This is a genomic window from Pseudoalteromonas sp. SR41-4 (assembly GCF_014163985.1).
GTDB lineage: Bacteria > Pseudomonadota > Gammaproteobacteria > Enterobacterales > Alteromonadaceae > Pseudoalteromonas > Pseudoalteromonas rhizosphaerae.
In genome coordinates this window covers 1-57,671 of the sequence record NZ_JACJEI010000017.1, presented here as the reverse complement: position 1 = coordinate 57,671, position 57,671 = coordinate 1, and the positions used below count along the sequence as shown (strand labels likewise).

Below are 57,671 nucleotides of genomic sequence, written 5' to 3'. Positions count from 1 at the left end.
TAAGCGTGAAATGTTCTATGTTGAAGATTTTGACGGCCTAGCGGCTGAAAATGATAACTTCGTATGGCATACCGCGCTTTCAGATCCACAACCAGAAGATAACTGGGAAGGCTATACTGGCTTTATCCATAACGTGTTATTTGAGAACTATCTTAAAGATCACGAAGCGCCAGAAGATTGTGAGTTCTACATGTGTGGTCCTCCAATGATGAACGCCGCTGTTATCACTATGTTGAAAGACTTAGGTGTTGAAGACGAAAATATCTTACTAGATGATTTTGGTGGCTAACACCCGTATCAAAACAGTTTAGTTTTGGTTAGAATATCAGCCTCGTAGCAATATATGTTACGGGGCTTTTTTATTTCCATTACTTAAGTAGGCTGCTATGAATAGAGTTTTTCACCGACAAGACATGATTGCCATCTTTTTTCTTACCCTCACTTTACTCATTAGTGGCTGTGGCCAAAATGATGAGCCCCAAGAGTTATACCTTGAAGGTAAAACTATGGGTACTACTTACCATATTAAGGTCTTCGCCAAGCAACAAAAGCTGGATTCATTAAATTTATTACCAGAAGTAACTCTGTTGCTCAAAGATATAAATCAATCAATGTCGACTTATATTGATGATTCTGAAATCAACACTTTTAATCGTCTTCCCGCAGGTCAAGTTATGCCTATTAGCCGTGATTTTAGAGCAGTTGTAAGCGAGTCCATCCGCTTAGGTGAGTCTACTCAGACTCTTGATGTGACCATGGGACCACTGATTGATTTATGGGGTTTTGGTCCTGATAAAAAACCAACAAAACGTCCAACAGATGAAGAACTCGCAGCCATGGTTGCACAAATTGGGGTTGATAAACTAATACTGACTGAGCAAGGCCTAGCGAAAACAGTAGCGGGTTTGGAATTATCATTTTCTTCTACTGCAAAGGGTTATGGGATAGATAAAGTAGCTGAATTATTAGAAAGCCATGACTTAACTGATTATATGGTTGAAATTGGTGGTGAGTTACGTGTATCAGGTAAAAAACCGAATGATCAAGATTGGCGTATCGCTATTGAGCAACCGGATGCTGAGCTTGGTGTGCGTAAAGTGCACCGTGTATTAGCGCCGGGTAATAACGGCATTGCGACATCGGGTGATTATCGCATTTACTATGAGATGGATGGTATTACCTATAGCCATTTAATTGATCCGGCAACCGGTATGCCAAGTCGTCATGATCTAGTATCGGTTACTGTATTGCATCCATCAGCGATGACAGCTGACGGCCTTGCAACAGCACTGACTGTGATGGGGATGGATAAAGCCAAAGCCTATGCCGAAAAAAATGATTTACCGGTTTATCTGATCGGCAAATCAAAAGATGGCTTAGTGACTTATTCGAGCCCTGCATTTAAACCCTATTTGTAGCGCGGTTTAAATCAGTTTATAATAGCAACAGCTTGGTGATTATCATCAAGCATTATTTTATTGCTGATCAATAGGGGCTAAGCAATGTCACTTTTTCTTCTTACGTTTGGTTTACTGCTTTTAATTGTCGCAGCGATGGCTGTGGGCATGATAGTGCAAAAGAAATCTATGGCCAGCAGCTGTGGTGGTTTAGGCTCTGTAGGCATTGATAAAGCTTGTGATTGTGATGACCCATGCGACAAACGCAAAAAGCGTATGGCAAAAGAGCAAGTTTGGAAAGAAAACCAAATATTATAAGCTCGTGATAGCTAGCAAATATACATTAAAAAGCGCCTCTTTAATAACAGGCGCTTTTTTAATGCCCACTTACAGCCAAAATGTGGCAAGTAATCGACCACTGCGACAATATGTCACACCCAGTGAAGCTCGTATGGACTGTATAATATGATGTATTCCTAATCGTTTATTCACTGCAGGCATTGATTATCAATTAACAACTTAATTAACAACGCAATTAAATTTGGCTGCAACACTGCGTGCGCTTTCTGATTACGAATTAGCACTAAGTAATAGCCAAGGACGATATGGTGACTTTTCACTACTTAGGCTTAAAGCAAGTTATGACGTTAATTCGGCACTGATGTTAAGCACGCAAGTTGATAATTTAACTGATGAGTATTATGAATATGTATAGTGGGATGACTCGTAAACTCTGCATAGCCCAGCACAAGGTCGTGCTATATCTGTTGCAATTAAGTTTAAGTATTAATGAGTAAGCAGTTACTCGCGTGGCGCAAGTTGGCAAGGCGACTCCATCTATGGTTGGGGTTAAGCCTTGGCATGTTTTTTGTGATCCTTTGCTTGTCAGGAGCTGCACTTGTTTATTATCCGCAAATAGATACCTGGTTGCATCCGGAATTAGCAAATGCAGCGCAGCAACCGTGTGATTACAACACTGCATTAAAAACATTACGAATGCAGTATCCAGATAAGCTGGGACCGTGGCGGTTTGAAGTGACCCCTGAACAACAATTCATTCCGGCGCGCTATTATAACCCTCAAGAGACTCAAGGGCAGGATTTTGCACCTATGATGGTGTGGTTGTCAGCTGATGGCAGCACCTTGCTCAGACAGTCATTTTGGGGCGATTATCTAGTAACTTGGCTGTATAACTTGCACTTTACTTTACTACTTGGCAGTACAGGGACAATTATTGTCGGTTACCTTGGAATTGGCAGCGCGCTCTTATTACTCACAGGTTTAGTTGCGTGGTGGCCTAAGTCAGGTTTTTGGTTGAGGCAATTGCGTTTTAAGCGCCGCGCTGCTTTATTAGGACGCATGTACGATTGGCATAAAACAATCGGTTTAGTGATGTTGTTACCCTTGTTTATTCTTACTAGTACCGGTGCGATGCTAGCCTTGCCCAAAGAGACCAATGGCTTGCTTGGCTGGGCACTGGGTAAAGTCGAAAGTGCTGCAAGACCAGCACCACAGTTAACTTTTTCAAACCCGCAAATTAGTGTTACTCAGGCTGTGAAAATAGCACAAACACAACTGCCTAAAGCGCGACTTGCATGGATAGAAACTCCCAGCGTAAACCAAGGCTATTATCGACTGCGCATGCAGGTAAGTGATGATAAATCGACACGTTTTCCAAACAGTTATATTGATATTAATCCGCGCTCAGGTGAGGTAGTGAAGGTCTTCGATCTTAGGCAGCAAGGAATAAGTAACCAAATCAAAAACTGGCTACATCCACTGCATAATGGCAGTGTAGGTGGGCTAAGCCTTAAAGTACTATGGATCATCGCCTCGTTGGCAAGTTTAGGGTTGGCTTGGCTAGGTTGGTATCGTTATTATCTACGTAAAAATACAGCCAAAAAAGATCGCAAAAAATAACAAGCCCTGAGAACAGGGCTAACGTACTTAAATTTAAAGTTTTATAAGTTGACTACCTAATACGGCGTATTCGATGTGTTTATCGTTGCGTAGTAAAAAGTGTGCTTTAGCTCCACGCTTTAGCATCGCGGTTTAAATCTATTCCTTGCGCATTAAAACGGGTTTGCAGCTGTGCCCCATCGGAATTGACTATAGGAATGATCATCAGTGATAGTTTGTTTTGCCAATTTTCTCGCCATGCATCATTTTTTGTTTCGATTGCATAGCTTAAAAAATCCGTTAATGCGGCACTTGCCGTATTTTCATCACCATGCATTTGGCTCCACATCATAACTTTGATTGGCCCCGAGCCAATATAAAATGCATCAATTGATTTACCTAAGAATGATTGACCTAAATTTTTTCGCTCTATGCTGGGGTGAGCAGCTAACGTATCTAGTAAAGGAGCAAGATCAGCGTGTGTAATCGCTGCTTTGTTTAATCCTTTAATTTGGTGCATTGCGATTGGTGCGGCAGTTAAGCTAAATGAGCAACTAAGTAAGCCAACTAGTATGGTTTTGCGAATCATAATAATACCCCGCTATTCTTGCTTTGCAAATTTTTAAGAATATAATATTAAAATGGATCGGTCCAAAATTATATTCACTTTAAGTGAAATCATTTCTCATAACTGTGATGCTTTGCGGGCTTTATTTTCAATTGATTGTTTATTATAAAATAATATCTTTTGATAAAGTTTTTTGTGAACATTTAAGTTGATTTTAGGGTTAAAATTTAGACTAAAGTCTATGAGTTAATTTTTTTCATCTATCAGATTTATTTTTATCAGTTGTAAGCTTTGAGCTATTACACTAAATTTAGTTTCAAGGAAGCGAAATGAACAAGCCGCTTACAAAGAATCTTTATAATTGTGTGTGAAGATGTTGTCAAAGGCGGTTCAAGTTTAGTACAAACTGGGCTTGAACTGTTTTTATTTTACTGCCACATGATTGGACGAACTGAAAGTTTGTCACTGAATTACAGTGTTTATTGAACAACGCTAAAACTGAATCTTTATAATTGTGTGTGAAGATGTTGTCAAAAAGACAGTTCAAGTTTAGTTAACCTGAGCTTGAACTGCTTTTATTTACTGCCACGCGATTAAATGAACTTATTGTTCATCAGTGAATCTACAATACGTATTGAAAAATATTAGAACCGAATCTTTATAATTGTGTGTGAAGATGTTGTCAAAAAGACGACTCAAGTTAGGGGATAACTTGGCTTGAGTTGCTTTTTATTTTAACCGACATGCAGTTAGATGGCGAAGCAGCCAATACCAAATTCAATAGCGAATACGCTATTAAACGAATCTTTATAATTGTGTGTGAAGATGTTGTCAAAAAGACGACTCAAGTTAGGGGATAACTTGGCTTGAGTTGCTTTTTATTTTAACCGACATGCAGTTAGGTGGCGAAGCAGCCAATACCAAATTCAATAGCGAATACGCTATTAAACGAATCTTTATAATTGTGTGTGAAGATGTTGTCAAAAAGACGACTCAAGTTAGGGGATAACTTAGCTTGAGTTGCTTTTTATTTTATAAAAGCCGCCAATTATCATTTAAGTTATTTTTAAAGCGCCAGTATGGCGCTTTTTTTATAGCTGTAATTCAATATATTAATAAAAAGTTAGCCCGCTATGTTGTTTTATACTTGTAGCTTGTGTTGACTTTGTTATAATCCTCCCGAAGTTTCAGTAATTACTGAAACTTTATTGATTAAGATCATAACAACGAAGTGGAAAATAGCGTAAAGCCAATCTCTTTACTTCGTAATATATAACCAATAAGGCCATATACGTTTGAATTCGCAAAATTGTCCGCCAGCAAAAACGCACTCTACGCTTAGTAGATGGCAGTTGCGTGCGCGTGCACTTTTTGCCGGACGAGAGCTATTTTCTGTATTAGTTATTTTATTAATTAATTCAGCCATGCTGGTAAATGGTAGTATTGAAGATGCGACAGAGCTAAAAAGCTTATTAACTGAAGGGGCTGTATATGAGTCATCTTTAATTAATGTATTGGGCTTTTTGGCATATCCAGTTGTGTCGTGCCAGTTACTCATTGGTTTATGTTGGTTGATTTTTCACTTTTTCCCAGCGCGTCGTGCTGGGGTTATTTTACGCAAAGCAGCCTTTGCTTTTCGTCAAACAAAAACATCTTTAGTAGTACACAGCGCTCATGGTTGTCGTGCTCCACCTCTTGTTAATGGTTGAACGCTACTCGTTATAGATAGTTTGGCTTTTAACTATTCTGCTGATTCTGTCCGCTGTAATAACGCTTAGCCGCAGTGTACCTGCGATTCAACCAACACCCTCAAATTCCTTTATTGCTTTTTTGATGCTTAGTATTTTTTATGGCGCTAAAAAGTTACCTGAGGAATATTCAAACCGTTGTTTTTACGCTTTTATTTAGAGTTGTAGGGGCAGCACATATCAAATTTTAGGTTGTAGGATAGTCCTTTGTTAATTCGAAACCTCTGTAATATTGCTCTGGGCACAACTGTGCTCGCACTGACTGGCTGTAAAGGCGGGGTGCTTGATCCAAAAGGGCAAGTTGGGATAGATGAAAAAAATCTGATCATCATTGCCACTGTGCTGATGTTAATTGTGGTTATTCCTGTGATTGTGATGACCTTGTACTTTGCGTGGAAATATCGTGATGGCCAAGAGCAGCAAATTTATGCGCCAAAATGGGCACACTCAGGAAAAATTGAAGCCGCAGTCTGGGCCATTCCTATTGTGATAGTGATTGTACTGGGTGTCATTACTTGGCAATCAACGCAACAGCTTGACCCTTATAAACCGCTTGAAGGTAAAGGCAAACACTTAACAGTTGAAGTGGTATCACTGAATTGGAAATGGCTGTTTATTTATCCTGAGCAAGGTATTGCTACGGTTAATGAATTGGTATTTCCAGCCAATGTACCGGTGGAATATAAAATCACCTCAGAAAGTACCATGAACTCATTTTTCATCCCACAACTAGGTAGCCAAATCTACTCGATGGCGGGCATGGAAACTAAGTTGCATTTGATTGCTAATGAACCGGGTACGTTTAAAGGCTTTTCTGCTAACTACAGCGGCGCAGGTTTTACTGGTATGAAATTTAATGCCATAGCTACGCCAACGCAAGCTGACTTTGATACGTGGGTAAACAAGGTGAAAAGCCAAGCTAATACGCTCACTAAAGCGAATTATGATGCACTGGCATTACCGAGTGAAAACAACCCGGTGACTTATTTTGCTGATGTTGATGATGGCTTGTTCCACACCATCATTATGAAATATATGCAAGCACATGGTGATATGAACAAAATGCACAGTGCAATGCCTGAGCACAGCGGTCATGAAAATCACACAATGCACAGCGAGGGCGAGGAATAATTATGTCGTTATTTGGAAAATTATCGTTAGATGCCATTCCGTTCCATGAACCTATTTTGATGGTGACAATGGCGGTAGTAGTGATTGCAGGGGCATTGATTGCAGCTTTAGTCACAAAATATAAAAAATGGGGTGTGCTATGGCACGACTGGATCACCTCAATCGATCATAAACGCTTAGGCGTGATGTACATTATCCTTGCCTTGATCATGCTGTTTCGTGGTTTCTCAGATGCAATTATGATGCGGGCACAATTGGCGCTTGCCACAGGAGGCGCAACGGGTTATTTGCCGCCAGAGCATTATGACCAAATATTCACCGCACATGGGGTGATCATGATCATCTTTATGGCGATGCCATTTATGATTGGTTTAATGAACATTGTATTGCCACTGCAAATTGGTGCGCGCGATGTAGCATTTCCGTTTTTAAATAATTTAAGTTTTTGGCTTACTGCCGGTGGTGCAATATTAATTAATATTTCATTGTTCTGTGGTGAATTTGCAAAAACTGGTTGGGTCGCTTATCCGCCGCTATCGGAGATGTCTTTTAGCCCTGGAGTCGGGGTCGATTATTATATTTGGGCACTGCAAATATCAGGTATTGGTACACTATTAACGGCTGTAAACTTTTTAGTAACAGTGTTTAAAATGCGTGCCCCTGGTATGCGTTTAATGCAAATGCCAATTTTTACCTGGACATGTACATGGGCAAATATCTTAATTGCTGCGTCATTCCCAATCTTAACTGCGGTGTTGACTATGTTAACGCTAGACCGTTATTTAGGCTTCCACTTCTTTACTAATGAAGCTGGCGGCAACGCCATGATGTACATCAACCTGTTTTGGGCTTGGGGTCACCCTGAAGTATATATATTGATTTTACCTGCGTTTGGTGTTTTCTCAGAAATTATTTCCACTTTTACCGGTAAACGTTTATTTGGTTATAAATCTATGGTTTATGCCAGTGGTGCAATTTCTATCTTAGGTTTTATTGTTTGGTTACACCATTTCTTCACTATGGGGTCCAGTGCTAATGTTAATGCCTTCTTTGGCGTAATGACCATGGTCATTGCGGTGCCCACCGGTGTGAAACTGTTCAACTGGCTATTTACTATTTATCGTGGTCGTTTACGCATTACAGTTCCTGTGCTTTGGACACTTGGCTTTATGGTGACCTTTACCATCGGCGGGATGACAGGGGTACTACTAGCAATCCCAGGTGCTGATTATGTATTACACAACAGCCTCTTCCTGATTGCACATTTTCATAACACCATCATTGGTGGTGCGGTATTTGGATACTTGGCAGGTTTTGCATTTTGGTTCCCTAAAGCAATGGGCTTTAAACTTCATGAAGGTTGGGGTAAAGCGTCATTCTGGTGTTGGTTAATTGGTTTCTTTGTTGCATTTATGCCGCTATACGTACTTGGTTTCTTAGGTATGACACGTCGCTTAAACCACACCAATAACCCAGATTGGAATATCTGGTTGTACATTGCCTTTGTCGGTGCGGTGATCATTATGTTTGGTATTTTGTTCCAAGTTGTACAGCTTATTGTGAGCTTTAAAAATCGCGAAGCATTAAAAGATACAACCGGCGATCCGTGGAATGGACACACACTTGAGTGGTCAACATCGTCACCACCACAATACTATAACTTCGCTACTATACCGCATGTACACGATATCGATACTTGGACTGATATGAAAGAAAAAGGCCAAGCGTATCAACAACAAGCAAGCTATGCGCCTATTCATATGCCAAAAAATACTTCGGCAGGGGTGATGATGAGTGCGTGTTTTACCACATTCTGTTTTGCCATGATTTGGCATATTTGGTGGTTGGCAATTGTCGGTGTTATTGCTGGCATCACGGTATTCTTTAAGCGCTGTTACACCAGTGATGTTGATTACTACGTGCAACCAGAAGAAATTCTTGAAATTGAAAGTGCACATAATAAAAGTGCAACAACATTTAACCAAGGTAAGGAGTTCAGCGCATGAGTGCAATCCCTGCAGATGTAAATAGCATCGATCATGATGCTCATGCTCATGAGCATCATGATACTGGTGGCGATACGGTATTTGGTTTTTGGCTTTACTTAATGACCGACTGCTTATTGTTTGCTTCTTTCTTTGCCACCTACGCTGTGCTTTATATGAATACAGCGGGTGGCGTATCTGGCAAAGATATTTTTGAACTGGACTTTGTAGCGGTTGAAACTGCTGCGTTACTACTAAGTAGTATCACTTTTGGTTTTGCGATGATCTCAGCTCATGCGCAAAAGAAGGCCGCTACATTAACGTGGCTGGCAATTACTTTTGCTTTTGGTGCTGTGTTTATTGGTATGGAAATTTATGAATTTCATCATTTAATTGCCCATGGTAATGGCCCGCAGCGCAGCGCATTTTTAACCTCGTTCTTCTCTTTAGTAGGCTTACACGGTATGCACGTAACCGCTGGTCTGATTTGGATGGCGACGATGATGTTCGAAGTGTCACGTCGTGGTTTAAACCCAGCAACCGTTACACGTTTAAGTTGCTTAAGTTTGTTTTGGCACTTTTTAGATGTGGTATGGATCTGCGTATTTACCGTTGTTTACTTAATGGGAGTGATGTAATGAGCCACAGTGAATCACATGTATTAAATGAGCTACATACACAAAGCCATAGTGATGCTTCACATGGCAGTGTTAAAGACTATTTAATAGGTTTTGTTTTATCAATCATTCTAACGGCCATTCCATTTTGGGCGGTGATGAGCGGTACATTGTCAAAACCAACCACATTTGCCTGTGTTGTCGTAATGGCCATTGTGCAAATTTGGGTGCATTTAAAATACTTCTTGCACCTGAACTTTACCACCGAAGACGGTAAAGCCAGTTCGTTATCGTTCATCTTCAGTGCGCTGATCATCGTTATGGTGGTTGGCCTGTCTGTATGGATCATCTACGAATCGAACGCCATGATGATGTACTAGCCCCAGCTAGTACGTTTTCGTAAAGCAAAGAATAGGGGAACTGCAGATGTTTCGTCGTTATTTAAAGGTCACTAAGCCCGGCATTATCATGGGCAATTTGATCTCGGTTGCGGGTGGGTTTTTACTCGCCTCGCGTGGTGATATTGATGGCTGGCTAATGCTTGCTACATTAGTTGGCTTATCGCTGGTGGTAGCCTCAGGTTGCGTGATCAATAATGTGATCGACCGTGATATTGATATTCGCATGGCGCGCACGCGAACACGGGTAACCGTTACCGGTGAAATGTCTGCAACCACGGCTTTGCTGCATGGCACAGTACTTGGCTTACTAGGCTTTGCTTTACTAATGGTTTTTACTAACTGGATTGCGGTATTTTTTGCTGTGTTTGGTTATGTCATATACGTGGGTGTTTACAGCTTATATATGAAGCGTCGCTCAGTGTATGGCACGTTTATCGGTAGTTTATCAGGAGCAGTACCACCAGTGGTAGGGTACTGCGCTGTTTCAGCACAGTTTGATGTTGGCGCGTTGATCTTATTAGTAATGTTCAGTTTGTGGCAAATGCCGCACTCTTATGCGATTGCTATTTTTCGCTATAAAGACTACCAAGCTGCGCGTATTCCGGTATTACCGGTAGCGCAAGGTATTGATAAAGCTAAACATCATATTGTGTTGTATATCGCGGTATATGCGTTAGTGGTAATGTTATTAACCATTGGCGGTTATACCGGTATGGCTTTTTTAGCTGTTGCTTGCACTACTAGTTTTTGGTGGTTATTAATGGCGCTGCGAGGTTATCGTCGTAATATTGATATTAGTGGTTGGGCACGCCAAGTATTTGCGTTTTCAATTGTGAATATCACTGCACTGAGTATCGCCATGGCAGTTGATTACCAAAATATTGCCCCGCATCTGTTTGCTTTTAACTAATTACTAAACCGAGTTTATTTCAAAGTTAACCAAAGGCTCTAAGATCTCCGAGGAGCCTTTTTTCATTTTTATAGCACCGCTAATTGATTAACTCAGCAATACTGAGTTTCCCCGCTAACATTAAGCTTTGTTTTATGGCTGCACGTATTTCAGCAGGCTTGTTTTGACTAAGTTTAAAATTGCCACACCAGTGACTAGGAATAAATTCAATAAAGCTTAATTGTTGGTACATTACATGGCGATGCTGTACGGGTACCTCATTAATTTGCCATTTATCTGTAGCATGCTCAGTAAAGTGTTGCTCAAGATGATCGGTTAGTCGTTGCATGATCTGCTCTTTGTGCTGTTGGTCTTTAACAATACGCACTTTAGCTGTCACATAAACACTCGAATAAAGCCAACTAGGTAGGGTTTTATTGTGTGCGTAAGCGGGCGATAAATAGCAATCATCGCCACTAAACAATAGCTTCACTGATTGACCATCAAATGATGACAGGGGATTATATTTGGCCACATGGCCGATAAAAACCTCGCGAGCTGGGTCATATAATAATGGCACGCGGCATATATCATTGAGTTGGTTTTGTGTATTAGGCATTAAAATGGTCGCCAGTGGATAGCTATTTACTAACTGTTGTAATTGCTTGCTATCATGTTGTTGAAAATGGGCCGCTGGGTACATTATAGTTTTCCTTCTAACTGAGATTTTATTGTCGGCCATTGCTCGTCTATAATACTGAACTGAGCGGTGTTTCGGTATGAGCCATCAGCAAGTAACCTGTCTTTATAACTAATGCCTTCAAAGCGCGCGCCAAGGCGTGCTATAGCATTACGCGATTTTTGGTTTTGTTCATGGGTATTAAAAGCAATACGCACTAAGCCTAATTCTTCGAACGCATATTGCAGTAGCAAGTATTTAGCGTGGGTATTTACAAAACTACGTTGCCACTTTTTAGCAATAAATGTGTGGCCAATCTCGGCGCTGTAATTTTGTTTATCTAACCTAAATAAACGTGTAGTACCAAGCACCTGCTTACTTACTTTATCAACTATGGCGTAGACTATTTGTTGTTCGGCATTAAACTGCGCTGTATTGATAAACCAATCATCGAGAGTTGCACGGGTTTGGGTGTAATTCATTAAAACCCAACGCCATATTTGTGGATCTTGGCCTGCTTGATATAGCCCCTCGAGGTGGTTTTGTGTCAGTGGCTCTAAAGCCAGCTTACTGGTTTGATGAATGTGTTTTGTAAACATGATAAGCCCCATATTTTGCTATTTATGAATAACAAAGGTACGCTACTTTGGTCAGTAATAAACAACCAGTTTTAGCTTTTTAACTAGACCAGTTTAGTGTGTTTTTGGAGTCGTAATGCAGCCGTTAGTTATTGAATTTGATGAGTCAGAGTCTGCCAAATATTTGCAACTGGCCAGCGCGATACGTAGTGCCATAATGCAAGGCAAGCTTGCGCCAGGGGTAAAACTCAGCTCGGCGCGTGTCATGGCAAACACTTATCAGCTCAATCGCCATACAGTGATGAATGCTTTGCAATTATTAGTAGCGGAAGGCTGGCTTGAATCTCAGCAGCGCTCAGGTTATCGGATCACCAAGTCATTGCCCATTCAAAGTAGTGTTAGTACCTCAAGTACTCCAATACTGAAAGTAAAACCTTATCAATTTGCTAAAACATTGGCTGTGCCTGCTGCTGGAATGGATTTAACTGCGTATAAATATAACTTTGCTGGTGGCTTGCCTGATCTTGCCAGTTTCCCACAAAAAGAATTTAAACGCTCCATCAGCCATGTGTGTAATCACTTAGATATCAATCAACTGCATTATGGGCAGGTCAGTGGTAACGAGCAATTAAAAGCTCATATTTGTGATTACTTATACAAAGCGCGTAATTTAAACGTAAGCGACGTATTGATCTGCAATGGCTCGCAAGAAGCACTGTTCTTAATCGCAAAAGCGTTTATAAAAAAAGATGATTTTGTCGCAGTCGAAACGTTAGGTTATCCGCCAGCAAGGCAAGCATTTGCAGCTTGTGGCGCGCAATTGGTTGATATAAAACAAGACGATGAAGGCTTATGTGTTGATGATTTAAAAGCCCAGCTGGAATTTTATCCAATTAAAATGCTTTACTTAACGCCGTTGCACCAATACCCAACTACTGTGACCTTATCGCCAACGCGGCGCTTGCAAATTTATCAACTGTGTTATGCCCACAACGTTATGATCATCGAAGATGACTACGACCATGAATTTCATTATCGCTGTCAGCCATTACAACCCATGGCCGCCGATGACCCCGCGGGCATCGTTATTTACCTATCGACGTTTTCAAAGATTATGTTTTCAGCTGCACGTATCGGTTATATCTGCGCAGCGCCTGAAGTATTAGCGCAATTAACTGCGTGGAAGCAGCTGATGAACCATAAGAACGATGTGATCATGCAATTAGCTGTGGCGCACTGGATGAAAGAAGGTGGCTTTGAACGCCATTTAAAGCGTATGACCAAACTGTATAAACAGCGCTATGAAGCGATGGATGCCTATTTAATAGAGCTACAAGCACTTGGGCATCCTATAGAATATAAAAAGCCCGACGGCGGCATGGCGATGTGGGTCAACTTTAATAAAGACACTCAGCACTTAAAAGCGCAGTTAGCAAAGCAAGGTGTGTACTTACAAACTGAAGCCGAGTTTTACTTTACCAACTCAGTACGTAGTTTAAAGCCCATAAACTATAGCTATGCTCGGCTTGGTTTTGCAGGACAATCGAGCGAGAAGATGCAGCAAGGGTTAAAGTTTATAACTATGCAAGTATTTTCGAGTAAATAATGTTTTACTGCAAACCTTCAACATCAAAATAGAGCGGCTTTAAGGTGCCACAGTTGGCAAATTTATAGGTTAATTCGCTAGCATTTGGGACGCGTTTTGATGTGCGAAATTTTTGCAGACAGGCATTAGTTAAATCTGCAAAAATAAGGTGATTAAAACTCGGTGCTTGGGTTATTTTATGGATATAAATTCGCTCATTATTTTTGAGGGTGATCATGTCGTATTCTTGCCACTGCGATGATTCGTTCAAATCAGTTAATTCCCGCGCATAAAGTAATTTACTCATTACAATAGGTCTATGTTGATAAACCAAACTGCCATCGCGCTGGTAGTGTCCGGCATACACATCTGCCGTAATTGTTAGTTCTTCGCCACGCATTAGCCGTTGAATATTAAACGGTTGTGGTTTGATAGTAATAAGCTCTGCATCACGTACCAGGCTTAAAAAAGCGACATCTGGGTTTTCAATTTGATAAACAACTTGCACATCGTGAGGTAATTTATAAGTCGGTAGGCTAACTGCAAAAATACGCGAGCCTTGATTAACGAGCACCATAGCATGCTCCGCATTGTAAGCTGGGTTAATCGGCGGAAGCTCTTCTTTTACAGCTTCTTCTTCGGCGTTGGCAATACTCGACATAAATGCAAGTAACAAAATAAACAACAGTCGCATAATGATCTCAATAAAGGTATGAATTTAAAGTGTAGTCAAAAATACTGTTTTAGCAGTTTTATACTCTGCTTTTAAAACAGCGCAGCTTGCTCTATAACAATTGCGTGGCGTTTTGCAAGGCGCAAGTGATTTCTATCATAACCTCCGCCAATCACGCTTGCCACTGGCGTATTGTGCTCAATACAGCGCTTAAACACTAAGTGATCTCGTTTTTCAATGCCTTGCCAGCTAATATCAAGTTTACCTAAACCATCTTGCTGCCAAATGTCGACACCTGCATCATAAAGCACTAAATCAGGGTTAAGTTCTTTGAGTAAAAAGCGCAAGGTATCATCAACAATCCCTAAATATTCATCATCTTGCATATTATTAGCTAAACCAATGTCGAGATCGCTGGCGGATTTGCGAAATGGAAAATTCTTTTCACAATGAATCGAGCAGGTATATGCATATGGTTGGTGTTGTAACATGGCTGCGGTGCCATCGCCTTGGTGTACATCTAAGTCAAAAATCAATACATTGGTCACTTCAGCTGATTGAATCAGCGTTTGTGCAGTAAAGGCTAGGTCGTTGACCATACAATAGCCAGAGCCAAAATCGCTGTGAGCGTGGTGTGTACCGCCGGCTAAATGGCATGCAATGCCGTGCTCAAGAGCTAAGCGCGCAGTTTGCAACGTGCCTTGAGGTGCGGTAAAAGTTCGTGCCATTAATTGTTCAGACCAAGGTAGCCCAATACGACGCATCGCTTTATCATCTAAGCGGTTATGCCATAAATCTTGAATGTAATTATCACAATGTACCAATTCAAGCGCCTCAGGGCTGCCAAGTTCAGGTGTGATTAGGTTGCTATTCGCCAAACCAAGTGCTTTTACTTGTTGGTATAAATGGGCAAATTTACTCATTACAAAACGATGGTTAGGATCAAAGTTAAACGAATAGTTAGGGTGATAAACCAGCGGTAAGTGTTGATTAAGAGCCATAGTCAGATTGCGTTGCGAATTTTCTCTAGGGTAACCTACAGGGCAATTTCAATCCAGTTACTTGCTTTACGCACTGTGGATCAAACTCTCAAGTTCACGGTGCAGTAGTGTATCGTCAGCGAGGTTTAACTCAATTAAACGCTTTAAATGGGTAATACTATCTATATCAATATGGGTACATTTTAAACCTATATGTTGTTGTTCGATATGGCAAATAGTGACAGTCATCGCGATGATTACTTCACTTTGCGGGAGTTTAAAGGCAAGAATAGCACTACTATTTTTTGTAAAGTTAAAGTTATTATTGCGACTAACCAGAGCGCCATTTAATGATATATCGAGCAACTGGCAGGGGTAACTATGGGTATTATTGGTTAAATGCGCGGGAGTTGAAAATAAAATGCGCGTGTAATGTCGGCGGTTTTCCATCATTATTCCTTTTAGGAGTATTAGGATTAAGTGTAGCCTGTTTTTTAGTCAGTATGTGTAATTAATACCAATCGACTTAAATATTTAACCATTCTAGCGAGCTAAATAAAGCGCTAACTGCGTTATAAATTTACCATGTAGAACAACTACATGTCAAAATTTATGTCTTGTTATCACTCCATTTATCTGTCGCTATAAATGGTCAGTAACTTAACACGATTGGTATAAGCTGAACTCTGGATCGTGAATCTCTGATCTAGATTCTAGGTTAATAAAAAAAGCCCCACATAAATGTGGGGCTTAAAATATTTTTAGAACCTAGAACTTAACCTATCTTCTTGTACTTAATACGTTTAGGTTGCGTAGCCGCAGTGCCTAAGGTCTTTTTAAGCCATTCTTCATATTCAGTGTAGTTACCATCGAAGAAGTTAATTTGGCCTTCGTCACGGTAATCAAGAATATGTGTAGCAATACGGTCTAAGAACCAACGGTCATGCGAGATACACATAACGCAGCCTGGGAATTCTAAAATAGCGTTCTCAAGGGCACGTAATGTTTCAACGTCCAAATCATTGGTTGGCTCATCCAGCAGGATAACGTTGCCACCGGCTTTTAATAACTTAGCTAAGTGTAAGCGGTTGCGTTCACCACCTGACAAGTCCTTAACAAATTTTTGCTGATCGTTACCTTTGAAGTTAAAGCGACTAACATAGGCACGGCTTTGGAATTCAAAGTTACCAATTTTTAGTACGTCTTGGCCGTTTGAAATTTCTTGGAAAACAGTATTGCTGTCATCCATATTGCCACGGAACTGATCAACGGTTGCCAGTTCAACCGTTTCACCTAGGTTAATTTCACCGCTGTCTTGTTTGTCTTCACCGCTGAGCATTTTAAACAGCGTTGATTTACCTGCGCCATTGGCACCGATAATGCCAACAATTGCGCCTTTAGGCACAGTAAAGCTTAGATCATCAATTAACACGCGATCGCCAAAGCTTTTCTTCAAGTTTTTAACTTCAATAACTTGATCACCTAAACGTGGTCCAGGTGGAATAAATAGCTCGTTGGTTTCATTACGTTTTTGGTAATCAGACTGCTGCATTTCAGTAAATTGCGACATACGCGCTTTTGACTTAGCTTGACGACCTTTTTGGTTTGAACGTACCCACTCAAGTTCTTGTGCAATTGATTTTTGACGGGCTTTTTCAGACTTTTGCTCTTGCTGCAGGCGCGCATCTTTTTGCTCAAGCCAAGAAGAATAATTACCTTCCCATGGAATACCTTCACCACGGTCAAGCTCTAAGATCCAGCCAGCTACATTATCGAGGAAGTAACGGTCATGGGTTACCGCCACAACAGTGCCTTCGTAATCATGCAAGAAGCGCTCAAGCCATGCTACAGATTCTGCATCTAAGTGGTTAGTCGGCTCATCGAGGATAAGCATATCTGGTTTTTCAAGCAATAAGCGGCAGATAGCCACTCGGCGACGCTCACCACCTGACAAGAATTCAATTTTAGCATCCCACTCAGGTAAGCGCAGGGCATCTGCGGCGCGCTCTAATACGTTGTCGATGTTATGACCATCGTGGGCTTGAATAATTGCTTCAAGCTCACCTTGCTCTTTGGCTAGTGCGTCAAAGTCAGCATCTTCCATCGCGTATTCGTTATATACTTCATCAAGACGGTTAAGCGCGTTTTTAACTTCGCTGACTGCTTCTTCCACAGTTTCACGAACCGTTTTGCTTTCATCTAGAATAGGCTCTTGCGGTAAGTAACCAATTTTAGTGCCCGGTTGAGGATATGCCTCACCTTCAAACTCTTGATCAAGGCCGGCCATAATACGTAGCAACGTTGATTTACCAGAACCGTTTAAACCAAGTACACCAATTTTTGCGCCCGGGAAAAAATGCAAAGAAATATCTTTTAAGATAGTGCGCTTAGGTGGCACAACCTTAGATACTCGACTCATCGAGAAAATAAACTTATCAGGTAAAACCATGGAAGGAGCCTTCAAATAATAATAAAAATTTCAATGTTGTATTGTAGTGGCTCTCAGGTGAAACAGTCAACGAATCAACCAAATAACAATGTGCTAATTCGCGAGCAATACTCCTACACCGATTAAAGCAAGCAAGCCGCCTATTAACATTTTATTGGTAACGGGCTCGCGCTTTATAAAACCAATGCTCATTACAATTAATGGCGCGGTTGCGAAAATCGTTTGTGCAATGGCTGGATCGGTATATTTAACTGCGCCAAGTTGAAGCCATAAACCAAGGAAAGTGCCTAAAAACACAGCCGCAAAAAACCATTGTTTGCCGCTAATTCCCCTTAGAGTTAGTGCTTGTTTAAATTCACTGCTTTTAAACACTGCAACAACTAAGGCCACAGTCATCGTACCTGCTGCTAATCTAATTAATGCCGCCCATAAGCTACTCATATGCTCATTATTGAGTGCGCCTTTAGACATCACCATACCGAGCGCTTGGCAGATAGCAGCTGCAAGGGCACATAAAACACCTTTGCGATAATGTTGATGATCAACCTGTGGCAATGTTTTTTCAGGCTTGATTGCTATTACTACGCCAATGGTTGTAAGTACAATACCGCACCATGCAAATGGCGATAAATAATGATTTAATAGCAGGATATTAAAAACCCCCACAAGGGCTGGAGCAAGGGACTCAATAACTAACGTGCGAGCAGGGCCAATATTTCGCAGCGCAGTAAAATAGGCGCTATCGCCAATCGCAATCCCAATCACCCCGCCAGCAATTAGCCAAAGCCAGCTTGTCAGATGATGTGGTAGTGCAGCGTCTTGAGTAATCGCAATAGTCGCTAACATCATGGCACTTGCTAACACGCCTTTACTGATGTTTAGCTGCATAGGCGTTAAGTGATGGCTAAAACCTTTATATAAAATGGTCGAAAGCGCCCAAACAATAGCTGCTAATATAGCAAAAAGTTCTCCTAAGCCTAGGCAATCAATCACGTTTACCACCTTAAAATAAAATCAACAGGCGCATTATGGCGAGCGGTTTTTAGAATGCAAAAAAATAGCTAAAATAAATTCATTTGGACATCTAAACATCTAGAGGTTGAAATTTCCAGCTATCCGTTCATAATTAGCCATTGGTTAATTATGCCTTGGAGATGAGTATGCCTATTACCGTTAAAGATGAATTGCCCGCAATTGCGAAGTTACGTCAAGAAAACGTATTCGTAATGCCAAAAAGCCGCGCTAAAACCCAAGAGATCCGTCCGATGCGCTTGGCGATTTTAAACTTAATGCCTAATAAGGTAGAAACCGAGGTGCAATTTATTCGTTTGCTCGCTAATTCACCCTTACAAGTGAATGTAGAGCTTCTACGTTTAGACACTCATCGCAGCAGTAGCAATTCAGAGCAGCATTTAGACACTTTTTACCGTTATTTCTCTGAAGTGAAAGACAACAATTACGATGCATTACTCATTACCGGCGCACCATTGGCACATTTAGAATATGACGATGTAGCCTACTGGGATGAACTAAAAGTAATTTTAGATTGGGCGGAGCAGCATGTAACCTCAACATTATTTTCGTGTTGGGCGGCTCACGCGGGTTTATTTCATCATTATAATCTAAAGCGTGAACTAAAAGAAAATAAGCTCTGTGGCGTGTTTACCCATAAGTGTTACTTTGAACATGGAGCCTTAACGCGTGGTTTTGACGATACCTTTGTAGTGCCGCACTCGCGTTATGGTCATATTGATATTGAAAAAATTAACGCTTGTGATGACTTAGTTGTGCTGGCAGGTTCAGAGCAAGTAGGCGCTTACTTAATAAAAAATAAATCCGGCAGCCAAGTGTATATTACCGGGCATCCTGAGTATGATGCAGACACTTTAAAAGGCGAATATCAGCGCGATTTAGAAAAAGGCCCTGATGCGCCATTGCCTGAAAATTACTTTCCAGAGAACAACCCAGATAACGAACCGTCGAAAACTTGGCAAAGCCATGCCTTTTTACTGTTTTCGAATTGGTTAAATTATTATGTGTACCAAACCACACCCTATGATATTAATTTAGTTAGCCAAGCCGTAAGGACTAACAACTATGCCGAATAATTTAGAAAACAAAAGCGCCGAGTTAATTGAAGCGTTAAAACAGCGTATTTTAATTCTTGATGGTGCTATGGGTACCATGATCCAAGAACACAAATTAGAAGAACACGATTACCGTGGCGAGCGCTTTAAAGACTGGCATGTGCTAATTAAAGGTAATAATGATTTATTAAGCATTACACAACCAAAAATTATTGCTGATATTCATCGTGGCTTTTTAAGTGCAGGTGCCGATATTATCGAAACCAACACCTTTAATTCGACTACAATTTCGATGGAAGATTACGATATGGCCAGCATCAGCCGTGAAGTAAACTTAGAGTCAGCTAAATTAGCACGCAGTATTTGTGATGAGTTTACTGCTAAAAATCCAGCTAAACCACGCTATGTTGCGGGTGTTTTAGGGCCAACCTCAAAAACCTGTTCAATCTCACCGGATGTGAACGACCCCGGTTATCGCAATGTCACGTTTGATAAGTTAGTCACCGCGTATGTTGAATCAACCCTTGCTTTAATGGAAGGTGGTGTTGATCTCATTTTAATAGAAACAATTTTTGATACGCTTAATGCAAAAGCGGCTTCATTCGCGGTTGAAGAAGCGTTTGAACAAGCAGGGCGCAAGTTGCCTGTGATGATCTCTGGCACCATAACCGATGCCTCGGGCCGTACGCTGTCAGGGCAAACCACCGAAGCATTTTATAATTCTATTCGTCATATAAAGCCAATTTCAATTGGCTTGAACTGCGCGCTAGGTCCAGATTTATTGCGCCAATATGTAGAAGAACTATCGCGTGTTTGCGAAACCTTTGTCTCTGTTCACCCCAATGCTGGTTTACCGAACGAGTTTGGGGAATATGATTTAGAAGCACCTGAAATGGCTCAAGAAATTATCGATTGGGGCAAGTCTGGCTTTATCAATATTGTTGGCGGTTGTTGTGGTACCACACCTGCACACATCAGGGCATTTTCGAAAGGGCTTGAAGGTGTTAAACCTCGCCTATTGCCAGAGCTTGAAGTGCGTATGCGCTTATCAGGCCTTGAAGCGTGTAATTTAAACTAAGGTAGCCGAGATGACACAAAAAATAGCAGTATTTACCAACGTTGGCGAACGTACCAATGTGACCGGCTCAGCCATGTTCAAACGTTTGATCATGGAAGAAGATTACGAGAGTGCGCTTAATGTTGCCCGCGAGCAAGTAGAAAACGGCGCACAGGTTATTGATATCAACATGGATGAAGCCATGCTGGACTCAAAAGCCGCCATGGTGAAGTTTTTAAATTTGATTGCCTCCGAGCCTGATATTTCTCGCGTGCCAATTATGGTTGACTCTTCTAAATGGGAAGTTATTGAAGCGGGCTTAAAGTGTATTCAAGGCAAGGCAATTGTAAACTCAATCTCGCTAAAAGAAGGTGAAGAGCCATTTATTCGCCAAGCTAAAATTATTAAACGTTTTGGCGCCGCTGCAGTGGTTATGGCGTTTGATACCGACGGCCAAGCAGATACAGCCGATCGCAAGTTTGAAATTTGTCAGCGTAGTTACCGCATTTTGGTGGATGAAATTGGCTTTGCGCCAGAAGATATTATTTTCGATCCCAACATCTTTGCGGTAGCAACTGGTATTGAAGAGCACGACAACTACGCAGTTGAATTTATTGAAGGTACACGTCGCATTAAGCAAAACTTGCCACACTGTAAAGTGTCGGGCGGGGTGTCGAATGTATCGTTCTCGTTTCGTGGGAATAACCCCGTGCGAGAGGCTATTCACTCAGTATTTTTATATCACGCAATTCAAGCGGGTATGGATATGGGGATTGTTAATGCAGGGCAACTCGCTGTGTATGATGATATTCCAGCAGAGCTGCGAAAAGCGGTTGAAGACGTTATTTTAAATACCGACCCAGGTGCCGGTGAACGCTTAGTAGAGTTGGCACCAAAATACTCTGGTATGGCGCAAGCCGAACGCGTAGAGGATTTAGAATGGCGCACATGGCCAGTTGAAAAGCGCCTTGAACATGCTCTTGTTAAAGGCATTACTACCTTTATAGATGAAGACACCGAAGAATGCCGCGCTGCTGCCGATAAGCCTATTCATGTGATTGAAGGGCCGTTAATGGACGGCATGAACGTGGTAGGCGATTTATTTGGCGCAGGTAAAATGTTCTTACCGCAAGTCGTTAAATCAGCGCGAGTGATGAAGCGCGCAGTGGCCTACCTAGACCCTTACATTGAAGCTGAAAAAGAAGAAGGGGCTACTAACGGTAAAATCGTGATGGCCACCGTTAAAGGTGACGTACATGATATTGGTAAAAATATTGTTGGCGTAGTACTGCAATGTAATAACTATGAAGTTATCGACTTAGGCGTAATGGTGCCTGCCGATAAAATACTGCAAACCGCGATTGATGAAAAAGCCGATATCATTGGTTTATCAGGGCTGATTACACCATCGCTTGATGAAATGGTACATGTTGCCAAAGAAATGAAGCGCCGTGGTTTTGAACTACCGCTATTGATTGGTGGCGCGACTACCTCAAAAGCGCATACTGCCGTTAAAATCGAGCCACAATATGACAAAGGCGTGGTTTATGTAAATAACGCCAGTCGCGCTGTAGGCGTGGTTTCTAACTTATTGTCGAAAGAGCATAAAGCTGAATTTTTAGCAAAAACCAGCGCTGAATATGTCAAAGTACGCGAGCAGCAAGCACGCAAAAAACCACGTTCAAAACCGGTTACTATTCAACGTGCCCGCGACAACGCCGCCAAGCTTGATTGGGATAATTACACTCCACCGGTGCCGAAAAAGCTGGGCGTGACAGAGTTTAAAAATGTCTCGATAGCCACTTTACGACAATACATAGACTGGACGCCGTACTTTATGACCTGGTCAATCGCCGGTAAATACCCACGTATCATGACTGATGAAGTGGTTGGCGAGCAGGCGCAAAGCTTATTTAAAGACGCTAACGACATGCTTGACGACCTTGAAAAGTCAGGCAGTTTGCAACCGCTTGGCGTAATTGGTTTATTCCCAGCTAATCGCGTGGGTGACGATATTGAAATATACACAGACGAAACTCGCTCTGAACTATTAACCACATCGTGCCATTTACGTCAGCAAACAGAAAAAACCGACTTTGCTAACTACTGCTTAGCTGATTATATCGCTCCGAAAGGCACGCCTGATTACTTTGGTGCATTTGCGGTAACCGGCGGTCTTGAAGAAGACGACTTAGCTGATGCGTTCGATGCACAGCAAGATGACTACAACAAAATAATGGTAAAAGCGGTGGCAGATAGACTCGCCGAAGCCTTTGCTGAGTACTTACACGAACAAGTGCGTAAAGAATATTGGGGTTTTGCCCCAGACGAAAACCTTGCGAATGAAGATCTTATTCGTGAAAACTATCAAGGTATTCGCCCTGCACCCGGTTACCCAGCGTGTCCAGAGCACACTGAGAAGAAGAAAATCTGGCAACTACTCGACACTGAAAAGCGCATTGGCATGCAGCTCACCAGCTCATACGCCATGTGGCCCGGCGCAGCGGTATCAGGCTGGTACTTCTCTCACCCTGAGGCTAAATACTACGCCGTAGCGGCAGTACAAAAGGATCAGGTTGAAGACTACGCTAAACGTACCAACATGACGCTGGAAGAGGCCGAAAGGTGGCTGTCGCCTAATTTGGGGTATGAGCCGGAATATGGCAGCTTTAAGCGGTAAGTGATAAGTAAAAACGAGTCAAATTAGGCTCGTTTTTTTATGAATAATAATTGTATAAGCTGGTGATTTATTACCTTTGTTTGGTGGAGTTATTCAATGATGCAATTTAAGTCATGTTGGTAGGGGATAAGTCACTAAAATAGCATTATGAATTTATCTAGGCGTAAACTTATAATGATTCGCAACGACTTAAAAACTGTAATTATAACTGTAGGTATAAGGGGATTGTTTCTTGTCTTTGACTTTTACCTAACGCCTAGTTTCTTTACGTCTCCTTATTAATCAATATTTTAACTAAAGGGCTACACATGAAGTTTCTAAATCTCACTTTACTGTGCTTATCTCTACTTTTCGCATCAAATACGTTTGCGCTTGAGCAGCAGTATCATCAAAATATTTCATCTATTATTGCCGCGTTTAAAGCAGATGATAATGCGGCGATAGCTGCGCTGGTTAGTTATCCGTTAAAGCGCAGCTATCCAGTGCCTGCTATTAATAATCAAGCTGAGTTAGTCGAACGTTTCGATCAGGTATTTGATCCGCAGCTGATTGCACAGATTGCTAATTCAAATATCGATACTGACTGGGATAAGGTGGGCTGGCGCGGCATTATGCTAAATAGTGGCATCGTTTGGGTTGATAGCAACGGTAAAATTATCGGTATAAATTACCAAACAGCCAAAGAGCAGTTGCTAGCGAAACGTTTAATAGCAGCTGATAAACAAGCGCTGCCCCCAAGTGTTAATACTTTTGCAGAGCCTATTTTAGATTGGCAAACGGCTAAATTCCGTATTCGTATCGATGACTTAGGGGATGGAAACTTCCGCTATGTATCGTGGAGTATTGATAAAAAACTCAGTGATAAACCAGATATTGTTTTAGTTAATGGCGATATAAAGTTTGACGGTAGCGGTGGTAACCATAGCTACACATTTAACAATGGCCGTTACAGCTATGTATTACAAGTTACAGTGATCGGCTGTGATACCTCGCCACCAGGTTGGCTTGAAGTATACAAAGACGATAAGCGTATTTTGTCTCAGGATATTATAAACACTGGAAGTTAAAAGTTAATTATCTTAGATGCAAAAAAGGGGAGTGTGCTTCCCTTAAATATAGGGCGCTATTTTATTAAATACGCACTTTAACAAATGCCGCAATTGCATCGTCTTGGCAATGTGTGAAAAAACACTCTTGAAAACGAGCACCGCCAATGGCTTGTTTAATCAGCTCAGGGTCAATGGCTTCAAGTGCGCTTAAGTAATCTTTAGCTACATCTGCTTTTAGTTGATTTAAGATACATATGAATAGTTCGTTACCTATTGGCCATTGAGTTTGGTTTTAAATTTGCGAAGTTATGGTTATGCATTACTCGGTGCTAGCCACGCTTTAACTTTGTTAATCTTTGTTGAATTTTGTTAATGGGTTCTTTATTTTTAAATGTTTGGTTATATAATGCTGGTGCTAATGGATCATTATAATTAAAAATAAAATACAAAGGATTAGGGAATTGATTAAATTATCTTGCTTTACTTTACTCATGATGAGTGCTTATTCAGTAAATGCTACTGATGCAGAACACTTACAAAATACTCAAGAAAATACCTATGGTGATGCTGTTTTAGTTAACGGTCAAAAAATAAATTTTGATAAGTCACACTTCGATAGCTTAACTACAAAAGCTAAATTATCTACACCTTCAAAAAATAATACATCTTTTCAAACTGCTACTAACAACCAAAATATTGAACTTACAAGTGTATTTCGTGATTTCTCATTAGACAACTCTATGGGTCAAAAAGGCTTATATGTTACAGCGCTAACAGGGTTGAATAGTATGCATATTATATCTGCCCAACAGAGCAGCTTTAATATCATTGAATATACGAAGGATGAGTATCAGGTAACAGCTCGTTATGATTTTGACAGCAGTATTCAAGATACAGCACTGTTAAATGATAATGTGACTGATACCTATTATTTATATGTATTAGAAGGCAAATTTTTAAAAAAGGTTAATTTAGTCACTCAAAAGGTTGAACTAAGCACGGAGCTAACTTTTGATTATTATAATGCTGATTCAGTCGATGCTTTTGATATAAATAATGATGGCAAAGATGAGATTATTGTTTATAGAAACAATGAGCTGTTAGTGCTCAATGCTCTTGATCTGTCTGAGTTAGCAGCACTTAAAAATGCACAGCAAAAATTTGTTCTGGGATCATTTACTCAAGCTAACGTTAAAGAAATCCTATTTAGTGATGGTGCGGTTTTTCGGTTTGAAAATGATACGTTTGTGCTGCATAAACAACTTAATTTAAATGCTAGTGGCGAACACCTGATAGCAGTGGATATAAATAACGATGGCTTAGACGAAGTAATTAATGGGCAGAGTTGGAAAAGCATAGAGATGTTGAGCCCAAGTACAGAAAAAGTTTTGTGGACAGCTCAGAGTGGCCAAGATATTGATAAAGTTATTGTTGCAGACATCAATAAAGACGGCATCGATGATTTAGTTTACGGTGACGGCCAGTGGGGTCAGTTGTACGCGCTTTCACTTACAACTGGTATTGAGTTTTGGAGTATAAAAAATCCTGGACATGGTGTGTCAGGTATTGTCGTTGACGATTTTAACGGTGACGGCAAACAGGATATTGCTTGGGGAGCGGGTTATTCATCTTCAGGTGAAGATGAGTTTCAGATCCATAATGTGGATGATAAAACTAAGCAATGGTCTAAAAAAATTAAGCAATATTCTAATAAATCTTTAGCGCTTGCTGATATCAATAATAATGGAAGTTTAGATGTACTTTACACACTAACTGATAGTAATTCTCTATATGTTGTTGATACAGAAACAAAAACTAGAATTCTTACAAATATTGAGCTGAAAAATGACTGGGATAGTAATACTTTGATTACTACCGCTGATTTATTCAATGACGGTAAAAATTATATAATTTCTGGTAGTTCTGCAATATATGATGCAAATGTTCAGGTTTTTTCTCCTGATAGTGGTGAGGAGATATTTCAAACAAAGCTTGGTAGCGGTGATTATGTCAGTGCGTTAACTGCGTTTGATATCAACAATGATGGCAAGCTAGAAATAATTGTAGGCAATGGTGCTGAACATACCGGCAGTGAAGGGAATTTTTTCAAGGTCTTAAATGGTCAAACAGGGGAAGTGTTAAAAATATCGCCTAGTTTGGGTTTTTCTTGGCGTGGAATGAGCTCAATAGTAACTGGAAGCTTTATTAACAATGACAATATCGACATTGTTAGTTTAGTGGATGGTTCTCTAGTTGGTTATGATTATTCTAACAATACCATTATGAAGGTTACCCTAAGCCAAAGCTTTAACGGTTTAGTTAATGTTATTGCTAACGGAGAACAATCTTTAGTAGCGTCTAGCTCTAGTGGGTCGCTGTATAAGGTAGCTTTAAACGGTCAAGAAACATTAATCGCTGAAGTGTGCCAAGGCACTTTAAATAACTTGGTATCAGTAAGAGCGGGATTTGTGCAATATTCGTGTTCAGATCAATTTGGTGAGTACGATTTAGATAATAATACGATTTCATATAGGATCGACAGAGCTAACGAAGCTAGTTGGTTAGCAAGTACGACGTTCAATAATGTTGACTATACACTGTTGTCAGGTAAGTCATTAGAAGTGTTTTCTAACCAAACGGCTGTACCTTTAGCTAAACCAGATAATATTAGCTATTCAGGTCACGTGTTATCAAGTATTCAAATAGATTTACCTGTTGCTGATGATATTGACTATGTTGTATTGGATCAAAGACCAGCCTTAGGCAAAGTAGAGTTCAGTGATAGGAAAGCGGGGTTGTTGACTTATGTTCCTTCTGGAGTTACAATCGGTACTGATGTGCTTAACTACTACACCGTTAAAGGGCGTGCGCGTTCGGCTGTAGCAAGTTTAACATTAGATTTGACAAATACGGCTCCGGTTGCAAATAACATGACACTGCAAACACATTGGAATACGCCACTTAATTTTAACCTTGAGGGGCTAGATGAAGATGAAGAAAATCTGGTATTTGATATTAAAAATACGCCTGCGCATGGGCAGATTCAGTTAATCGATGCTGCATCTGGGAGTGTTACATTTTCGCCAAGTGGGGAGTCACTTGAGCCAGTGTCAGTAAGCTATACAGTCAGAGATTCTTTAATAGAAACCCAAATACATAATGTAGTTATCGAGTTTAAAAACACGACTCCACAAGCTCAAAATTTAACCTATAAAACGTCTTATAATAGCGAAGTAAATGGCCGTTTTTCAGCACTAGATAATGACGATGATACGATTGAATATGAGCTAGTAACTGAGCCTAATTCAGGGAGTTTTAGCTTTGAAGCTGATACTGGGTTGTTTAAATTAACTCCAACTGAAGAAGAAAGTCATACGATTACTTTTAGCTATATCGCTAAAGATAAGTTTGCTAGCTCTGCGACTCAAACTGTCACCGTGAATGTTGAAGGTAAGCAAGGTGCGCCTTCATCTGAGTCTAGTTCAAGCTCAGGTGGTGGCATCTATTATCTAATTGCATTGCTATCGTTTTCTCTTCTTGGTAGACGCCGACAAATTTATAGAAAATAACTTACTATAGATAAAAAACCGCCAAGTGGCGGTTTTTTCATAAAAGCAGTTGCTATGCTTTAGGTTAATGGCCTTTCTCAAACTCATCAACTTCGCGCTCAGCTTCCTCTTTCGATTTACCGTATGCTTGTTGAATTTTACCAACAAGCTCTTTACGACTACCTTCAATTTTATCTAAATCATCGTTGGTAAGGTCGCCCCATTTACGTTGCGCTTTACCTTTAAGTTCTTTCCAATTACCTTCAATACGATCGCTATTCATAATTTACTCCTTGTATAGATAAGTGATTTTCTTGTCGTGTTCAGTTATTAAAGAGCAAACTCTATACCATGCTAGATATTTATTTTATTTCATTTTAAATCATTGCTTTACGATCTATTCTCTCGGTAGCTATTAGATTGTGTGCTTAATTATTACGTTAATGTGTGTAATTATTACGACCTTGAAAAGTAGGGATTGATTATTAATATTTGTGTGGGTAATTCACTTTTTAGAATTTTCCTTTAACTATTTCATATAAAAAAGCCAATGAAATTTATATATTACATTGGCGTGTGCGTATTAATTAGAGTCAGTACGAATACCGGATATATTTAAATACGCGCTTTAACAAATGCAGCAATTGCGTCGTCTTGGCAATGTGTGAAAAAACACTCTTGAAAACGTGGGCCGCCAATGGCTTGTTTAATCAGCTCAGGATCAATGGCTTCAAGTGCGCTTAAGTAATCTTTAGCTACATCTGCTTTTAGTTGATTTAAAATACCTGCATTTGTTACTTGAGATTCTTTACGCTCTGCAGGATACCCTTGGCCTTTTTCGCCGGTAAATGCTTTTTCGAATATGTATTTAATATTAAGCTCAGCGCCCCAGCCAAAGCCTTTGGCATAGGGTAAAGCGAGTGCATTGCCATTGTTTATTTGCGCAAACAGGTAGGCATCAGATGGGTCAATGCAGTAGCCACATGTTACACCAGGAAATGCATTGCTCGCCATTAACGCGCCTTGGCCAGTACCACAACCGGTAACTACAAAGTCTACCGCTTTTGAGTTGAGCAGTAGGCTTGCAATGATCCCAAGGTGAATATAGGTTAATCGATGATCGTTATCGCCATCCATACCTACATTAAATACTTGGTGATTTTGGGCATTAGCCACAGTGTTAAGCTGTTCAAGTACTGTAGGGTTTTTTGCCGCTTGACTGAATTCGTTCATTAATGCGATTTTCATTTGACTCTACCAATTTTGTTAACGTTGAGTTGATTCTATATATCAATGCTACCGGTGGCAAATATTGTTGTCTATTACATATTATTACTTATGTAAGTTGCCTGAGAATAATTAGTAACCTATTCGAACTTTGAGTTTTGCTTCCCTTTTTCTAAATAGTGGCTATGCATAACTCGATGTTTTCAGTTTTTTGTTAATTACATAACAGCAGATGTTTTTATTCATTATTGTGGTTACCTTAATCCTAATACCCCTAGCTTGCTTTTTCTTTTATAAAAAACAGCATGTTAAAAACGTAGGTGAAATCACCTATTTACTAAAGCAATAGCTAGGTCAATAGTGTTGTTGAAGTATGTATTCAGTAAATACAATTAACCCTAGGATTATTAGTATGAAAAAAATGAGTAAACATATATTCACTTTAAGCGCACTTACCATATTGACCGCTTGCGGTGGCTCTAATCAAAGTGAACAACCAGACTCTATAGTTGTTAATCCGATAACCCCTCCCGTTTCAATTTCTCCTAAGCTTGTTGTAACACAAGGTACGATCACTGGCTTTGGGAGTATTTATGTTGATGGTATTAAATATAATACTGATACGAGTAATATTAGGAAAAATGGCTTAAACACTCAATTAAGCGCGCTTAGTGTTGGTATGAAAATTAGTTTTTCAGCGCAACAAAATGACTTAGACGAATGGGTTGCGCAAGACGTGTCATACGACACTGAAGTTGAAGGTGTAATTCAAAGTATTGATCGTAACAATAGTCAAATACGGATTGCGAATACAGTTGTTTTTTATAATGATTTAACGCACTTTATTGATACTTCAGAGACACTGATTGGTGTTGGGCAAAGGGTCGAGATAAGCGGCTACCCGCAAGCAGACGGTACTTTTTTAGCGTCATACATTAAAGCCGACACCGATGAAAGTAATGATGGGCATGAATATACTGCTGGGATTGTATCTAATTTAGACGAGGCAACATTACAGTTTACTATTAATGGCGTTGTTATTGATTATAGCTCGGCTGTAATTGATGGCGTATTAGCAAACAATACCTATGTTAAAGTTGAAGGCAATTTAGTTGACGGGGTAATGGTTGCCAATAAGGTTGATGCTAGAACCGTTAAAGAGTCACTTGATATTGATGATGATAGCGTATTACGTTACCAAATAGAGGGGTTAATTACCCAAGTAAGCGCAACATCTATTGGGGTTAATGGGCAAATATTTGACTATGCAAATGATGTTGAGATTGAAGGGGCTGCACTGAATGATTTAACTGTGGGTATGTTTGTTGAGGTTTATGTTAATAACAATTTAGTCACTTCTATCGAATTTAAACAGTCTTCTTATTCATCAGACGGTAAAGCAAAAGGCGTTATAGAAGATATAGACCGTGAAAACAAAACTATCACCGTTAATGCTGTGGTATATGTAATTAATGAATTTAGCCGTTTTGAAGATGATGATGAGCAGTACTTTAGTTTTGCCACTTTAAATATTAATGATTATGTTGAAATTGCCTACCTGCAAACATCACCACTGCCTAGTGTTTTAAAAATTGAAAAAGAAGATCAACACGAATATCAACAAGAATGGGAAATGAAAGGGCAAGTAACTGCAATTTCAAACAATATAATTACGGTTAACGGTGCTGAAATAGTGTTAGTTACTGATGCAAAATACATCATAGATGATGCATTAGTTTCTTTTACAACGTTTTTAAGTCAACTAATTGTTGGAGAGCGTGTTGAAGTCGAAGGGCAATACGACACTAATAACTTATTTATTCTTGGTAAGGTTGAACTTGGCCGCAATGATAATGATGGCAGCGACGATGATGGAGGCGATGCAGACCGAGGTGACGATGGTGATGATGACAATGGCAACGATGATAAGCATGTCGGCTATGTTGAATTAGAAGGAACCATTACTCAGCTTTTAACAAATAAGAGCTTTATGCTAAATGGTTACGAAGTGCAGTTATCGGAAAATGCAGAATTAGAGCTAAATGATCGAGATGTAAATTTGATAACTTTTATGGAGGCATTAGCCGTGGGTCGTACCATTGAAGTTGAAGGTCAATGGGTGGAAAATAAATATATCCTTGTTTCTGAAGCTGAGCTAAAGTAAAGAAACGTATTACAATAAATAAAGCCACATTATTGTGGCTTTTTTTATGGCTAGGTAAAAATGATGCATAAAGATAAGTTAATTTCATTCACATTGATTATGATCGTTATTTTTAAGTTGATTGATTTATCAACTGATATTTCAAGCAATATAGAACCTAAGCATATTTGGCAAGAAATCACGCTAATTGCTTTATCGTTAGCATTGTTCGTTTATTTAGTGATTGATATTCATAAGCGCACTATTAATGAAAAGTTAAACTTGGCGCAGTTAAAGGTCTCGAAAGAAAATATAAGGCTTCTTAATCAGCAATTAGAAGACTCTAAAGTCGCATTTTTTAATGAAATTGAAGGGCAGTTCCAAAAGTGGGGATTAACGGCTGCTGAAAAAGAGATTGCACTATTTTTAGTAAAGGGATTATCAACATCAGAGATTGCTAGCATTCGAAATAAATCAGAAAAAACCATTAGTAATCAATCGTCTGCTATTTATAAAAAGGCTGATGTAACTGGCAGGCATGAGCTCGCGGCTCTATTTTTTGAAATGTTATTGTAAGTTTTTTTAAGTCTTTCATAAATAAAGGTAGTTGCGCTCAGTCGGTTTACTGTTTCAATAATATTTAATTTGATAACACAAAACGCCGATGTGTATTAAATATTAATAGTATCAATCGCTGCCACACAATTGTTTTTTGTTACAATGCTAACAAAGCAATTTAGGATAAATAGCTGTGCTGCCGGTTCAAGAAATATATCAACAACTCGTTACTACATTACAAAGTGATCCGATTACCTTACTACAAGCGCCGCCGGGTGCGGGTAAGTCAACATGGTTACCATTGCAGTTGATGCGCGACGGGCACTTTAAGCACATTGTCATGCTTGAGCCGCGTCGCTTAGCTGCACGTAATATTGCCAACTATTTAGCACAGTGCCAAAACGAAACCGTAGGGCAAAGCGTTGGTTTACGTATCAGGCAGGAAACCAAAGTCAGTGTTAATACCCGCCTTGAAATTGTTACTGAGGGCATGCTCACGCGTATGCTACAAAACGACCCAGAGCTCAGTGGCGTTGACCTACTGATATTTGATGAATTTCATGAGCGCTCTATTGCGGCCGATACCGCATTAGCGTTTGCATTAGAATCTCAAGCTGCACTGCGTGATGATTTAACGATTTTATTGATGTCGGCAACCCTTGATAGCGAACGCTATCAGCAGTTTTTTGATTGTTCAATTATTAGTTCCCACGGGCGTAGCTTTCCCATCGATGAAATTTACATACCCATTAAAGATGAAAGCCGCTGGCTTGACGCTATGGCCAGTATTATCAAACAAGCTTTAGTTGAACAAACAGGCAGTGCGTTAGTTTTTTTGCCCGGTCAATATGAGATCAACCGCGTACAACAAGCGCTGTCAGATTTGCCTGCAAATTGCCATGTAGTTACTCTGTTTGGTGAACAAGATAAAGCATCTCAACAAGCTGCAATTGCCCCTGCGGCAAAAGGTACTCGTAAAGTGGTGCTGACCACCAATGTTGCCGAAACTAGCTTAACCATTGAAGGTATTCGTATTGTGGTTGATAGTGGCAAGCGCCGCGCTGCTAGTTTTAATTTAAAAACTGGCGTTACTGAACTCACCACACAAAGTATTTCTCGCTCATCGGCAATTCAACGAGCTGGGCGGGCTGGGCGTATTGAGCCCGGTGTAGTTTATAGGCTTGGTTCAAAACAAACCTTTGAGCGGCGTAATAGCCATGATGCGCCAGAAATTTTAAGTGCTGATATTAGCCAATTATTATTGGAGGCAAAATGCTGGGGCGCGGAGTTAACTGATCTAAGCTTGTTAGATAGTCCAACAGCACAACAAATACAGCAAGCAACAAAATTACTGCAAATGTTAGAGGCGCTCGATAATAACAATAAATTGACCCCCCTCGGTACACGTATGCTAAGTTTTGGCGCGGATATTCGCCTAGCGCACATGCTAATTAAAGCGCAGCAACTCGAACCTCAGATGCCAGGTATTTATACATTAGCGGCGTATTTAATTGCGTTATTAGAGAGTCGGATTAGCCATGCCGCAGATTTAAGCTTAGCATTACACAGCCAACATGCTCGGCCACATCCGGTATTTAAACAGCAACTGAAATTTTGGTTAAAGCGATTAAAGCTAACTGAAGTACGCGAACTACAAACCACTTATTTGGCTTTGCTGGTGGCGTTTGCTTTTCCTGATCGATTAGCTAAAAAGCGTGGCAATGGTTACTTGCTTGCCAATGGCGCAGGTGCTGAGCTAAACAACGAGCATTGGCATAACGAGGACTACCTTGCAATTGCTTCAATGGGAGGCCAAAAAGGCAGTCGTATTTTTGCAGCTGTTGCGTTTACTCCTGCAGAGATTGAGGATGAACTGACACATTTATTTACTGCACAAACGCGCTGTGAATTTGACGAAAAAACAGGGCGCTTTATTCATCAAGATGAAGTCAAACTAGGGGCAATTACAGTTACTAGCCAACCGAGTAAACATCCGCTTGATAAAAGTGAGCGGGCGAAAGCGTGGTTAACTTTATTTCAAAAACAAGGCTTTGAATTATTTAATGAGCAAAGCGACAGTGAGCAGTTACTTATTCGTATGTGTTTAGCCAGTAATTTAGTGCCGGAGCAATTTCCTGTCATCACTAAACAAAGCTTAACCGATGACGCAGAGCTTTGGTTAGGTGCTTTTCTGGAAGATATAAAAACCCTCGAACAGTTGAAAAAGTTTAACTACTTTAATGCCTTGCAAAGTTGTTTTAATTGGCAACAACAAAATGCGTTAAATGATTTATTCCCGCTGAGAGTGTCAGTTCCAAGTGGCTCAAATATTCGTATTGAATATCAACTCGACGGCCCTGCAAAACTCAGTGTTCGTATGCAAGAAGTGTACGGCATGACCAGTACGCCAATATTAGCGCAAGGCAAGTTACCCTTATTAATGGAACTACTCTCACCAGCAAGACGACCTTTACAACTAACACAAGATCTTGCTGGCTTTTGGCAAACCAGCTATCGGGAGGTGCAAAAAGAAATGAAAGGTCGTTATCCAAAACACTTTTGGCCTGATAACCCCGCCACCAGTGCGGCTACGAGTAAAGTTAAAAGTAAGATGTGAAGGAGTTAGCAAGGACAAAGTTAGCAAGAGTAAAATTGACTATTAAGCAGTGTTTTATAGTTTAAAAAAAGGTAAGTTAAATACTTATTGACTGCATAAACAAGGAGTTATTTAATGCCACACTTTATTATAGATTGCTCGCAGAGTATCTTGACTCATCATGATGAAGATACCATTAATGAACAAATTCATCACACTGCAAACGCATCGGATTTGTTCGCTGAGCATGAAATTAAAGTCAGAGTAAACCCGTATAATCGTTATTTAGTGGGTAATAAACAGCACGAATTTATTCATGTTTTTGGATATATAATGGAGGGGCGAACGACTGAGCAAAAAGCTGAATTATCAAAAGCGATAGTGACTAAACTTACTCAGATGTTTCCACATATCGACAATATTGCAATGAATGTCAGTGACTTTGAAAAGGCAACATATTGTAATAAAAGCCAGCTTTAAGCAGAACATAGTGAGCGATGCTTCGATAGTGCAGATTGTTTTTTGAAAATCATTTATGGCAAAGTTGAACAGTGATTTTGTGCTTGGGGCAAAATAACTTGATAGAAAAAAGGACTCACCATGAAAAATATAATTGTTGTTTTATGTTTATTTATAAGCACATTAACGTGGGCTCAGACGCTAAGGGTTGTTGATGTATCAACAGAAATCGCCCCTGCGACTAGCTGGTTAGAAGTTGTTGATAGTGGTAAATACGCAAACAGTTGGCAGCAGGCTGGGGCGTTTTTTCAAAAAAATGTACCGCAAGCGCTTTGGGTATCTAAGTTAGAGCAAGTTCGTACGCCGCTAGGTGCTGTTACATCTCGCGAAGGTATCAGTCGTCAAGTGTTAACCTCAATACCGCAACTGCCCGACGGTGATTATGTGATTTTAGAGTTTCAAACTGATTTTGAAAATAAAGCACAGTCGATTGAAACCGTGACATTAAAAAAATCTGCTGAGCAATGGCAAGTGATTGGTTATTTTATCCAGTGAATTAACCTATTATTACTACAGCTGTATTTTTTAACGAAATAAAAAATATAAAATAATTATTAAAAATTGGAGTTTAAAAAAATAAAATAATGATAATGACATTTATTGTTGCTGATGTTGCATTAATTTACTTTAGTTGTGGATTGTTGTGCTCTACTAGTGAGTAAGTTATCCAAATGAAATCATGGTATAAAATGGTTGCTATAGTGGGTTGGAAAGTAATGTCTAATCATAAGTGGGATTGAAATATTTATAATTATAGTATTTGTTTTTTATTTTATTATACATTTTTACTGATTAATTTTTTATCTTTAATATGTTTCCATTTGGGGTTGATATTTTATTTTTTTTGTTCATAATTAACGCGCTTAATCGCGTTGAAATGGAATTTAAAAGATAATTATTAAGGAATGACATGAAAAAGATATTATTAACAATTGCAATGGCGTTTGTTTTGGCCGCATGTAATAGCACCTCACAAGGCCGTGATTTTGATATGGAAGTTGTAAAAGGCTTCAAAAAAGGCGAAACAACTCAAGAGCAAGTCAAAGAAGCGATTGGCGACCCTATGGGCGTTAATGATATAGGTAATGACGAAGTTGTATGGACATACAGCTACAGCGAAGGTCAAGGCGGTGGTGTAGGCTTTATTCCATACGCAGGCCATGTCGGTGGTTCTCAAAATGAGACAAAGAATGTAACAATCCGTTTTAATGCTAAAGGCATTGTATCAGGTTTATCATTCAATGAATCAGCAGGTAGTTCTTCACACCTATAACTCGTTACTATCTATTTCAACGCATTTCTATTACGGCTGCTTAGCAGTCGTAATACCCCTATTATTTATCCTCTCCCTAAATCAATCACTTTTTTATATTAAATGGTCATTAAGTTTTATATTTATTTTAAAGTAAATTATAGGCTGGTTGTTAGTCTAATGACTTTTTATTTAAATAAGTTATTGAGTGTGTTAATTTTATTATGCATTGAAAGTGCCGGTGAACATTAAAATAATTTAATTAAAAAGGTATGGGTCTTAAGTTGTAGAAGATTCGCTACATGCTTACTGAGATTGTCCAGAACAAGCCAGCCTTTTAGATGATATTTTATAAGAGTATTTTATAAAACCATCCGGCGAAGCGTGATTTATTATAAAAAGACTATACATTTTAGTTTGTTGCTGTTTTGATAGAGTGATAATTAAACACAATGCAAGAGAGCATAATGAAATACGTTACTTTTTTATTGTTAGCTGTTATCGCAACTTTTAACTTACATGCAAAAGACGAAAATAACGAACTAGAAGGACTCGCCCAGCAATATTTTTCCACCATGACGGCAACTCAGGCGCCTAAAGCTAGCAGTAAAGAACTCGAAGCTTTTTTAGCGTTACTCACTGATGATGTTGCTAATCAACACCTACCTTATCAAAGCGATGATTCTCGTTCACCTGACGGTAAGGCCATGATGCGCAAAGGTATGACTTTTTATCTAGGTGCCCACACTGAATATGAAGCAAAGTTACTTGATACTTTCATATTTAATCATACCGCGATTGCGATTCGTTACACGCAACACGCGAAAGGTGTGCACCCGCAAAACAAGCAACTGATTGAATACACCCAAACGTTGATGGATGTTCTAGAAATTGAAAACGGTAAGATTGCGGTGATCCGTAAATACCATGAGTAATTTTTAAATAGCGGTGTGAAGGTTATTTTTAGTTTTTGCTTAAATCAATGTCTTAGCGTATTTTTAGAGATTACCTCTGTTAGCTTTAATAGGAATTAAAATGAATAAAGTAATTGGTATTGTGCTGATCTGTATTGGAGCTGCACTGGCTTTTTGGGGTTATGACGTTTATGACTCTGCAAGTGCGCAAATTACGCGAACTTTTAGTGGTGATACACCCATCGAGGCATGGGCTGGAATGGTCGGTGGTGTTGTCTGTATTGTATTAGGTGCACTAAAAGTTAAAAATTAACTTTTAGTAAGCCGTAGGCTGATAAACTTTTATTGATTAGAAAACTGCGATTTTAACCATTTTTTTAATATCAATATAGTGGCTTGTTCACGCTTGCTATGGCTGGTAGCAAAATAAAACTGTTGATGTGGGTTTAATACCGGCTCACCTATTTGCACCAGCATACCCTGTTGAATATCATCTTTTACAAATTGTTTATGGGTGACCAAAACACCTAATTGGCGCATTGCCGCTTGCGTTGCTTGTACTGAAATATTAAAAGTGAGGTTTTTATGTTGTTTCGGTATTGCTAATTGATGGGCGTTACACCATACGTGCCAATCGTTATCGCGGCGTGGGTTTATGGCAAAAATAGCCGGGAAACGAGTAAGTAGCTCTTTGCCAGTTTGGCAATCTGTGGGCAAGGTTTTTATTAATTCAGGACTACATACTAAAATAAGCTCATCATCAGCCAGTTTTTCGCAGTGATATTGCGCCCAATCTTGTTGTTTACCATGCACCAAAGCGACATCCACGCCATGTTGCTCTAAGTTAAACTCTCCGACTAAATTAGATAAACGCACATCTAACTCTGGCGCGTAAGCTTGTAGTTCCGCTACTCGTGGGATCCACCAATGCAATGCCATCGAGTTCACCATATTTAAAGTTAAGTGCGCGCAGAGCTGACTCGCAGAGATCTCAAAACTTGCAGCTATAATCTCATTTAGAGCTGGCTGTACTCGCAGGTAATAGCGTTTACCCGTGCTATTTAGCTCAACTCGTCGGCCGATACGAGTAAATAATTGAGTGTTTAGTTGCGATTCAAGAGACTTAATTGCTTGGCTTATTGCAGAATGACTAATATTTAATTGCTCAGCAGCGAGGACCATACTGCCAGTTTCTGCGACTGCAATAAAACTATGAAGCGATTTTAAAGGAATAGAGTTAGCCATAGTTTCTCATTGTTAAGTTTTACTTACAGGTTTGTGCATAATTACTCGCTTTTTCATTCTACCTATTTACGCTAATTTAGCGCCTCAGATTAATGTTAAGCTTATCATTCTCAATGTGAAACGTATTTCTCGTTGAGAAAGGAGTTGTTATGGCTGCTTTATTACGACCCAGTATGTTTATGCTGTTATCCACATTTACTTTAGCGTTGAATAGTTTATTTTCAAAACTTTTAACTGAGTATTTTAGTGATGCAATATTAGTGATGTTGCGTTTATTACTTCCTGCGTTAGTTATGTTGTTTATTGCTGCATGCAGCCGCTGGGTGATGCCAAATCAAGCAGCTTGGGGTGCATTTATCTTACGTGCCATTTTTATTGCCAGTTGCCAAGGTTGTTTTATGTTGGCCTTAAGTCGCTTAACGTTAATTGAGGCCGTGGTATTATTTAGTACTGGGCCGTTATTTATTCCGCTACTTGAGCGCTATTTTTATAAAACCAAAATCAGTCGAATAGTTTTACCTACCTTAATATTAATGGGCATTGGCGTGGTGATGCAAAACTTAACCGTACAAGGGATAACGTGGCGCTGGGAATTATTAATAGGTTTAGCGGCTGGTTTTTTTAATGGTTGCTCGCAAGTTGCTTTATTTAGAGCCAGTAAAATAAATTTACCTATCTTGGTAATAAACGGCTGCTGTTTTGCAATTGCAGCATTGTTTGTTTTACCTGTGATGGTTATTTTTACCAGCCAAGTTGAGTATCAACAAAGTATAATAATGATAGTCAATTTCGAGCAGGGGATCTTATTGTTATTATTGTTTTTAGGACTTTCAACTGCTGCAACTCAGTTTTTTCGTTCCAAAGCATATAGATTAGTTGATTCAAACTCACAGCTGGCGCCTTTAATTTATACTAACTTAATCTTTGCGGTGTTATTCCAGTTTTTATTTTTTAGTACCGTAATGAGTTTGATGCAAATTCTGGGTACGAGCTTAATTGCATTTGCGACGCTATTAAATACATTTGGCTCATATTATTATCAATGGTTTAAAGCACAACAGCAGATAGTATAAAGGAAGGTAAGAAAGGTGTTCCCCAAGTATGCGGCACTCGGTGTCAGTCCTGAAACCATAAGGTCTCAGGGCGGGAATCTGCGGTTTGCCGTAGGCTTCTCGGTACATGCCGAGCTTGCACAATAGCAGACGAACAGAAACCCTAACATAAAATTTATCGGCTCAGGGACTTAACCAAGCTCCAACACCCTAGGGAACAAATTCAGTATATAAGACATAAGCCAATCCTTACACCCCAAATTCAAAATAATTATACTGTTCGAGTGATTTTCCAGCACTGGTAACTGGCTATTTACTTTTCGGATTGCTTTTTGACCTCAATCATACTTTTCATTGGAGTTGCTATTTATCGAGTGGTAGCATTGACTTAATTAGCCAAGCGAAGATCTCAGCATGAACGAATTACCAGATTACCAACAAGCCCAATTACTATTGGAAAAAAACGAAATATTTGTCACTCCTTCAGAAGCACACGGCGTGATCAGTGGATTATTAGCCTGCGGCTTGAGTATTGAAGCCAAAGAATACTTAGGCTTATTAAGCGATGTGTTTAATGATGGCCAAGCATTTAGCCATGATCTGAAAGAATTTTTTGCCATTATTTATAAGCAAGTTGTAGAAAGCTTTAACAACGAAGAGTTTCAATTTGATTTATTTTTACCAAGTGATGACGAAACCTTAGTAGATCAAGCGAATGGTTTAGTGTCATGGGTCGCTGGATTTATGCTTGGTTTTGGCTTAAAGCAAAAAGACTATGGCAAGTTATCAGCTGATGTAAAAGAAGTGATCAGTGATTTTAGTGAAATTACGCGTTTAGATACCATGTTTGATGAAACCGAAGAAGACAGCCAAGCATTGCACGAAGTAATTGAATATGTGCGAGTTTCTGCGCTGTTGTGTTTTGCTGAACTTGGTCAAGAGCAAGCGCCAAAAAGCACTAAAAAAACACTTCACTAAGTTAAAATTAACAGTATAAACAGGGTTTATAATGCCAACAGTTAAAATAGAAAAAGCAGAGTTTAAAGCACGCAGAGATCGTTTACTTGCCATGATGGAACCAAACAGTGTGGCTATCATTCCAGCGGCAAGTGAAGTAACCCGCAGCCGTGATACTGAATATGCGTTTCGCCAAGATAGCGACTTCTTCTACTTAACTGGCTTTAATGAACCCGATGCAGTGTTAGTGCTTTGCCCAAGCAGCGATACACCGAGTACGCTGTTTTGTTTGAACAAAGATAAGCTGGCGGAAATTTGGCATGGTCGTCGTATTGGTTTTGAAAAAGCTAAAAAAGATTATTTATTCGACCAAACATGTGCACTGAGTGAACTAACTGAACAATTATTGAATTTGGTGAACGGCCAGCAGATTTTATTTTATGCACAAGGTACTTATCCACAGTTTGACGATAAAGTGTGGGCGTTATTAAATACGCTGCGTGGCGCGCCTAAAAAAGGTTATAAAGCGCCACATACGATTAAAGATATTCGTGGTTTAGTGCACGAAATGCGTTTATTTAAATCACCTGCTGAGGTGAATATTATGCGCCAAGCGTGTGAAATAAGTGCCCAAGGACATATTCGTGCTATGCAGTTTGCAAAGCCAGGCGCTACCGAATATCAGCTAGAAGCCGAGCTTCATCATCATTACGCTATGCATGGTGCGCGTCATCCCGCCTATGGCACCATTGTCGGCGGTGGCGATAACGCCAATATATTGCATTACACTGCTAACAGTGATGTGCTGACCGACGGTGATTTAGTGCTGATTGATTCTGGCGCTGAACTGCAAGGTTACGCGGCAGATATTACGCGTACTTTCCCTATTAATGGGCAATTTAGCCAGCCTCAAGCTGAGCTTTATAACATTGTTCTAGCGGCGCAAGCAGCAGCGTTTACTGAAGTAAAGCCCGGTGGTAGCTTATCAAAGGCTAATAAATTAGCGATGACAGTGCTCACCCAAGGCTTAGTTGACTTAGGTATTTTGCAAGGTGAGTTACAAGAGTTACTTGATAACCAAGCATGTAAAGCATTTTATATGCATGGCCTTGGTCATTGGCTTGGCCTTGATGTGCATGATGTAGGCGACTATAAAAAAGACGAAAAAGAACGCCCATTTGAAGCTGGTATGGTACTCACTATTGAACCTGGCTTGTATGTTAGCCTAGATGCACAAGCACCTGAGCAATATAAGGGCATTGGTATTCGTATTGAAGATAACCTGTTAGTGACCGAGCAAGGTCACGAAAATCTTACCTTGAGTGTGCCAAAAAGTATCAGCGAGATTGAAGCGTTAATGCAAAAGCAAGCAATTAACCGCTAGGAGCATAACGTGGCAGAGCAGTTTGATGTTGTTATTATCGGTGGTGGCTTAGCGGGTGCCAGTTGTGCGCTGAGTCTTGTGAAACATGCGCCGCAATTAACGATTGCGGTGGTTGAAGCAAATCAACCAAGCACTGAACACCATCCTAGTTTTGACGACCGAAGTATCGCCTTAGCACAACAATCGGTGCAATTTTTACAGACCATTAATGCCTTTGATATTGATGCCTCATTTGCTGCGGCAATTAAAAAAGTGACCGTGTCGGATCGCGGTCACTTTGGTAAAACGCAGATCGATTGTGCGCAGTTTTCACAGTCAGCTCTAGGTTATGTTGTTGAGGTAAATCCGTTTGGTCGTGCTTTACATCAACAACTTGCAGCTACCCAAGTGGTCATGTATTGCCCTGACAGTGTTGCAGATATTACCTATCATCATGACTTTGCAAGTATTACTTTGCAGTCTGGTGCTCAACTTAATGGCCAATTAGTGGTGATTGCCGACGGTGCGCAATCGGCTACTCGCCAGCTGGCAAAGATCAATTTTACTCCTGAGCCTTATTCACAAGGGGCGATCATTGCCAATATTGAAGTGGCAGGTGGTCATCATAACCATGCTTTTGAGCGCTTTACTGAGCATGGACCAATGGCATTACTCCCGATGAGTAATAACCGTTACTCGTTAGTATGGTGTATGGATAAAGCCGATATTGACGCGCATATGCAGCTTGACGACAGCGCTTTTGTAAGTGCTTTGCAAACTGCATTTGGTTATCGTGGCGGGCAATTTACTAAAGTCGGCATGCGTGCAAAGTATCCACTGGTGTATGGTCGTGCAGAGTCATTAAGTGCTCACCGTACGGTACTAATTGGCAATGCAGGGCATGCGATTCATCCTATTGCAGGGCAGGGCTTTAATTTAGGCCTGCGCGATGTGCAACTTCTATGTGAATTAGTAAATAGCGAATTGGCAATTGGCAGTTACCTATTTACCCGTGAATATGCCAAACAACGTAACCAAGATATAACCACTGTAATGACGTTAACAGATTCTTTAGTGCGGTTATTTTCAAACTCATCACGAATACTCGCATTTGGTCGCAGCTGTGGTCTATTCGCCATGGATTTGTGTGCTTCTTTAAAAACACCTTTAGCTAAGCAATTAATGGGTCAGGTTAAACAAGGTAAACGACTATGAAACAGACACAAGTATGTGTTGTGGGGGGCGGCTGTGTTGGCTTAACCCTCGCGCTGGGGCTTGTTAAAGCCAATATAAGTGTAGTAGTAATTGATGCTGCAGCAAAACAAGTATTGCCAGGCGATGAATACGCTTTGCGCGTAAGTGCACTGAGCCTTGCCAGCCAACACTTGTTTGAATCTTTGCAAGTGTGGCCTGAGATCATTGCTCAAAGAGCACGCGCCTATACCCATATGGATGTGCGCGACCAAGATAGCTTTGGCAAAATTGCTTTTAACAGCGATGAACTGGACCTTCCTCATTTAGGTCATATTGTTGAAAACGACATCATTCGTTATGCACTGATCAATGAATTAGAACAATACAGCCAAGCAACGCTTATGTTTGATACACGCTATCAACAAATACACCAAAGTGACAATGACGTCTTTATAACCTTAGACTCTGGTGAGCCAGTTATAGCCAAGTTATTAGTGGCAGCCGATGGCGCAAATTCAGCGATTCGGAAACAGTTTAATTTGCCCATTACGTTTAAAGATTATGATCATAACGCCATCGTTGCGACGGTAAGAACCACTGAGCCACATAATAATACTGCGCGCCAAGTATTTTTACCTACTGGACCACTGGCGTTTTTACCGCTGCCAGATGCCAATACGCACTCAATTGTATGGTCAACCAGTCCTGCGCATTGCCAAACGTTACTAGCCATGGATGATAGCGATTTTAATAAAGCAGTTATGGCAGCCCTTGATGGCCAATGCGGTTTATGTGAGGTACAAAGTGCGCGCACAGCGTTCCCTTTGAAAATGCGTTACGCGCAGCAATGGGTGACAGGTAAAGTGGTATTAATGGGCGATGCCGCACATACCATTCATCCGTTAGCAGGACTTGGTATGAACTTAGGCCTTAAAGATGCCGCTTACCTTATTGAGCTGTTAACTGCTGACAATAAAGAGTTTGCCAGTAATCGACTATTGCGTGATTACGAGCGTACCCGCAAGCTTGATGCACAAAAGCATATTGCCATGATGCAAGGCTTAAAAGAATTATTTGCAGGCGCTAACCCACTTAAAAAACTGGTACGTGGTGTGGGTTTAAGCTTGGTTGATAACTTAGGCCCAATTAAGCACCTGTTTGCCAAGCAAGCGATAGGGAAGTAGCAGAGATTCATTTTGTTTGATTAATACCTAAATTGCATTGCTTCGTATCAGTCGATGGCTAAATAGCATGCAATATTAATTAGGTGTTAATTAATGGAGAACAAAATGAAAAATAAAACGGCAGTAACGCTATTGTGTGCAAGTTTATGCTCAACTTACAGCTTTGCAGATGACGACAAGGTTATCTATTTAACGTTTGATGATGGCCCGATTAATGCCACCTCAGGGCTAATTGATGCTTTAGATGAGGCACAAATAAAAGCGACATTTTTTATCAATGCTTTTCACATGTATGGTGAAGGCGATGAAAATGAACAACACTCACAATTAGCATTAGCTAAGCTTTTAAATAGCGGTCACCTTTTAGCTAACCATAGTTATGACCATATGTTGCATAATTGCATGGATGGAGAGCGCTCTGGTGCTGTTTATTGTAACGAAGTTGGTTTATGGCCAGTTAAATCCTACCAAGATGTAAGTACCGATTATGATTACTTTGAGCTTAATACTCAAAAGGTCTTGGCGTTATTACCTAATGCAGAAAGCTTCCCAAACTTTAAAATGAGAACAATGGCACGCTTGCCGTATACCAATGCGTGGCGTGTTACGAAAACTTTTAAAGGTGATGGTTTATGCGCAACATCTGATAATTTACCACCTTGGGATCCAGCTTTTTCTTGTGATCCACAGGTTTCTACCAATAGCTCACAAGTCGCAGTAAAAATATCTGATAAATTAGCAAGCGAAGACTATAAGGTTTATGGTTGGGATTTTGATTGGGGCCCAGTGAACTGGGGCGTTGATTACCCTGCAGAAACAATGGCAGATGGTATTCAAATGGTCGAAAGCATTAATCAAATCGTCAATACTTGCCCTGGCAAAACAATGGATCCTGTCAATAGCCGCACGCAAAACTTAGATTGCAGCGATGGATTAGCAGCGAATAAAGTAGTGATACTCACCCATGACTTTTTGTTTGAAGATGGTCCGCGCGGGCTAGGTGCGACGATTAACTTGCCCAAAATTAAAAGCTTTGTTGAGCACGCAAGAGCAGAAGGTTATCGATTTGATACACTTGATAATTATGCGCCTCAATGGCAACAAAACAGGCAATACGAAGCTACTAATTTTGTAAGTTATCAAGATAAAATTTATTCTGTGTTACAAGCACATTATTCCCAAAGTAATTGGCAGCCTTCAAACACGCCTGCATTGTGGTTACTTGAAAAATAACGGTATTTATAAAAGGTAGGTAGCCCTACCTTTTTACTCTTTCACACTAATGATTTTTGTTTTAAGCGCTTTCTAAATTGGCTTGGTGTTGTCCCTTTTAGTGTTAAAAAGCGGCGATTAAAGTTAGAGGTATTTTTAAACCCACATTGATCGCTGATAGCCGTAATAGCGCGGTTAGTATTGATCAATAGCTTACAAGCTTGACCAATTCTTAACTGGTTAATAAATTCTGTTAAAGTGCGTTCCATGCGCTTTTTAAAAAAGCGGTGAAAGTGGTTAGTGCTCATATGCGCCATGTTAGCTAATTGTTCTGCGCTTAAGCCCTCAGTGTAATGGCGATAAATATAATCAATCACTTTATCAAATTTATCTTTTGCGGGATCAGTTTTATTAGTGTAGCAAAAACTCGCGCTAGAAAGCTGCTGAGGGACTGCTTCTTGGCTCATTAAATACAGTAATTTAAATAAACCTAAATATTGCTCAAAAGGGTTACTGACCTCGATTTTTTCAAAATATGATTTCGCTATCATCGCTGTTTTAGTCGAGAATTTAAGGCCTTGTCGCGCAGCGATTAATAACTCTTCAAGTATGGCAAATTCAGGGTGACTAGTAATTTGCTGACTAAGCCATTTTTTTGGAATTTGTGCAACGTGAACAATTTGTACACTGTTATCTATATTCGGTGACGATTGCCAAGTATGGGGCAAATCAGCACCAAGGATCACTAGATCAAGTTCGCCATAAGGAGCAATGTAATCGCCAATATGGCATACCCCTTGACTGTTTAAAGTAAGGCAAATCTCAAAGTCTGGATGGTAATGCCAATTAAATGGAATGTAATCAAGCGTATATTTACAATAGCGCCACGATGAATTGGTATTAGGAATGACTTTTTCACACATTGCCCGCATGACGACCTCCTTATTTATTTTAGTCCCTATATTGAACAATTTTTAGCAGTCTAAGTAATACTTTTCAATTCACTTTTAGTATTAATCTATTGCACGCGATTCTTTGCTAACAGGACATTGAACATTTTGCCATCAAAATTAACATTCCTTTGATAGGAAAGTACCGGATAAAGTGTCAATTGTACTGCTTAACACGAATGCGGCGCGATACCCTAGTAACGCTTTCAATAACAATAAATAGGGGACTAGGAATGAAAAACATCAACAAAGCATCGCTTAAACTATCGACATTGGCGATATGTATCTCAGCACTATACGTCAGTCCAATGGCATTAGCTGCAGCTCAAACTCAAGCTGACAGTGATATAGAAACCATTGAAGTGCGTGGCATTCGTCGCTCTTTAGAAGCGTCAATGAACACTAAGCGTTTTGCAGATGGAGTGGTAGATGCCATTACCGCAGAAGATATTGGTAAATTTCCGGATAAAAACATTGGTGATGCACTACAACGTATTTCAGGAGTGACGGTTGACCGCCAATATGGTGAGGTAAATGGCGTAACTATTCGTGGTACTGCACCAGAGCAATCAAGAATATTACTCAATGGTCAAACAGTAGCAAGCACCTCATGGTACGATTTAGGCCCAGCGACACGTACTTTTAATATGGAATTGTTATCAGCAGAGCAAGTGTCGGGTGTGCAAGTGTATAAAACACCGGAGGCAGATATCGAAGAAGGAGCACTGGGAGGAACCGTTAACTTAACGACTCGTAAACCTCTGGAGTTAGATGCAAATACGTTACTGCTCTCTGCAGAGTTGGCACAAAGTTCATTGTATGATGAGACTGATCCTGGTGCATCAATTCTTGCTAGTTGGAAAAATGAAGATGAAAAATTTGGTATTTTAGCTGCGTACTCTTATGAACAATTAACTTCAGGGCGCCATGTACTTGAGTCTATTGGCGGCTACTATGAGTACTTTGCAGAAAACCAAGCAACAGGACAAGAATCGACAGTCGGTGCATGGAGTTTAGGTTCGCAAGCATTTAAGTCTGAGCGTGAGCGGACCAGCGCGCAATTAACCGCGCAGTTTGCACCAACCGATAATATGGAGTTTGTGCTTGATTATTTTCGTTTTGAATTTGATAACCCGCATGTAAACCATAACTTTCTGACGGTTGGCGCCCGTGGTGCGGGTTCTACTAATGTAACCAACAATGCATTAGGCGGTACCGAGCAAGCAACTATATTACCTGCATATGCTTCTATTATTTATAATCCAGTAGTGCGTAATGCCGTTAATATGAAAGCTGATGTACTAAACCTAACTGGTAAGTTTCAAGGTGATGGCTTTGAACTCAGTGGTGTAATTGGAAAATCAACATCAGATGGCGGCACGCAATTTGGCGCATCTTCATGGTGGATCCCAGCCTCAGATGAAGGAGGTAAAATAGGTGATCCTGCATTTCCTAATGGACAAAACAGCACTGATGGTGGTTTTACTTATGATGCTACTGGTCCTTATCAAGTTTGGCTAACTTCGCTAGATGCTACCGATGCAACGCAATTTAAACATGCGCAAGAAGCAAATTTTGATACCACAGTGCAAGAGCATGATATGAGTTATGCTCAAGCTGATGTTAAATTTGAGTTAGATGGTAATTTCTTTACTGCAATCAAGACCGGCATTAAATTTAATAGTAGCGAATTTTCGCGCATTGCATTTAACCGTAATCCAGACGAAGTACTTGGTTTTGTTCCCGATGGTAATTTATCAAATTGGAGTGATGGCGTATTAACTGGGCTGCATTCACAAAGCTCTGGTCATACGCTTGATGCATATGCCTCACTTGATACAGATAAATGGTGGGATTTCATCAGCGGTAAGTATGCAGCTGGCGAACTGACCGAAGTCGCTAACTTAGGTAATACTTTTTCAGTGGATGAAGATATGATCGCCATTTACGCGAAGGCTGATTTTAGTGGCGAAAACTACCGAGGTAATATTGGTTTACGTTACGTTGAGACTGAGCAAACATCGAGCGGCTACGCCGACGGCGCGGTTTTCAAAGAGACGGTCGATTATAATAACTTACTCCCTAGCGTAAACTTTGCTTATGATTTATCGGATGACATTATTATTCGCGCGGCAGCATCACAAGTTATGTCTCGCGCAAACTACAGTGATTTAAAACCCGGCTTAGCAATTAATGCCAATTTTGGTAGCGCCACAGGGGGAAATCCTGATCTAAAACCCTATGAAGCTAACCAGGGCGATATTGCTATAGAGTATTACTTTACAAGCGCTTCTATGGCATCAGCAGGATTTTTCAGCAAACAAATTGATAACGTTGTTTTTTCGACTGAAGCGGTTGAATTTGTAGATGGCTGTGGCGCCAGTCCAGATCTATATGAGCAATGCCGTGTTACTCGTCCTCGTAGTAACGGCGAAGGCTCTGTAAATGGTATTGAACTGCAACTACAGCATAGCTTTGCTAACGGTTTTGGGGTGGTGACTAACTATACGTACGTAGACAGTGAAACAACCACGCCAGATGGCTCAAAAGAAATGGTACCAGGTGTTTCTGAAAACAGTTTTAATGCATCAGTGTTCTTTGAGAACGATATTATCAGCACTCGTTTAGCATATAACTGGCGCAGTGAATGGATTGGTGTTGGTGCAGCCCAAGCAGTTAAAAACGATAACTATCAACAAATTGATGCGTCAATCATCTGGCATGCCATGGAAAACTTAGATGTTAGCCTTGAAGGCGTTAACTTAACCAACGAAGTGGTGCAATCGTACGATACTAACTTTGCTTTAACGCAAAATACTATCGAGTTTGGTTCACGTTATTACCTTGGTGTAAGTTATAAATTCTAATGGAGATAGGCCGCCACTTGGCGGCCTTTTTTAGTTATGGCTATCATAAATAAATTAGTAATTTTAGGCGGTGGTAGTGCGGGTTGGATGTGCGCTGCGTATTTATCAAAGCAGCATCCTGAATTAGCTATTAGTGTTATTGAATCGAGTAAAATTGGCAGTATTGGCGTTGGTGAAGGTTCAACACCACACTTAAAAAACTTTATGGATTCACTCGGTATTAGTGAACAACAATGGATGCCCAAGTGCGATGCAAGCTACAAAGCAGGCATTTACTTTAATAATTGGAATGGCGATGAACGTTGTTATTTCCATCCATTTTATAGCGACATGGATGAAAAAACTGCCGAAGTTTATTTTGTAAACGCTAATGCCCGAAGGCGCGGTAATGGCGATTGGCAAGCCCCAGATGAGTATTTTTTAACAGGCCATATCGCAAAACAAAATTTAAGTCCAAAAGTGCATACACCTATGCTCAAAGAGCAAACTTATGGTTATCATTTTGATGCCATAAAATTAGCGGGTGTGCTAAAAGCCTATGCACAAGAGAATGGGGTTGAACACATTGATGGTGAGTTTAGCCACGCGCATATAAACAACAATGGCAATATAGCTGATATTACGCTGGTTGATGGACGACAAATTAACGGCGACATGTTTATCGATGCCAGTGGTTTTAATGCACTGTTAATTGAGCAAACACTGGGTACACCTTTTAATTCATTTGCTGATGAACTACTTAACGACCGTGCTGTAGCCGTGGCGACGCCAATTTCTAGCGATGCTGTGATGCCATGTGCCACTCAATCTACGGCGTTAAGTGCCGGTTGGTGTTGGCAAATTCCGCTCACTAGCCGTATTGGTAACGGCTATGTGTATAGCTCAAAACATATCACTGATGAGCAAGCCCTGTATGAGCTTGCCCTGCAATTAAACATAAATCCACAAAATAGCGCGTTTCGGCATTTAAAAATGAAAGTCGGCTGTATGCAGTCTGCATGGCAAAGCAATGTCATGGCTGTAGGGTTGGCGCAGAGCTTTATTGAGCCCATCGAAGCGACATCTTTGATGGTTACTCAACATAGTATTAAGTTATTTAGCCAAGCCTTAACAAAGCTAAAAAACAACGAGCAGTCATTAAAAGTAGCTGAACACGTCAATCAACAACTCCATCAATTAGTGTATGGCATTAAAGATTATGTGGTTGCGCATTATGCAACTAGCTTACGCACCGACAGTGAATACTGGCTTACAGCCAAGCAACTGAATCACAGCTCTAGTGCTTTAAAGTCTTTACTAAAAGCATGGCTTAATGGCGATGATTTTGATGCGTATTTGTCAAAGCTTACCCAACAGCAAGTTTATTTTAGACCTAGTTGGTATTGCTTACTTGGTGGCATGGACTACCAAAGCTCGCTGTGCCAGCAGTCATTTGAACCCGCTTGCGCTGCAATTTGTAATGGCGCAAAAATGTATTTGCATGAACTGTGTAATAAGCATTGTAAACCACATGCAGAGCAACTACATGCAATGAAGACTGCATAAAGTGAGTTGAAAAGTATCAACAAGCCGTAGAGTAGTGCCGCATAACTCATTTTATGATGGCAGACTTAGCTAATTAAGAGTGGTGATTAATTATTCCCTTGAATCATTTTGTTTGTATGCCCACGAACAGATGGCTATCACCACTCTATTTATTTTTAGAATGAGACTTTCAGGTAGAACAATTATGAAAAGAAATTATTTGATAGTGCTACTAGTACTAGTTACCTTTTTTGTTATTTCATTTATAACGAACTTATTAGCGCCGATATTTCCGGCTCTGATCCAAAGCTATAATATAGGTTTAACCCTTGCTGGTTTTTTCCCATTTGCATTTTTTATCGCGTATGGAGTGATGTCGATCCCCGCAGGGTTGTTAGTGCAAAGCTTAGGTGAAAAAAAGGTCATGCTCATAGCATTCTCACTGGCATTATTTGGCAGTGTGTTATTTGTTAGCTTGCCGATTTTTGCTGTTGCAATGTCAGCATTATTTTTGATCGGTACCGCCATGGCTCTATTGCAAGTGGCAATTAATCCGTTACTTCGAGCCAGTGGCGGCTCTAAACATTTTGCGGTTTTTTCGGTCGCAGCCCAGTTAATGTTTGGTGGTGCAGCGACCTTATCACCGCTGGTATATAGCGCGCTTGTTAAAGCAGATTCACAAGCACAGAGCCAAAACTGGTTATTGCAATTAGTACCCGCCGATATGACTTGGCTAAGTATGTACTTATTATTTGCACTGTTATGCACAGTGATGTTGGTGGTTATTAGCGTGTTACCGATAAAACACAACACCCAAGCAGAAAATCCGCAACAAGGCAGTATCAAACAAAGCTTACAATTATTTAAAGACCCCACCGTGATCAAGTTCTTTTTTGCCATCGTGGCTTATGTGGCGCTTGAGCAAGGAGTGGCTAATTCAATTTCAGTATTTTTACAAACCTATCACCAACTTGACCCAAATACAGGCGGAGCACAGATAGTGAGTCAGTTTTGGCTATCACTGACATTAGGCTGCTTATTGGGCATCGTGCTGTTAAAACTCTTTGATGCTAAACATGTGTTACTTACTTTTAGTGTTGGTGCGGCGGTTAGTCTATTTACCGCATTATTTGCACATACTGAGCTGGCATTATGGGCGTTTCCTGCGGTTGGGTTTTTCTTATCAATTATGTGGTCGGTGATATTTTCGTTGGCATTAAACTCAGTTGCAAAAGGGCATGGCACTGTATCTGGTATTTTATGCACAGGGATTGTCGGCGGTGCATTTGCCTCGCCTATTATTGGTGCGGTGAGTGAGCTTACAGGTAGCTTACAAATATCACTATTACTGCTGTTAATGCCGCTTGGTTATATTTTTAGTGTCGGTATTTGGGCTAACCCACTGGTTGCTAATCACACGCTTAAAAGTAATCCACAGACAGCAAAGCTTGCTGAAAGTAACTAATGACAAAAGAGGTTGTAATGTCACAAACTTTATTATGTGTTGACCTTGGTGGCACCAAAGCGCTGGTCGCAAAAGTAACCGCAACAGGTGTAATAGAAAAACGCTATTTTGATGTGGACGGCTCAGCAAGTAAGCAGCAAACAAACGACTTTTTATGTCGAATCATCAAGCAAGTGGTTGATAATACTTGCATTGGTATCGTCGTAGGTGTACCTAGCATGGTGCTGATGGAAACTGGCGAAGTGATCGAAACGGTTAATATCCCCAATTGGAAAAATGTGCAGTTAAAGCAGCTATTAAGCACACATTTTAAACTGCCCGTACGGGTGCATAATGATGCAAATTGTTTTGCTATGGGAGAATTTACTCAAGGTAATTTTAAATCAGATACGAATTTAATTGGCATTTGCCTAGGCACTGGACTTGGCGCCGGGCTGGTGCTTAATGGTCGATTATATACGGGTAAGCACTCAGCCGCAGGAGAGTTTGGCAGTTTTAGTTATTTACAAGGGATTATTGAGCACTTTACCTCTGGGCAGTTTTTTATTAATCAAGGTACAACGGGCAAGCAAGCTTACCAAGAGGCATTGGCAAATGACGCACACGCACAACGTTTATTTGATGAGTTTGGCAAGCATCTCGCTCATGCAATAAACCATGTGATACTCGCGTTTGACCCTGACGTTATTGTACTAGGTGGCTCTGTTGCACAATCATCAGCGTGCTTTTTACCTAGTTTGCATATTCAGTTAGCTAAGTTAGTTAACCCAGTTATTTTGCAGTCGTTAGATATTCGTATTAGTGAGCTTGGCGACGATGCTCCATTATTTGGCAGCCATGCGTTATTTATAAACGACATGGCTTATGAGCAATCGTTGGGAGCTAGCTATGCGTAGAATTATATTATTGGTGCTTGTCATATGTTCGGCTGCAGTTTTTGCTAAAGCACCATCGCAGACTGAGTTAGATACCCTCGCGCAGCAGTTATTGGTAAAATATGAGTTACTTTCGGCAAAGCCCGATACTTGCCCTGCACCTCATCAAAAGCAGTGTTACTTATCGCGTTTGACGTTCAGCACACCTTTTGATGCAAACAGTCAACAGTGGTCAATTTATTTTAGTCAGCTAATGCCAATTTATAGCACTGACTCGTCGCAGTTTACCATTACGCATATCAATGGCGATTTACACCAAATAAAGCCCTCCTCGGCATTTGCCGGATTTAAACAAAATACGCCGATAAGTATAGAGTTTTATAGTCAAGAATCGCAAATTACTCGCGCTGAGTTTATGCCTAATTACATATTGGCAAGTGCGGGTTTAACAAGCCGGGTTATTAACAGTACTAAAACCGCGATTGATCCTGACACTAAGCTAGAGTTACAACCATATTTAGCACCATTTTTAACCTATGAACAACTACAAACGAGTAACGACGATGCGACACCATGGATGGATGCGGAGTATTTATATGAAAGTGAGTCTCGGCCTATATTAAATACGCCACCGCTGAGTTTGATCCCAAAGCCGGTCGCTTTAACTTTATTATCAGGTGAGGCTGTAGATTTAAGCCAAGGCCTAAATCTACAGCTAGCGAATGATATTGATCAAGTACAACTTACAGCGGCAATAGCACGCTTAGCACGTTTTGGTATTAAGCAGCATAGACAAGGGATTAAAACCACGCTCAAGTTAGATTTAGCAGCTGATAACCCAGAGGCTTACACGTTAAAAATTCAACATGAGCAAATAACGATTAGCGCAACGAGTTCTGCAGGGATATTTTATGCGTTGCAGAGCATCGCAGGGTTAGTCAGCCTTGATAATTTAACTATCCCAGCACTTAATATTACTGATGCGCCGCGTTATGAATTTAGAGGCATGCACATTGATGTAGCACGCAATTTTCGTTCAAAAACATTTATTTTAAATACCATAGAGCAAATGGCCGCCTATAAGCTTAATAAATTACACTTACATTTAGCGGATGATGAAGGCTGGCGATTGGCTATTAACGACTTACCAGAGCTTACGGAAGTCGGTGCCAAGCGTTGCTTAGATTTAACCGAACAGCGTTGTTTGTTACCACAGCTAGGCGCAGGACTTGATAGTCAATCAGCGGTAAATGGTTACTACAGCCAGAATGACTATATTGAAATATTAAAATATGCTCAAGCGCACTTTATTGAAGTGATCCCATCACTTGATATGCCAGGGCATTCGCGCGCGGCAATTGTTGCAATGGAGGCAAGGTTCAACCGTTTAATAGGCCAAGGCAAAAGCGTACAGGCGCTTCAGTATCGTTTAGTCGAACCCGCTGATAAAACTCAGTACAGTTCAATCCAGCATTATCAAGATAACACCTTAAATGTTTGTTTAGAATCGACTTATCAATTTATCGATAAAGTGCTCGATGAAGTAAACGCATTACATGTGCAAGCCGTTGTGCCTCTTAAAACTTACCATATTGGCGCCGATGAGACGGCTGGTGCGTGGGTTGACTCTCCAAGCTGTCGGCGTTTGCAAAACCAACAACCGGCGCTGCATTCATTTAATGGCTATTTTATTGAAAAAGTCAGTGCCATGGTCGCTAAAAAAGGCTTTAAAGTGGCCGGATGGAGCGACGGTATGAACGACGTTACGCTAAAGAGCATGCCAGCAAATGTGCAGTCAAATGCGTGGGCAACGCTGAGCGATGGTGGGCATGAGGTTGCGCATCGTCATGCTAACCAAGGCTGGGATGTGGTGTTATCAAGCCCGGATGTAACTTATTTTGACTTCCCATATCAGTCGCATCCGCAAGAGCCCGGGAATCACTGGGCGAGTCGCGCGATTGACAGTAAAAAAGTGTTTGAGTTTATGCCGGATAATTTGCCTGCGCATGCTGAAATTTGGCGTTCGGTAAACAATCATCATTACAGTGCTGATGATCGTAAAACGATGCGCACAAAACCTTTTATTGGTTTGCAAGGGCATTTATGGTCAGAGCTCATTCGCAGTGACAGGCAAGCTGAGTACATGTTATATCCACGGTTATTAGCGCTTGCAGAGCGAGCTTGGCATAAAGCGCCATGGGAATTAGATTATAACGGGCAAGGCGCTAAGTATGATCAAAATACAGGCCATTTTAATACAACGCTTAAGCAACAAAAAGCAGCTGATTGGCAGCGTTTTGCGGCGTTAGTTGGCTTTAAAGAATTTGCAAAGCTAGAGCAAGCAGGGCGCTTTTATCGTTTACCTAGCGTAGCTGCACAACAACAAAGTGAAGGCTTAGATGCATTTACTTTGTATCCGGGGATTGTCATCGAATATCAAAATAGTCTTGGCAATTGGCTCATTTATGATGATGAAAATAAAGCCACTAATGTAAAGCAAGTTCGTACGCTTTCTCAAAGAGGTATCCGTAAAGGGCGATCATTGGCGGTGAAATAAAAGCCTTTTAAGCGTTGCTTATTATAAAGCCTTATAACAAACAGGGTCGATTTTTTGCTTTTTAAAAATGATAGCGCTGTCATTTTTGTTGGTGTATGATTAATTTAATGTAATAAAAATGATTTTAGGATTGCAGCGCCTTGGTTTATAGAGCTTTCACGGCGTAATGCTAAAATAATTAATTAAAATAAACTGTTGAGATAAATTTATGGAAGCAACTGTTGAGTGTGAAGCAAACACTAAACATAGTATTTGGCTGCCAATGACATTGGCAGGATCAATGTTTTTCATTCTAGGTTGTATAACCTGGCTAAATGGCGCTATTACACCGTTTTTACAGCAAATGTTGGTGTTATCGCCACTGCAAGCCTCGTTTATTATTTCCTCATTTTATATTGCCGTAACAGTCGCTGGCATCCCATCTGCAATGCTTATTAAGCGTGTAGGTTACAAAAATGGTATGGCAATTGGCTGTGCAGTAATGGCCGCGTCAGCCTTGATGTATATTCCTGCCGCTAAAATGCAGATGATTGAAATATTTTTATTCGCACAGCTAATGATAGGTGTTGGGCAAACAATCCTACAAACAGCGGTAAATCCGTATGTTGTTAAAATGGGATCTGAAAAATCAGCGGCAGTTCGTGTATGTATTATGGGCTTACTGAATAAATTTGCCGGGGTTATCGTGCCTGTTATTTTTGCTGCCGTTGTTGTCAGCGGTGTAGTCGCTGATGGTGAGCAATTATCACAACAGCAAAAAGATGCGATGGCGAATAGTCTTATTTTACCTTATATGGCAATTGCAGGTTTGATCTTTGCGTTTGCAGCATTTGCTAAATTTTCATCGCTACCTGATTTGGTTTTTGAAGAGTCTGAAGGTAATGGTAAAGGCGAAGTAAAAGAAGCACTAAAACATCCTCACCTAGTGCTGGGTGTAATTGGTATTGCCTTATATGTTGCTGTTGAAGTGATTGCCGCAGATACCATTGGCTCTTACGCATTACAGATTGGGATTGCCGATTACTCAGTGATGACCTCATACACCATGGCGTGCATGTTGGTTGGTTATGCCATTGGTATTGCACTTATTCCCCGTTTTATGTCGCAGCAAAATGCGCTCGTTATGTCTGGGCTTGCAGGTATTGTAACTGTACTTGCAGTAATAATGGGAAGTAACGACTCATTTATTCTTGCTAACATATTATTAGTACCATTTGGTGGCCCTGAGCTGCCAGATCCATTGTTATGTATTGCCCTACTTGGTTTTGCCAATGCCATGGTGTGGCCGGCAATATGGCCGTTAGCATTAACTGGCTTAGGTCGTTTAACTGGCACTGCATCCGGTTTACTTATTATGGGTATTGCAGGTGGTGCATTAGGCCCATTACTGATTGGTTTAGGTAACGTAGCAGGCTTAGGTGCGCAAGGTGCTTACGCCTTGATGATCCCAAGTTACTTATTCATCTTATTCTATGCGCTTAAAGGCCATAAAATGAGAAGTTGGAAGTAGAACAAAGTTGGCGAGTTAGCGAGAGTAAAGTTAGCGAGATTAAAGCTAGCTAGTTAAGAGAGTTTGTAAGTGACCAAGAGCGCGGTTAATACCGCGCTTTTTTATGGCCGTAGGTTCGGCTTTAGCCGAAAAGCAATGAGGTTTGAGCTTACTAATCTGTTTTATTTAAGCGCTATTTTCGTGATAAATCACGGCCTACAATTGGCTCGGTGTTTACCTGTAGGTTCGGCTTTAGCCGAAAAAGCACCGCAGTTTTGGGGTACAGGTGGCTTTAATATAAGCCCCATTTTCGTGATAAATCACGACCTACAATTAGCTCGGTGTTTATCTGTAGGTTCGGCTTTAGCCGAAAAATCACTGCGGTTTGAGCTTACTCATCTGTTTTATTAAAGCGCCATTTTTGTGATTAATCACCACCAATAATAAAGCCGTGCTTGATTTATCAAACACGGCTTTTATAATTTTTTAGCCTTTAGCCTTTAGCCTTTAGCCTTTAGCCTTTAGCCT

50 protein-coding genes and 1 other RNA gene (1 of these 51 running past the window's edge) are annotated in these 57,671 nt (G+C 40.4%); 37 read left to right on the top strand and 14 right to left on the bottom strand.

Annotated elements, in window-relative coordinates; translation table 11 throughout:
• The 5 genes from nqrF to H5180_RS14355 all read left to right on the top strand — a co-directional run.
• On the top strand, positions 1 to 289 hold the 3' end of the coding sequence (nqrF, locus tag H5180_RS14375; protein WP_145241329.1) for an NADH:ubiquinone reductase (Na(+)-transporting) subunit F. The gene continues 941 nt to the left of window position 1, outside the view; 289 of the gene's 1,230 nt are visible here — the last part of the coding sequence; its start codon lies off the left edge, out of view; its stop codon occupies positions 287 to 289.
• Positions 290 to 386: 97 nt separating this feature from the next.
• Positions 387 to 1,418 (top strand): FAD:protein FMN transferase, encoded by a 1,032-nt coding sequence (locus H5180_RS14370; RefSeq protein ID WP_182758450.1) that lies wholly within the window; start codon positions 387 to 389, stop codon positions 1,416 to 1,418.
• 84 nt (positions 1,419 to 1,502) lie between these two features.
• Positions 1,503 to 1,715, top strand: a complete 213-nt coding sequence (nqrM, locus tag H5180_RS14365) for a (Na+)-NQR maturation NqrM (protein ID WP_149982042.1) — start codon at positions 1,503 to 1,505, stop codon at positions 1,713 to 1,715.
• Between the two features lie 223 nt (positions 1,716 to 1,938).
• Positions 1,939 to 2,112, top strand: a complete 174-nt coding sequence (locus H5180_RS14360) for a TonB-dependent receptor (RefSeq protein WP_182758449.1) — start codon at positions 1,939 to 1,941, stop codon at positions 2,110 to 2,112.
• Positions 2,113 to 2,186: 74 nt separating this feature from the next.
• Entirely contained in the window at positions 2,187 to 3,317 is a 1,131-nt protein-coding gene (locus tag H5180_RS14355) for a PepSY domain-containing protein (RefSeq protein WP_182758448.1), read from the top strand.
• Between the two features lie 106 nt (positions 3,318 to 3,423).
• On the opposite strand, the gene H5180_RS14350 is transcribed toward H5180_RS14355, so the two are convergent.
• On the bottom strand, positions 3,424 to 3,885 hold the full coding sequence (locus tag H5180_RS14350) for a M14 family zinc carboxypeptidase (protein WP_182758447.1): 462 nt from the start codon (positions 3,883 to 3,885) through the stop codon (positions 3,424 to 3,426).
• A gap of 1,274 nt (positions 3,886 to 5,159) precedes the next feature.
• Between H5180_RS14350 and H5180_RS14345 the strand changes: the two genes are divergently transcribed.
• From H5180_RS14345 to cyoE, 6 genes are all read left to right on the top strand, one after another.
• On the top strand, positions 5,160 to 5,573 hold the full coding sequence (locus tag H5180_RS14345) for a hypothetical protein (protein WP_145241341.1): 414 nt from the start codon (positions 5,160 to 5,162) through the stop codon (positions 5,571 to 5,573).
• Between the two features lie 246 nt (positions 5,574 to 5,819).
• Positions 5,820 to 6,743 (top strand): ubiquinol oxidase subunit II, encoded by a 924-nt coding sequence (cyoA, locus tag H5180_RS14340; RefSeq protein ID WP_145241343.1) that lies wholly within the window; start codon positions 5,820 to 5,822, stop codon positions 6,741 to 6,743.
• A 2-nt stretch (positions 6,744 to 6,745) separates the two neighbouring features.
• Complete coding sequence (gene cyoB, locus H5180_RS14335) at positions 6,746 to 8,749, top strand: cytochrome o ubiquinol oxidase subunit I (protein WP_182758446.1); 2,004 nt, start codon at positions 6,746 to 6,748, stop codon at positions 8,747 to 8,749.
• Positions 8,746 to 9,366, top strand: a complete 621-nt coding sequence (gene cyoC / locus H5180_RS14330) for a cytochrome o ubiquinol oxidase subunit III (protein ID WP_182758445.1) — start codon at positions 8,746 to 8,748, stop codon at positions 9,364 to 9,366. The genes cyoB and cyoC overlap by 4 nt, the downstream gene beginning before the upstream one ends.
• Positions 9,366 to 9,725, top strand: a complete 360-nt coding sequence (gene cyoD, locus H5180_RS14325) for a cytochrome o ubiquinol oxidase subunit IV (RefSeq protein WP_149982037.1) — start codon at positions 9,366 to 9,368, stop codon at positions 9,723 to 9,725. The genes cyoC and cyoD overlap by 1 nt, the downstream gene beginning before the upstream one ends.
• Before the next feature lie 46 nt (positions 9,726 to 9,771).
• Entirely contained in the window at positions 9,772 to 10,656 is an 885-nt protein-coding gene (gene cyoE / locus H5180_RS14320; protein ID WP_145241352.1) for a heme o synthase, read from the top strand.
• Positions 10,657 to 10,735: 79 nt separating this feature from the next.
• Here cyoE and H5180_RS14315 read toward each other — a convergent pair whose 3' ends face one another.
• A complete protein-coding gene (locus H5180_RS14315) occupies positions 10,736 to 11,338 on the bottom strand; it encodes an FMN-binding negative transcriptional regulator (protein ID WP_182734674.1) in 603 nt (200 codons plus the stop codon).
• A complete protein-coding gene (locus H5180_RS14310; protein WP_182758444.1) occupies positions 11,338 to 11,913 on the bottom strand; it encodes a GNAT family N-acetyltransferase in 576 nt (191 codons plus the stop codon). Before H5180_RS14310 ends, H5180_RS14315 begins: the two co-directional genes overlap by 1 nt.
• A gap of 115 nt (positions 11,914 to 12,028) precedes the next feature.
• Between H5180_RS14310 and H5180_RS14305 the strand changes: the two genes are divergently transcribed.
• The gene (locus H5180_RS14305; protein ID WP_182758443.1) at positions 12,029 to 13,498 is read left to right on the top strand and encodes a PLP-dependent aminotransferase family protein; all 1,470 of its coding nucleotides are present in this window, start codon (positions 12,029 to 12,031) and stop codon (positions 13,496 to 13,498) included.
• A gap of 4 nt (positions 13,499 to 13,502) precedes the next feature.
• On the opposite strand, the gene H5180_RS14300 is transcribed toward H5180_RS14305, so the two are convergent.
• The 5 genes from H5180_RS14300 to H5180_RS23780 form a co-directional block, all read right to left on the bottom strand.
• Positions 13,503 to 14,171 (bottom strand): hypothetical protein, encoded by a 669-nt coding sequence (locus H5180_RS14300; protein ID WP_182758442.1) that lies wholly within the window; start codon positions 14,169 to 14,171, stop codon positions 13,503 to 13,505.
• A gap of 71 nt (positions 14,172 to 14,242) precedes the next feature.
• Positions 14,243 to 15,151 carry a histone deacetylase gene (locus tag H5180_RS14295; protein ID WP_182758441.1) on the bottom strand — a complete coding sequence of 303 codons (909 nt, stop codon included), beginning with the start codon at positions 15,149 to 15,151 and terminating at the stop codon, positions 14,243 to 14,245.
• 66 nt (positions 15,152 to 15,217) lie between these two features.
• Positions 15,218 to 15,580, bottom strand: coding sequence for a PilZ domain-containing protein (locus H5180_RS14290; protein WP_149982023.1), 363 nt, complete (start codon positions 15,578 to 15,580; stop codon positions 15,218 to 15,220).
• 325 nt (positions 15,581 to 15,905) lie between these two features.
• On the bottom strand, positions 15,906 to 17,579 hold the full coding sequence (gene ettA / locus H5180_RS14285; protein ID WP_145241364.1) for an energy-dependent translational throttle protein EttA: 1,674 nt from the start codon (positions 17,577 to 17,579) through the stop codon (positions 15,906 to 15,908).
• 93 nt (positions 17,580 to 17,672) lie between these two features.
• Positions 17,673 to 18,572 (bottom strand): DMT family transporter, encoded by a 900-nt coding sequence (locus H5180_RS23780; RefSeq protein ID WP_182758440.1) that lies wholly within the window; start codon positions 18,570 to 18,572, stop codon positions 17,673 to 17,675.
• Positions 18,573 to 18,739: 167 nt separating this feature from the next.
• Between H5180_RS23780 and metA the strand changes: the two genes are divergently transcribed.
• The 4 genes from metA (at position 18,740) to H5180_RS14260 (ending at position 24,470) form a co-directional block, all read left to right on the top strand.
• Complete coding sequence (gene metA, locus H5180_RS14275) at positions 18,740 to 19,687, top strand: homoserine O-succinyltransferase (RefSeq protein ID WP_149982020.1); 948 nt, start codon at positions 18,740 to 18,742, stop codon at positions 19,685 to 19,687.
• Positions 19,677 to 20,744, top strand: coding sequence for a homocysteine S-methyltransferase family protein (locus H5180_RS14270; protein ID WP_149982019.1), 1,068 nt, complete (start codon positions 19,677 to 19,679; stop codon positions 20,742 to 20,744). Before metA ends, H5180_RS14270 begins: the two co-directional genes overlap by 11 nt.
• A 10-nt stretch (positions 20,745 to 20,754) precedes the next feature.
• The gene (gene metH / locus H5180_RS14265) at positions 20,755 to 23,403 is read left to right on the top strand and encodes a methionine synthase (RefSeq protein ID WP_182758439.1); all 2,649 of its coding nucleotides are present in this window, start codon (positions 20,755 to 20,757) and stop codon (positions 23,401 to 23,403) included.
• A gap of 308 nt (positions 23,404 to 23,711) precedes the next feature.
• The gene (locus H5180_RS14260) at positions 23,712 to 24,470 is read left to right on the top strand and encodes a hypothetical protein (protein ID WP_182758438.1); all 759 of its coding nucleotides are present in this window, start codon (positions 23,712 to 23,714) and stop codon (positions 24,468 to 24,470) included.
• A gap of 64 nt (positions 24,471 to 24,534) precedes the next feature.
• On the opposite strand, the gene H5180_RS14255 is transcribed toward H5180_RS14260, so the two are convergent.
• Positions 24,535 to 24,702, bottom strand: coding sequence for a hypothetical protein (locus H5180_RS14255; RefSeq protein WP_257326397.1), 168 nt, complete (start codon positions 24,700 to 24,702; stop codon positions 24,535 to 24,537).
• A gap of 211 nt (positions 24,703 to 24,913) precedes the next feature.
• Here H5180_RS14255 and H5180_RS14250 point away from each other — a divergent pair, with 211 nt between their 5' ends.
• Entirely contained in the window at positions 24,914 to 28,021 is a 3,108-nt protein-coding gene (locus H5180_RS14250; RefSeq protein ID WP_182758437.1) for a VCBS repeat-containing protein, read from the top strand.
• A gap of 64 nt (positions 28,022 to 28,085) precedes the next feature.
• Here the strand turns inward: H5180_RS14250 and H5180_RS14245 are convergent, their stop codons facing one another.
• Positions 28,086 to 28,283, bottom strand: a complete 198-nt coding sequence (locus H5180_RS14245; protein WP_145241378.1) for a CsbD family protein — start codon at positions 28,281 to 28,283, stop codon at positions 28,086 to 28,088.
• A 332-nt stretch (positions 28,284 to 28,615) separates the two neighbouring features.
• On the bottom strand, positions 28,616 to 29,248 hold the full coding sequence (locus tag H5180_RS14240) for an RpiB/LacA/LacB family sugar-phosphate isomerase (RefSeq protein ID WP_182731463.1): 633 nt from the start codon (positions 29,246 to 29,248) through the stop codon (positions 28,616 to 28,618).
• Between the two features lie 391 nt (positions 29,249 to 29,639).
• Here H5180_RS14240 and H5180_RS14235 point away from each other — a divergent pair, with 391 nt between their 5' ends.
• The 8 genes from H5180_RS14235 to H5180_RS14200 all read left to right on the top strand — a co-directional run bounded on the left by H5180_RS14235 (position 29,640) and on the right by H5180_RS14200 (position 37,522).
• Positions 29,640 to 31,391: a DUF5666 domain-containing protein gene (locus H5180_RS14235; protein WP_182758436.1), complete on the top strand. Its 1,752-nt coding sequence runs from the start codon at positions 29,640 to 29,642 to the stop codon at positions 31,389 to 31,391.
• Between the two features lie 60 nt (positions 31,392 to 31,451).
• The gene (locus H5180_RS14230) at positions 31,452 to 31,946 is read left to right on the top strand and encodes a LuxR C-terminal-related transcriptional regulator (protein ID WP_257324018.1); all 495 of its coding nucleotides are present in this window, start codon (positions 31,452 to 31,454) and stop codon (positions 31,944 to 31,946) included.
• Positions 31,947 to 32,121: 175 nt separating this feature from the next.
• A complete protein-coding gene (hrpB, locus tag H5180_RS14225) occupies positions 32,122 to 34,545 on the top strand; it encodes an ATP-dependent helicase HrpB (RefSeq protein WP_182758435.1) in 2,424 nt (807 codons plus the stop codon).
• Positions 34,546 to 34,659: 114 nt separating this feature from the next.
• Positions 34,660 to 35,004 (top strand): 5-carboxymethyl-2-hydroxymuconate Delta-isomerase, encoded by a 345-nt coding sequence (locus tag H5180_RS14220; protein WP_182731460.1) that lies wholly within the window; start codon positions 34,660 to 34,662, stop codon positions 35,002 to 35,004.
• A gap of 120 nt (positions 35,005 to 35,124) precedes the next feature.
• Positions 35,125 to 35,538 (top strand): DUF4019 domain-containing protein, encoded by a 414-nt coding sequence (locus tag H5180_RS14215; RefSeq protein ID WP_149983227.1) that lies wholly within the window; start codon positions 35,125 to 35,127, stop codon positions 35,536 to 35,538.
• Between the two features lie 415 nt (positions 35,539 to 35,953).
• Positions 35,954 to 36,316 carry an outer membrane protein assembly factor BamE gene (gene bamE, locus H5180_RS14210; RefSeq protein WP_145241390.1) on the top strand — a complete coding sequence of 121 codons (363 nt, stop codon included), beginning with the start codon at positions 35,954 to 35,956 and terminating at the stop codon, positions 36,314 to 36,316.
• 446 nt (positions 36,317 to 36,762) lie between these two features.
• Positions 36,763 to 37,230, top strand: a complete 468-nt coding sequence (locus H5180_RS14205; RefSeq protein WP_149983226.1) for a nuclear transport factor 2 family protein — start codon at positions 36,763 to 36,765, stop codon at positions 37,228 to 37,230.
• 100 nt (positions 37,231 to 37,330) lie between these two features.
• Positions 37,331 to 37,522 (top strand): DUF3185 family protein, encoded by a 192-nt coding sequence (locus H5180_RS14200; protein WP_149983225.1) that lies wholly within the window; start codon positions 37,331 to 37,333, stop codon positions 37,520 to 37,522.
• 29 nt (positions 37,523 to 37,551) lie between these two features.
• Here H5180_RS14200 and H5180_RS14195 read toward each other — a convergent pair whose 3' ends face one another.
• Positions 37,552 to 38,454, bottom strand: a complete 903-nt coding sequence (locus tag H5180_RS14195; RefSeq protein ID WP_145241900.1) for a LysR family transcriptional regulator — start codon at positions 38,452 to 38,454, stop codon at positions 37,552 to 37,554.
• A gap of 149 nt (positions 38,455 to 38,603) precedes the next feature.
• On the opposite strand from H5180_RS14195, the gene H5180_RS14190 reads away from it, so the two are divergent.
• Entirely contained in the window at positions 38,604 to 39,527 is a 924-nt protein-coding gene (locus tag H5180_RS14190) for a DMT family transporter (protein ID WP_182758434.1), read from the top strand.
• A 15-nt stretch (positions 39,528 to 39,542) separates the two neighbouring features.
• Here the strand turns inward: H5180_RS14190 and ssrS are convergent.
• Positions 39,543 to 39,726, bottom strand: a non-coding RNA gene (gene ssrS, locus H5180_RS14185) — 6S RNA.
• Positions 39,727 to 39,920: 194 nt separating this feature from the next.
• Here ssrS and H5180_RS14180 point away from each other — a divergent pair.
• The 5 genes from H5180_RS14180 (at position 39,921) to H5180_RS14160 (ending at position 45,437) form a co-directional block, all read left to right on the top strand.
• Positions 39,921 to 40,484, top strand: a complete 564-nt coding sequence (locus tag H5180_RS14180; RefSeq protein ID WP_145241895.1) for a UPF0149 family protein — start codon at positions 39,921 to 39,923, stop codon at positions 40,482 to 40,484.
• Positions 40,485 to 40,515: 31 nt separating this feature from the next.
• A complete protein-coding gene (gene pepP, locus H5180_RS14175) occupies positions 40,516 to 41,847 on the top strand; it encodes a Xaa-Pro aminopeptidase (protein ID WP_145241892.1) in 1,332 nt (443 codons plus the stop codon).
• A 9-nt stretch (positions 41,848 to 41,856) separates the two neighbouring features.
• Complete coding sequence (gene ubiH / locus H5180_RS14170; RefSeq protein ID WP_182758433.1) at positions 41,857 to 43,041, top strand: 2-octaprenyl-6-methoxyphenyl hydroxylase; 1,185 nt, start codon at positions 41,857 to 41,859, stop codon at positions 43,039 to 43,041.
• Positions 43,038 to 44,204 (top strand): FAD-dependent monooxygenase, encoded by a 1,167-nt coding sequence (locus tag H5180_RS14165; protein WP_182719172.1) that lies wholly within the window; start codon positions 43,038 to 43,040, stop codon positions 44,202 to 44,204. Before ubiH ends, H5180_RS14165 begins: the two co-directional genes overlap by 4 nt.
• 105 nt (positions 44,205 to 44,309) lie before the next feature.
• Positions 44,310 to 45,437, top strand: coding sequence for a polysaccharide deacetylase family protein (locus H5180_RS14160; RefSeq protein ID WP_259399577.1), 1,128 nt, complete (start codon positions 44,310 to 44,312; stop codon positions 45,435 to 45,437).
• Between the two features lie 41 nt (positions 45,438 to 45,478).
• Here H5180_RS14160 and H5180_RS14155 read toward each other — a convergent pair whose 3' ends face one another.
• Positions 45,479 to 46,348 carry an AraC family transcriptional regulator gene (locus H5180_RS14155; RefSeq protein WP_182758431.1) on the bottom strand — a complete coding sequence of 290 codons (870 nt, stop codon included), beginning with the start codon at positions 46,346 to 46,348 and terminating at the stop codon, positions 45,479 to 45,481.
• Between the two features lie 251 nt (positions 46,349 to 46,599).
• On the opposite strand from H5180_RS14155, the gene H5180_RS14150 reads away from it, so the two are divergent.
• From H5180_RS14150 to nagP, 6 genes are all read left to right on the top strand, one after another.
• Entirely contained in the window at positions 46,600 to 49,233 is a 2,634-nt protein-coding gene (locus tag H5180_RS14150) for a TonB-dependent receptor (RefSeq protein ID WP_220493119.1), read from the top strand.
• A gap of 36 nt (positions 49,234 to 49,269) precedes the next feature.
• Entirely contained in the window at positions 49,270 to 50,778 is a 1,509-nt protein-coding gene (locus H5180_RS14145; RefSeq protein WP_182758430.1) for a tryptophan halogenase family protein, read from the top strand.
• Positions 50,779 to 50,962: 184 nt separating this feature from the next.
• Complete coding sequence (locus H5180_RS14140; protein ID WP_182758429.1) at positions 50,963 to 52,222, top strand: MFS transporter; 1,260 nt, start codon at positions 50,963 to 50,965, stop codon at positions 52,220 to 52,222.
• Between the two features lie 17 nt (positions 52,223 to 52,239).
• Positions 52,240 to 53,118, top strand: a complete 879-nt coding sequence (locus H5180_RS14135; protein WP_145241877.1) for an ROK family protein — start codon at positions 52,240 to 52,242, stop codon at positions 53,116 to 53,118.
• The gene (locus H5180_RS14130; RefSeq protein ID WP_182758428.1) at positions 53,111 to 55,654 is read left to right on the top strand and encodes a family 20 glycosylhydrolase; all 2,544 of its coding nucleotides are present in this window, start codon (positions 53,111 to 53,113) and stop codon (positions 55,652 to 55,654) included. The genes H5180_RS14135 and H5180_RS14130 overlap by 8 nt, the downstream gene beginning before the upstream one ends.
• Before the next feature lie 208 nt (positions 55,655 to 55,862).
• Positions 55,863 to 57,164, top strand: coding sequence for an N-acetylglucosamine MFS transporter NagP (nagP, locus tag H5180_RS14125; RefSeq protein ID WP_145241873.1), 1,302 nt, complete (start codon positions 55,863 to 55,865; stop codon positions 57,162 to 57,164).
• The last annotated feature ends 507 nt before the right edge of the window (positions 57,165 to 57,671 follow it).

Excerpts from the sequence above, each read along its gene's own strand:
- H5180_RS14270 (WP_149982019.1), top strand. The coding sequence starts at position 19,677 with ATGCCGAATAATTTAGAAAACAAAAGCGCCGAGTTAATTGAAGCGTTA.
- H5180_RS14315 (WP_182734674.1), bottom strand. The coding sequence starts at position 11,338 with ATGTACCCAGCGGCCCATTTTCAACAACATGATAGCAAGCAATTACAA.
- cyoC (WP_182758445.1), top strand. The coding sequence starts at position 8,746 with ATGAGTGCAATCCCTGCAGATGTAAATAGCATCGATCATGATGCTCAT.
- cyoB (WP_182758446.1), top strand. The coding sequence starts at position 6,746 with ATGTCGTTATTTGGAAAATTATCGTTAGATGCCATTCCGTTCCATGAA.
- H5180_RS14205 (WP_149983226.1), top strand. The coding sequence starts at position 36,763 with ATGAAATACGTTACTTTTTTATTGTTAGCTGTTATCGCAACTTTTAAC.
- H5180_RS14355 (WP_182758448.1), top strand. The coding sequence starts at position 2,187 with ATGAGTAAGCAGTTACTCGCGTGGCGCAAGTTGGCAAGGCGACTCCAT.
- ettA (WP_145241364.1), bottom strand. The coding sequence starts at position 17,579 with ATGGTTTTACCTGATAAGTTTATTTTCTCGATGAGTCGAGTATCTAAG.
- H5180_RS14235 (WP_182758436.1), top strand. The coding sequence starts at position 29,640 with ATGAAAAAAATGAGTAAACATATATTCACTTTAAGCGCACTTACCATA.
- H5180_RS14130 (WP_182758428.1), top strand. The coding sequence starts at position 53,111 with ATGCGTAGAATTATATTATTGGTGCTTGTCATATGTTCGGCTGCAGTT.
- H5180_RS14305 (WP_182758443.1), top strand. The coding sequence starts at position 12,029 with ATGCAGCCGTTAGTTATTGAATTTGATGAGTCAGAGTCTGCCAAATAT.
- cyoE (WP_145241352.1), top strand. The coding sequence starts at position 9,772 with ATGTTTCGTCGTTATTTAAAGGTCACTAAGCCCGGCATTATCATGGGC.
- H5180_RS14200 (WP_149983225.1), top strand. The coding sequence starts at position 37,331 with ATGAATAAAGTAATTGGTATTGTGCTGATCTGTATTGGAGCTGCACTG.
- H5180_RS14215 (WP_149983227.1), top strand. The coding sequence starts at position 35,125 with ATGAAAAATATAATTGTTGTTTTATGTTTATTTATAAGCACATTAACG.
- H5180_RS14290 (WP_149982023.1), bottom strand. The coding sequence starts at position 15,580 with ATGGAAAACCGCCGACATTACACGCGCATTTTATTTTCAACTCCCGCG.
- metH (WP_182758439.1), top strand. The coding sequence starts at position 20,755 with ATGACACAAAAAATAGCAGTATTTACCAACGTTGGCGAACGTACCAAT.
- H5180_RS14230 (WP_257324018.1), top strand. The coding sequence starts at position 31,452 with ATGATGCATAAAGATAAGTTAATTTCATTCACATTGATTATGATCGTT.
- H5180_RS14145 (WP_182758430.1), top strand. The coding sequence starts at position 49,270 with ATGGCTATCATAAATAAATTAGTAATTTTAGGCGGTGGTAGTGCGGGT.
- H5180_RS14165 (WP_182719172.1), top strand. The coding sequence starts at position 43,038 with ATGAAACAGACACAAGTATGTGTTGTGGGGGGCGGCTGTGTTGGCTTA.
- H5180_RS14245 (WP_145241378.1), bottom strand. The coding sequence starts at position 28,283 with ATGAATAGCGATCGTATTGAAGGTAATTGGAAAGAACTTAAAGGTAAA.
- H5180_RS14150 (WP_220493119.1), top strand. The coding sequence starts at position 46,600 with ATGAAAAACATCAACAAAGCATCGCTTAAACTATCGACATTGGCGATA.
- H5180_RS14300 (WP_182758442.1), bottom strand. The coding sequence starts at position 14,171 with ATGCGACTGTTGTTTATTTTGTTACTTGCATTTATGTCGAGTATTGCC.
- H5180_RS14370 (WP_182758450.1), top strand. The coding sequence starts at position 387 with ATGAATAGAGTTTTTCACCGACAAGACATGATTGCCATCTTTTTTCTT.
- H5180_RS14160 (WP_259399577.1), top strand. The coding sequence starts at position 44,310 with ATGAAAAATAAAACGGCAGTAACGCTATTGTGTGCAAGTTTATGCTCA.
- metA (WP_149982020.1), top strand. The coding sequence starts at position 18,740 with ATGCCTATTACCGTTAAAGATGAATTGCCCGCAATTGCGAAGTTACGT.
- H5180_RS14260 (WP_182758438.1), top strand. The coding sequence starts at position 23,712 with ATGAAGTTTCTAAATCTCACTTTACTGTGCTTATCTCTACTTTTCGCA.
- H5180_RS14195 (WP_145241900.1), bottom strand. The coding sequence starts at position 38,454 with ATGGCTAACTCTATTCCTTTAAAATCGCTTCATAGTTTTATTGCAGTC.
- H5180_RS14295 (WP_182758441.1), bottom strand. The coding sequence starts at position 15,151 with ATGGCTCTTAATCAACACTTACCGCTGGTTTATCACCCTAACTATTCG.
- H5180_RS14350 (WP_182758447.1), bottom strand. The coding sequence starts at position 3,885 with ATGATTCGCAAAACCATACTAGTTGGCTTACTTAGTTGCTCATTTAGC.
- cyoD (WP_149982037.1), top strand. The coding sequence starts at position 9,366 with ATGAGCCACAGTGAATCACATGTATTAAATGAGCTACATACACAAAGC.
- bamE (WP_145241390.1), top strand. The coding sequence starts at position 35,954 with ATGAAAAAGATATTATTAACAATTGCAATGGCGTTTGTTTTGGCCGCA.
- pepP (WP_145241892.1), top strand. The coding sequence starts at position 40,516 with ATGCCAACAGTTAAAATAGAAAAAGCAGAGTTTAAAGCACGCAGAGAT.
- H5180_RS14240 (WP_182731463.1), bottom strand. The coding sequence starts at position 29,248 with ATGAAAATCGCATTAATGAACGAATTCAGTCAAGCGGCAAAAAACCCT.
- H5180_RS14135 (WP_145241877.1), top strand. The coding sequence starts at position 52,240 with ATGTCACAAACTTTATTATGTGTTGACCTTGGTGGCACCAAAGCGCTG.
- nagP (WP_145241873.1), top strand. The coding sequence starts at position 55,863 with ATGGAAGCAACTGTTGAGTGTGAAGCAAACACTAAACATAGTATTTGG.
- nqrM (WP_149982042.1), top strand. The coding sequence starts at position 1,503 with ATGTCACTTTTTCTTCTTACGTTTGGTTTACTGCTTTTAATTGTCGCA.
- H5180_RS14310 (WP_182758444.1), bottom strand. The coding sequence starts at position 11,913 with ATGTTTACAAAACACATTCATCAAACCAGTAAGCTGGCTTTAGAGCCA.
- H5180_RS14155 (WP_182758431.1), bottom strand. The coding sequence starts at position 46,348 with ATGCGGGCAATGTGTGAAAAAGTCATTCCTAATACCAATTCATCGTGG.
- H5180_RS14140 (WP_182758429.1), top strand. The coding sequence starts at position 50,963 with ATGAAAAGAAATTATTTGATAGTGCTACTAGTACTAGTTACCTTTTTT.
- H5180_RS14220 (WP_182731460.1), top strand. The coding sequence starts at position 34,660 with ATGCCACACTTTATTATAGATTGCTCGCAGAGTATCTTGACTCATCAT.
- H5180_RS14190 (WP_182758434.1), top strand. The coding sequence starts at position 38,604 with ATGGCTGCTTTATTACGACCCAGTATGTTTATGCTGTTATCCACATTT.
- H5180_RS14180 (WP_145241895.1), top strand. The coding sequence starts at position 39,921 with ATGAACGAATTACCAGATTACCAACAAGCCCAATTACTATTGGAAAAA.